This window comes from Enterococcus pallens ATCC BAA-351, assembly GCF_000407485.1.
Classification (GTDB): domain Bacteria; phylum Bacillota; class Bacilli; order Lactobacillales; family Enterococcaceae; genus Enterococcus_A; species Enterococcus_A pallens.
In genome coordinates this window covers 1-57,671 of the sequence record NZ_ASWD01000006.1, presented here as the reverse complement: position 1 = coordinate 57,671, position 57,671 = coordinate 1, and the positions used below count along the sequence as shown (strand labels likewise).

56 protein-coding genes, 1 tRNA gene, 1 rRNA gene and 1 other RNA gene are annotated in these 57,671 nt (G+C 41.3%); 45 read left to right on the top strand and 14 right to left on the bottom strand.

Annotation, left to right across the window (positions count from 1 at the left end):
* Positions 1-5 precede the first annotated feature (5 nt).
* From I588_RS21855 to lpdA, 7 genes are all read left to right on the top strand, one after another.
* The gene (locus I588_RS21855) at positions 6-2,969 is read left to right on the top strand and encodes a sigma 54-interacting transcriptional regulator (RefSeq protein WP_010756852.1); all 2,964 of its coding nucleotides are present in this window, start codon (positions 6-8) and stop codon (positions 2,967-2,969) included.
* Positions 2,970-3,009: 40 nt separating this feature from the next.
* Positions 3,010-4,242 carry a RuBisCO large subunit C-terminal-like domain-containing protein gene (locus I588_RS21850; protein WP_010756853.1) on the top strand — a complete coding sequence of 411 codons (1,233 nt, stop codon included), beginning with the start codon at positions 3,010-3,012 and terminating at the stop codon, positions 4,240-4,242.
* 410 nt (positions 4,243-4,652) lie between these two features.
* The gene (locus I588_RS21845) at positions 4,653-5,660 is read left to right on the top strand and encodes a thiamine pyrophosphate-dependent dehydrogenase E1 component subunit alpha (protein ID WP_010756854.1); all 1,008 of its coding nucleotides are present in this window, start codon (positions 4,653-4,655) and stop codon (positions 5,658-5,660) included.
* Between the two features lie 13 nt (positions 5,661-5,673).
* Positions 5,674-6,645, top strand: a complete 972-nt coding sequence (locus I588_RS21840) for an alpha-ketoacid dehydrogenase subunit beta (protein WP_010756855.1) — start codon at positions 5,674-5,676, stop codon at positions 6,643-6,645.
* 14 nt (positions 6,646-6,659) lie between these two features.
* Positions 6,660-6,902 (top strand): biotin/lipoyl-containing protein, encoded by a 243-nt coding sequence (locus I588_RS21835; protein WP_010756856.1) that lies wholly within the window; start codon positions 6,660-6,662, stop codon positions 6,900-6,902.
* Positions 6,895-7,572, top strand: coding sequence for a 2-oxo acid dehydrogenase subunit E2 (locus tag I588_RS21830; RefSeq protein ID WP_010756857.1), 678 nt, complete (start codon positions 6,895-6,897; stop codon positions 7,570-7,572). The genes I588_RS21835 and I588_RS21830 overlap by 8 nt, the downstream gene beginning before the upstream one ends.
* 12 nt (positions 7,573-7,584) lie before the next feature.
* On the top strand, positions 7,585-8,967 hold the full coding sequence (lpdA, locus tag I588_RS21825) for a dihydrolipoyl dehydrogenase (protein ID WP_010756858.1): 1,383 nt from the start codon (positions 7,585-7,587) through the stop codon (positions 8,965-8,967).
* Positions 8,968-9,474: 507 nt separating this feature from the next.
* On the opposite strand, the gene I588_RS27935 is transcribed toward lpdA, so the two are convergent.
* The 4 genes from I588_RS27935 to I588_RS21810 form a co-directional block, all read right to left on the bottom strand.
* Complete coding sequence (locus tag I588_RS27935; RefSeq protein WP_245569582.1) at positions 9,475-9,591, bottom strand: putative holin-like toxin; 117 nt, start codon at positions 9,589-9,591, stop codon at positions 9,475-9,477.
* A 93-nt stretch (positions 9,592-9,684) separates the two neighbouring features.
* The gene (locus I588_RS27045) at positions 9,685-10,401 is read right to left on the bottom strand and encodes a DUF2922 domain-containing protein (RefSeq protein ID WP_010756859.1); all 717 of its coding nucleotides are present in this window, start codon (positions 10,399-10,401) and stop codon (positions 9,685-9,687) included.
* A 26-nt stretch (positions 10,402-10,427) separates the two neighbouring features.
* Positions 10,428-10,811: a hypothetical protein gene (locus I588_RS21815; RefSeq protein WP_010756860.1), complete on the bottom strand. Its 384-nt coding sequence runs from the start codon at positions 10,809-10,811 to the stop codon at positions 10,428-10,430.
* A gap of 19 nt (positions 10,812-10,830) precedes the next feature.
* On the bottom strand, positions 10,831-11,037 hold the full coding sequence (locus I588_RS21810) for a DUF1659 domain-containing protein (protein WP_034693203.1): 207 nt from the start codon (positions 11,035-11,037) through the stop codon (positions 10,831-10,833).
* Between the two features lie 507 nt (positions 11,038-11,544).
* Here I588_RS21810 and I588_RS21805 point away from each other — a divergent pair.
* Positions 11,545-11,793, top strand: coding sequence for a hypothetical protein (locus I588_RS21805; RefSeq protein ID WP_010756862.1), 249 nt, complete (start codon positions 11,545-11,547; stop codon positions 11,791-11,793).
* Positions 11,794-11,869: 76 nt separating this feature from the next.
* On the opposite strand, the gene I588_RS21800 is transcribed toward I588_RS21805, so the two are convergent.
* Genes I588_RS21800 through I588_RS21790 form a run of 3 tightly spaced genes read right to left on the bottom strand, consistent with a single transcriptional unit; the run spans position 11,870 to position 15,069 of the window.
* Complete coding sequence (locus I588_RS21800) at positions 11,870-12,850, bottom strand: tyrosine-type recombinase/integrase (protein WP_211219390.1); 981 nt, start codon at positions 12,848-12,850, stop codon at positions 11,870-11,872.
* A 25-nt stretch (positions 12,851-12,875) separates the two neighbouring features.
* Complete coding sequence (locus tag I588_RS21795) at positions 12,876-13,859, bottom strand: tyrosine-type recombinase/integrase (RefSeq protein WP_010755494.1); 984 nt, start codon at positions 13,857-13,859, stop codon at positions 12,876-12,878.
* The gene (locus tag I588_RS21790; protein ID WP_010755493.1) at positions 13,846-15,069 is read right to left on the bottom strand and encodes a tyrosine-type recombinase/integrase; all 1,224 of its coding nucleotides are present in this window, start codon (positions 15,067-15,069) and stop codon (positions 13,846-13,848) included. Before I588_RS21790 ends, I588_RS21795 begins: the two co-directional genes overlap by 14 nt.
* Before the next feature lie 167 nt (positions 15,070-15,236).
* On the opposite strand from I588_RS21790, the gene I588_RS21785 reads away from it, so the two are divergent.
* The 11 genes from I588_RS21785 (at position 15,237) to I588_RS21735 (ending at position 29,368) form a co-directional block, all read left to right on the top strand.
* Positions 15,237-15,860: an Rpn family recombination-promoting nuclease/putative transposase gene (locus I588_RS21785; protein ID WP_010756143.1), complete on the top strand. Its 624-nt coding sequence runs from the start codon at positions 15,237-15,239 to the stop codon at positions 15,858-15,860.
* 550 nt (positions 15,861-16,410) lie between these two features.
* Positions 16,411-19,977: a homing endonuclease associated repeat-containing protein gene (locus I588_RS21780; protein WP_010756144.1), complete on the top strand. Its 3,567-nt coding sequence runs from the start codon at positions 16,411-16,413 to the stop codon at positions 19,975-19,977.
* A 253-nt stretch (positions 19,978-20,230) separates the two neighbouring features.
* Complete coding sequence (locus I588_RS21775) at positions 20,231-21,658, top strand: MFS transporter (protein ID WP_010756145.1); 1,428 nt, start codon at positions 20,231-20,233, stop codon at positions 21,656-21,658.
* A 35-nt stretch (positions 21,659-21,693) separates the two neighbouring features.
* Complete coding sequence (locus I588_RS21770) at positions 21,694-22,140, top strand: hypothetical protein (RefSeq protein ID WP_010756146.1); 447 nt, start codon at positions 21,694-21,696, stop codon at positions 22,138-22,140.
* An 80-nt stretch (positions 22,141-22,220) separates the two neighbouring features.
* Positions 22,221-22,691 (top strand): YbaK/EbsC family protein, encoded by a 471-nt coding sequence (locus I588_RS21765; RefSeq protein WP_010756147.1) that lies wholly within the window; start codon positions 22,221-22,223, stop codon positions 22,689-22,691.
* Positions 22,692-22,812: 121 nt separating this feature from the next.
* Positions 22,813-24,144: a DRTGG domain-containing protein gene (locus I588_RS21760; RefSeq protein ID WP_010756148.1), complete on the top strand. Its 1,332-nt coding sequence runs from the start codon at positions 22,813-22,815 to the stop codon at positions 24,142-24,144.
* Between the two features lie 13 nt (positions 24,145-24,157).
* Positions 24,158-25,102 carry a DHH family phosphoesterase gene (locus I588_RS21755; RefSeq protein ID WP_010756149.1) on the top strand — a complete coding sequence of 315 codons (945 nt, stop codon included), beginning with the start codon at positions 24,158-24,160 and terminating at the stop codon, positions 25,100-25,102.
* 199 nt (positions 25,103-25,301) lie between these two features.
* Positions 25,302-26,156, top strand: coding sequence for a PRD domain-containing protein (locus I588_RS21750; protein ID WP_010756150.1), 855 nt, complete (start codon positions 25,302-25,304; stop codon positions 26,154-26,156).
* Positions 26,157-26,159: 3 nt separating this feature from the next.
* Positions 26,160-28,121, top strand: a complete 1,962-nt coding sequence (gene nagE / locus I588_RS21745; protein WP_010756151.1) for an N-acetylglucosamine-specific PTS transporter subunit IIBC — start codon at positions 26,160-26,162, stop codon at positions 28,119-28,121.
* Between the two features lie 125 nt (positions 28,122-28,246).
* Complete coding sequence (locus tag I588_RS21740; protein ID WP_010756152.1) at positions 28,247-28,576, top strand: zinc ribbon domain-containing protein YjdM; 330 nt, start codon at positions 28,247-28,249, stop codon at positions 28,574-28,576.
* An 84-nt stretch (positions 28,577-28,660) separates the two neighbouring features.
* The gene (locus tag I588_RS21735; RefSeq protein ID WP_010756153.1) at positions 28,661-29,368 is read left to right on the top strand and encodes a zinc metallopeptidase; all 708 of its coding nucleotides are present in this window, start codon (positions 28,661-28,663) and stop codon (positions 29,366-29,368) included.
* A gap of 30 nt (positions 29,369-29,398) precedes the next feature.
* Here the strand turns inward: I588_RS21735 and I588_RS21730 are convergent, their stop codons facing one another.
* A complete protein-coding gene (locus I588_RS21730; RefSeq protein WP_010756154.1) occupies positions 29,399-29,890 on the bottom strand; it encodes a GNAT family N-acetyltransferase in 492 nt (163 codons plus the stop codon).
* Between the two features lie 142 nt (positions 29,891-30,032).
* Between I588_RS21730 and I588_RS21725 the strand changes: the two genes are divergently transcribed.
* Positions 30,033-30,371 (top strand): hypothetical protein, encoded by a 339-nt coding sequence (locus I588_RS21725; RefSeq protein WP_010756155.1) that lies wholly within the window; start codon positions 30,033-30,035, stop codon positions 30,369-30,371.
* Between the two features lie 58 nt (positions 30,372-30,429).
* Here the strand turns inward: I588_RS21725 and I588_RS21720 are convergent, their stop codons facing one another.
* Positions 30,430-30,816 (bottom strand): YxeA family protein, encoded by a 387-nt coding sequence (locus I588_RS21720; RefSeq protein WP_010756156.1) that lies wholly within the window; start codon positions 30,814-30,816, stop codon positions 30,430-30,432.
* 139 nt (positions 30,817-30,955) lie between these two features.
* Here I588_RS21720 and tadA point away from each other — a divergent pair, with 139 nt between their 5' ends.
* From tadA to I588_RS27395, 3 genes are all read left to right on the top strand, one after another.
* The gene (gene tadA / locus I588_RS21715) at positions 30,956-31,468 is read left to right on the top strand and encodes a tRNA adenosine(34) deaminase TadA (RefSeq protein WP_010756157.1); all 513 of its coding nucleotides are present in this window, start codon (positions 30,956-30,958) and stop codon (positions 31,466-31,468) included.
* 26 nt (positions 31,469-31,494) lie between these two features.
* An RNA gene (gene ffs, locus I588_RS27040) (signal recognition particle sRNA small type) lies at positions 31,495-31,581 on the top strand.
* 121 nt (positions 31,582-31,702) lie between these two features.
* Positions 31,703-32,209, top strand: coding sequence for a hypothetical protein (locus I588_RS27395; RefSeq protein WP_081632986.1), 507 nt, complete (start codon positions 31,703-31,705; stop codon positions 32,207-32,209).
* Between the two features lie 46 nt (positions 32,210-32,255).
* Here the strand turns inward: I588_RS27395 and I588_RS21705 are convergent, their stop codons facing one another.
* Complete coding sequence (locus I588_RS21705) at positions 32,256-33,386, bottom strand: AI-2E family transporter (protein ID WP_010756159.1); 1,131 nt, start codon at positions 33,384-33,386, stop codon at positions 32,256-32,258.
* 190 nt (positions 33,387-33,576) lie between these two features.
* Between I588_RS21705 and I588_RS21700 the strand changes: the two genes are divergently transcribed.
* From I588_RS21700 to I588_RS21685, 4 genes are all read left to right on the top strand, one after another.
* Complete coding sequence (locus I588_RS21700; protein ID WP_010756160.1) at positions 33,577-34,470, top strand: SPFH domain-containing protein; 894 nt, start codon at positions 33,577-33,579, stop codon at positions 34,468-34,470.
* Positions 34,467-34,955: an LURP-one-related/scramblase family protein gene (locus I588_RS21695; RefSeq protein ID WP_010756161.1), complete on the top strand. Its 489-nt coding sequence runs from the start codon at positions 34,467-34,469 to the stop codon at positions 34,953-34,955. Before I588_RS21700 ends, I588_RS21695 begins: the two co-directional genes overlap by 4 nt.
* A 75-nt stretch (positions 34,956-35,030) precedes the next feature.
* Entirely contained in the window at positions 35,031-36,221 is a 1,191-nt protein-coding gene (locus tag I588_RS21690) for an AI-2E family transporter (protein ID WP_010756162.1), read from the top strand.
* Positions 36,222-36,282: 61 nt separating this feature from the next.
* A tRNA-Leu gene (locus I588_RS21685) sits at positions 36,283-36,366 on the top strand.
* A gap of 95 nt (positions 36,367-36,461) precedes the next feature.
* On the opposite strand, the gene I588_RS21680 is transcribed toward I588_RS21685, so the two are convergent.
* On the bottom strand, positions 36,462-36,917 hold the full coding sequence (locus I588_RS21680) for a methylated-DNA--[protein]-cysteine S-methyltransferase (protein ID WP_010756163.1): 456 nt from the start codon (positions 36,915-36,917) through the stop codon (positions 36,462-36,464).
* 84 nt (positions 36,918-37,001) lie between these two features.
* Between I588_RS21680 and I588_RS21675 the strand changes: the two genes are divergently transcribed.
* The 14 genes from I588_RS21675 to nifJ all read left to right on the top strand — a co-directional run bounded on the left by I588_RS21675 (position 37,002) and on the right by nifJ (position 52,645).
* Complete coding sequence (locus I588_RS21675; protein ID WP_010756164.1) at positions 37,002-38,384, top strand: bifunctional metallophosphatase/5'-nucleotidase; 1,383 nt, start codon at positions 37,002-37,004, stop codon at positions 38,382-38,384.
* Between the two features lie 34 nt (positions 38,385-38,418).
* Positions 38,419-39,009, top strand: coding sequence for a YutD family protein (locus tag I588_RS21670; protein WP_010756165.1), 591 nt, complete (start codon positions 38,419-38,421; stop codon positions 39,007-39,009).
* A 4-nt stretch (positions 39,010-39,013) separates the two neighbouring features.
* Complete coding sequence (locus tag I588_RS21665; protein WP_010756166.1) at positions 39,014-39,784, top strand: TIGR01457 family HAD-type hydrolase; 771 nt, start codon at positions 39,014-39,016, stop codon at positions 39,782-39,784.
* On the top strand, positions 39,777-40,418 hold the full coding sequence (locus I588_RS21660; RefSeq protein WP_010756167.1) for a TIGR01906 family membrane protein: 642 nt from the start codon (positions 39,777-39,779) through the stop codon (positions 40,416-40,418). The genes I588_RS21665 and I588_RS21660 overlap by 8 nt, the downstream gene beginning before the upstream one ends.
* A gap of 427 nt (positions 40,419-40,845) precedes the next feature.
* Positions 40,846-42,171: an electron transport complex subunit RsxC gene (rsxC, locus tag I588_RS21655; RefSeq protein WP_010756168.1), complete on the top strand. Its 1,326-nt coding sequence runs from the start codon at positions 40,846-40,848 to the stop codon at positions 42,169-42,171.
* Positions 42,168-43,112 carry an RnfABCDGE type electron transport complex subunit D gene (locus tag I588_RS21650; RefSeq protein WP_010756169.1) on the top strand — a complete coding sequence of 315 codons (945 nt, stop codon included), beginning with the start codon at positions 42,168-42,170 and terminating at the stop codon, positions 43,110-43,112. Before rsxC ends, I588_RS21650 begins: the two co-directional genes overlap by 4 nt.
* Entirely contained in the window at positions 43,109-43,666 is a 558-nt protein-coding gene (locus tag I588_RS21645) for an RnfABCDGE type electron transport complex subunit G (protein ID WP_010756170.1), read from the top strand. Before I588_RS21650 ends, I588_RS21645 begins: the two co-directional genes overlap by 4 nt.
* Positions 43,667-43,681: 15 nt before the next feature.
* Positions 43,682-44,359 carry an electron transport complex subunit RsxE gene (rsxE, locus tag I588_RS21640; RefSeq protein WP_010756171.1) on the top strand — a complete coding sequence of 226 codons (678 nt, stop codon included), beginning with the start codon at positions 43,682-43,684 and terminating at the stop codon, positions 44,357-44,359.
* On the top strand, positions 44,359-44,949 hold the full coding sequence (locus I588_RS21635; protein WP_010756172.1) for an electron transport complex protein RnfA: 591 nt from the start codon (positions 44,359-44,361) through the stop codon (positions 44,947-44,949). Before rsxE ends, I588_RS21635 begins: the two co-directional genes overlap by 1 nt.
* 12 nt (positions 44,950-44,961) lie before the next feature.
* Positions 44,962-45,774: an RnfABCDGE type electron transport complex subunit B gene (locus tag I588_RS21630; protein WP_010756173.1), complete on the top strand. Its 813-nt coding sequence runs from the start codon at positions 44,962-44,964 to the stop codon at positions 45,772-45,774.
* A gap of 602 nt (positions 45,775-46,376) precedes the next feature.
* A complete protein-coding gene (locus I588_RS21625; RefSeq protein ID WP_010756174.1) occupies positions 46,377-46,820 on the top strand; it encodes a flavodoxin in 444 nt (147 codons plus the stop codon).
* A 28-nt stretch (positions 46,821-46,848) separates the two neighbouring features.
* Positions 46,849-47,685: a sulfide/dihydroorotate dehydrogenase-like FAD/NAD-binding protein gene (locus tag I588_RS21620; RefSeq protein ID WP_010756175.1), complete on the top strand. Its 837-nt coding sequence runs from the start codon at positions 46,849-46,851 to the stop codon at positions 47,683-47,685.
* A complete protein-coding gene (gene gltA / locus I588_RS21615) occupies positions 47,678-49,096 on the top strand; it encodes an NADPH-dependent glutamate synthase (RefSeq protein WP_010756176.1) in 1,419 nt (472 codons plus the stop codon). The genes I588_RS21620 and gltA overlap by 8 nt, the downstream gene beginning before the upstream one ends.
* A 15-nt stretch (positions 49,097-49,111) precedes the next feature.
* Positions 49,112-52,645, top strand: a complete 3,534-nt coding sequence (gene nifJ, locus I588_RS21610) for a pyruvate:ferredoxin (flavodoxin) oxidoreductase (protein ID WP_010756177.1) — start codon at positions 49,112-49,114, stop codon at positions 52,643-52,645.
* A 141-nt stretch (positions 52,646-52,786) separates the two neighbouring features.
* Here nifJ and I588_RS21605 read toward each other — a convergent pair whose 3' ends face one another.
* Together I588_RS21605 and I588_RS21600 are read right to left on the bottom strand one after the other, a co-directional pair.
* Complete coding sequence (locus I588_RS21605; protein WP_010756178.1) at positions 52,787-53,296, bottom strand: phosphatidylglycerophosphatase A family protein; 510 nt, start codon at positions 53,294-53,296, stop codon at positions 52,787-52,789.
* 12 nt (positions 53,297-53,308) lie between these two features.
* On the bottom strand, positions 53,309-54,298 hold the full coding sequence (locus I588_RS21600; protein ID WP_010756179.1) for an NAD(P)/FAD-dependent oxidoreductase: 990 nt from the start codon (positions 54,296-54,298) through the stop codon (positions 53,309-53,311).
* 220 nt (positions 54,299-54,518) lie between these two features.
* On the opposite strand from I588_RS21600, the gene I588_RS21595 reads away from it, so the two are divergent.
* Complete coding sequence (locus I588_RS21595) at positions 54,519-55,106, top strand: peptidylprolyl isomerase (protein WP_010756180.1); 588 nt, start codon at positions 54,519-54,521, stop codon at positions 55,104-55,106.
* 26 nt (positions 55,107-55,132) lie between these two features.
* On the opposite strand, the gene I588_RS21590 is transcribed toward I588_RS21595, so the two are convergent.
* A complete protein-coding gene (locus tag I588_RS21590) occupies positions 55,133-56,299 on the bottom strand; it encodes a MalY/PatB family protein (protein ID WP_010756181.1) in 1,167 nt (388 codons plus the stop codon).
* 78 nt (positions 56,300-56,377) lie between these two features.
* Here I588_RS21590 and I588_RS21585 point away from each other — a divergent pair, with 78 nt between their 5' ends.
* From I588_RS21585 to I588_RS27755, 3 genes are all read left to right on the top strand, one after another.
* Complete coding sequence (locus I588_RS21585; protein WP_010756182.1) at positions 56,378-56,758, top strand: CvfD/Ygs/GSP13 family RNA-binding post-transcriptional regulator; 381 nt, start codon at positions 56,378-56,380, stop codon at positions 56,756-56,758.
* Between the two features lie 93 nt (positions 56,759-56,851).
* Positions 56,852-57,208, top strand: a complete 357-nt coding sequence (locus I588_RS21580) for a hypothetical protein (protein ID WP_081632987.1) — start codon at positions 56,852-56,854, stop codon at positions 57,206-57,208.
* A 382-nt stretch (positions 57,209-57,590) separates the two neighbouring features.
* Positions 57,591-57,671: ribosomal RNA gene (locus tag I588_RS27755) — 16S ribosomal RNA — on the top strand; the annotation flags it as partial.

The window sequence follows — 57,671 nt, the reverse complement described above, 5'->3', positions numbered from 1 at the left end:
ACACTATGAAATCATCCGATTATACACGCATGCTCCAGATGATTGATGCTGAAGATGCAAAAAATCCCTATACAGATCAAGAATTGGCTGAACAATTAAAACTTTCCCGCAGCAGTGTCACCACGATGCGGAAAAAAGCAGGTATTGAAAATTCCCGAGAACGGCGAGAGGCCGTTTTACTGAAGGCTGTACTTACCATTTTGGAAGCGGAACCAACGATTAGTATGAATCAACTGACAAAACGGTTGGTTGATTCAGGCTATCGGATTACGTTAAACAGTATTATCCATTTTATTGAGCAGCAAAATATTTCGGTGGGGACTGAAAAAGAAAATGCACCACCAGAGCTAGCCAAAAATGAAGCCTTCGCCGGTATCATTGGCGCGCAGCGAAGCTTAAGTATTCAGGTAGAGCAGGCCAAGGCAGCAGTGATGTATCCGCCGATTGGCCTGCACACCCTGATTGTCGGTGAGACCGGGGTAGGAAAAAGTGTTTTGGCAGAAGCCATGTACAAATTTGCTTTATTCAGTAAGCAATTGGAAGCCAAGGAGATGCCTTTCGTTGAGCTGAACTGTGCGGATTATGCCGAGAATCCTCAATTGCTAAATGCTCAGCTGTTCGGCTATCAGCGGGGAGCCTTTACCGGAGCTGATGAGGATCGTGAAGGATTAATTAGTCATGCCAATGGCGGTATTTTGTTTCTAGATGAGGTTCATCGGATGCCGCCAGATGGTCAGGAAATGCTGTTTCAGTTAATTGATAAAGGCATTTACCGCCGGCTGGGGGATCAGAAAACGCGAAATGCCCAAGTAATGATTATCGCAGCAACCACCGAAGACATTGAAACCAACTTATTGGATACCTTCCGCCGCCGGATTCCGATGGTGATTGCTATTCCAGCCTTGTCCATGCGGGGAATAGATGAGAAGTACGACATTATTATGACCTTCTTTCACCAAGAAGCATTGCGGGTAAATCGCGAAGTCGTAATTACCTCGGAAGCAATGAGACGTTTGTTAACTCTGCACTATCCTGGAAATGTTGGGGAGCTACGGAGCAAAATCCAAGTAGCCTGTGCCAAGGGCTATCTGGCTTGTATGCATAAAGCTGACAACAGCTCGCGTATTTTGATTGATCGTGAGATGTTGGTGATTTCTCATCAGCAATTACAGGAAACAGAAGCACCTTCTAAGGAAATTGATTACTTTACTGCTAAGGATCTGATTGTGTCTCCAACGGACGAGGCCGTGGTTCCTGAATTGAAAATCAAAGATCCCTATGAATTCTCTGACGGCTTGTACCGCATCATTGAGACAGAATACGAGAAGCTGCAGGACAATGATTTTTCAGAAAAAGACATTAACTCCATCATTTGGAAGCTGATGGAAAAGAAAATTTCCCGTTATATCAGCAACATTCAAACCGACAAAAATGTGAATCAAATCACGGACAATATCCAAACAATTGTTGAGGAAGATTTGCTGAGAATGGTGGAAGAGATGCTGAAGATTGCTAAGGAAGAATTAGGAGAAATCGATAAATCCTTGCTCTTTTGTTTAGCTACTCACTTCAATGCTTCGATTGAACGAATTCGTCGCGGCGAACGCATTTTAAACCCGAACTTATCCAACGTAAAAAAACACTATCCTAAAGAATTCCAGCTGGCCTGCAAAATGGCGGGCCTTTCTAAGCAATATATCGGAATGGAGCTGCCTGATGAGGAAATTGGCTTTATCGCCATGTATTTGTCAGCTACCAACAGTGGAAATGTTCGTTACGGGGAAGCAATTGGAGTGATTGTCGTTACCCATGGTCGGGTGGCGGCTGAAATGGTGGCGGTGGCCAATGAGCTGATGGGCAAGTCTCATTTGACATCCCTTTGTATCAGCTTAGATGAAAGTCCTCGCTCCATTTACAATCGTTTGCTGGAGCAAGTGAAAAAGAACAACCAAGGACGAGGTGTATTAATCCTTGTAGATATGGGGTCGCCGGAAACCTTTGGCAGCGAAATTGGGGAAGAGCTGGGGATTGAGGTTCGCACTGTGACGCGGGTAGATACCTTGATGGTGCTGGATGCGATCCGCAAAACTCAACTGGTAGACATGAACATCGATGAGGTAGCGGAATCTTTAATCAAGAACCAGCAAAATGTTGTCTTGAAGAAGCAAACCTCTTCTGAGCCAAAACGGCTTGCGTTTGTTTTTTTCTGTCTAACCGGTGAGGGCTGTGCCCAATACCTAGCCAAGCAGCTTAAAGACAAACTCATTGAGTTAGCACCATCTGTGGAATTTATTTTTCTAAATTTATTAAGCGAACAGCCGATGGACAGCCAAATTGCTGAAGTGAAAAAGGACTACCATATTTTAGGAATGGCAGGTTCCCTGGATGTAGAAACCGGAGATATTCCACTGCTTCTCATGCAGGAAATCCATCAAGAAGGAGCATTAGATCGCTTCTTAGTACGACTAAAAAAACGACAAGTACTGTTACCAACCCAGCAGTCTGACACGAAGCCGCTTATTAGTGACTCGCTAATTTTTATGGATCAGGATATTCAAACCAAAGCAGCCGCGATCCAATTTTTAGCCGATCAGCTGGTGGCGCAAGGCTATGTAAAACCCAAATTTAGCGAAACGGTGTTTGAAAGAGAAGACATGGTGCCCACATGCTTGGAAACCGGAGCCGCAATTCCCCACGGTTATTTTTCAGAGGTTAATGTGCCGCAAATTGCAGTTTTGTTTCCTCGCAAGCCTATTGCTTGGGGAAATCAGCTGGCAGCCAAGGTGGTTCTATTGTTAGCTTTCACTGAAGACACAAGTCCAGTGTTCAGTCAGATTTACTCGGTAATCTCCGACAAGCAAGCAGTTGAAGCCTTAACCAATTTACAAAGCAAAGAGGATGTTCAAGCCTGTTTGGACCCGTTTTATCAAGAGTCACAAATGTTGGTGAAACAGTCTGTCGATGACTAATAGGAATTAACTAAAATTTTGAAAAGAGATGAATGACGACATGAAATTTGAAACGTTGAAAATGGCAGAAGGCTTAGGCAACGATTTTGTTGTAGCAACCTATTACATGCGTTCAGAAAAAGAACCGGACCTTTATGACTGGGTCAAATTAGTAGCAGCCGATCAAAGTGCCGGCACCTGGACCCATGTGGAAGGGGAAACACCAGAAGTAATTGAAAAATATGGCGCGAAGGTAGTTGGCGTATACCCAATGTCAGACGGAATTTCTTGTGTGGCTCGAGTCGCTTATCCTACTGCCAATTTTCCAGCATATATGGCCATGGTCATCAGTACCGTAGCCGGAAATGTTTTAGCTCAGGATGGTATTCGCCTAGTAGACATTGAATTTCCTGATGCTATGCTGGAAGAATTTACAGGACCATTAATGGGAGTCAGCGGCATCCGCAATTTATTAGGCATTCAAGATCGTCCACTAGTAGGCGCAATCTTGAAGCCGTGTATCGGTGTTCCACCAGAAGCTAGTGCAGCCGGTGCAGCCAAAGCAGCTTTAGGCGGTGCAGATGTAATTAAGGACGATGAATTGTTAAGTGATCCAGCGTATTCACCAATGGTCGATCGGGTAAAAACAGTTATGGCTCATTTGAAGGAAGTCGGCAAAGATCAATCGACCTTGTACGCAGTAAATATCACAGGCTTGAATGTTGTTGATCGTGCCAAAGCAGCCATTGATGCCGGAGCCAACTCCATCATGGTGAACTACAACGCTCTAGGCTGGGCAGCAACCGAAGACCTGGTTCGCTTCCTGAAAAAAGAAAACATCAAGATCCCAATCTTTGGTCACTGCGCTGGGGCAGGCGCTTATTACCGTTCGCAAAACAATGGAATGTCAGCAGCGTTAAGCTGTGGCAAATTACCACGAATCATGGGGATGGATATGCCGCTGGTTTATCCAGATAGCGGTCGGTTTGGGACAACCACAGATGAATTAGTGGAAACCCACAGTGCTTTATCAACCCCAATGAAAAATATTGAACCAGCCTTTACTACTGTCGCTGGCGGGGTTCACCCAGGCAGCATTGAGTATTTGATGAACCTATTAGGCAACGAAACAATCCTAATGGCCGGCGGCGGAATCTACGGACACCCAGCCGGAGCAGTCTCAGGAGCAAAAGCTTTGCTGCAGGCAATCGAAGCCGTTATGGCAGAAGTACCGGTCACCGAAGCAGCAAACACCCACGAAGAATTAGACCAAGCCCTAAAATTCTGGAGTTAAGAAAATAAAACACGTGGACAAGGGGCCAGCCTTTGTCCACACTCCAAATAGCTGATGGATGAATTAAAAATGATTACCTTAAAATGAACTAGGATGTCAGTCCAACTTTTCGCAGCATCAAAAATCAGAAAGAAGTATCCAAAGTATCTACTCAAACAAGAAGCGAAAAGTTTAGTTGGATGATACACGTGATGACAATCAGACTCATTTTTCCACAAGAAAAATGAATACTACAATACGAATTAGGGTGTCAGTCCAACTTTTCGCAGGATCAAAAATCACAAACGTATATTAAAAGTTACCACCCAATCAAGACCTAAAAAGTTTAATTGGATGATATACGTGGTGACAATAAAACTCATTTTTCCTAAGAAAAATGAATACCTTAAAATGAACTAGGAGGAATTTCGTTGGAAAGCATAATCTCGAAAGAAACGATGTTAGAACTCTATCGGGTGATGGTGCGTATTCGCGCTTTTGAAAATGAAGCGATTGAATTAGCGAAGGCCAATATCACTCGGGCAGCTGTCCACACCTACAACGGAGAAGAAGCCATTGCAGTCGGCGTGTGTGCCCATTTAAGTAATAAAGACTATATCACCTCTACCCACCGAGGCCATGGGCATTGTATTGCCAAAGGTGCAGATCTGCGCCGCATGTTCGCCGAGCTGATGGGGCGGGAAACCGGCTACTGTAAAGGCAAAGGCGGCTCCATGCATATTGCCGATTTAGCAACTGGAAATCTGGGGGCTAACGGAATCGTCGGCGGCGGAATTCCCATGGCTATGGGCGCAGGGCTAGGACAACAGATTGGTCACGAACCACACCTGACTGTTTCCTTCTTTGGCGACGGCGCTTCGAATGAAGGCTCCTTCCATGAAGCATTGAATATGGCCTCCATCTGGAATCTGCCAGTGGTCTTCATCTGTGAAAACAATAAATTTGGTATTTCCACCTCTACCGAAAAATCCATGAACATTGAACGAATTTCTGACCGGGCGAAGGCTTATGGCATCAAAGGACTAACCGTTGATGGCAATGATTTAGTCGAAGTGTATCAAACCTTTGCGGAGATAAAAGAAGAAGTGTTGGCAGGAAAAGGACCGGTGCTGTTGGAAATGGATACCTACCGCATGTCTGGACATTATTTTGGCGACAGCGAAAATTACCGCAACCGTGAAGACGTAGAAAAATGGAAAGAAAAAGATCCAATTTTACGCTGTGAGCAACGTTTAATCAAGGTACATGGTGTAAGCGAGGATGAGTTAAAAGCCATTCAAAAAGAGGAAGAAACACTAGTATTAGCCGCTTCTGAACAGGCTAAGCAAGACCCTGAGCCAGCGGTTGAGGATATCATGAATGACTTATATGATCCAACCTTTGAAAAAATCGAATGGAAAGTCTTTTCCAAAGGATAGGAAGGAGATAATTATGCGGAAACTTTCAATGCGTCAGGCGGTCAATGAAGCACTGCACATTGCCTTTAACAGTGATGAAAATGTCTTTACCATCGGGGAGGATATTGCCGTTTACGGTGGTCAGCTGCGATGCAGTTATGATTTATTAGATAATTTTGGTGGCGAACGAGTGAGAGATACACCCATATCTGAGGTAGCAATTGTTGGGGCCGGTATCGGCTCAGCGATGATTGGGCGCCGACCAATTGTGGAATTGTCTTACATGGATTTTATCGGTGTTTGTTTCGATCAAATTCTTAACCAGGCAGCTAAAATGCGGTATATGTACGGCGGACGAGTGAGTATTCCTTTAGTCATTCGCACACAATGTGGTGCTGGTTTAGGAAATGGTGCCCAGCATTCCCAATCATTAGAGAACATTTTATCTCATGTACCAGGGATTCGGGTAGTAATGCCATCAAATGCTTATGATGCCAAGGGGCTGCTGCTGCGGGCGATTCGCGACAACAATCCAGTGGTTTTTGTAGAACACAAAGCACTGTACAAACGTAAATGTGAAGTACCAGAGGAACCTTATGAAGTTAGCTACGAAAGTGAAGTCAAGGAAGCTGGCGACGACATTACCTTGATTGCTTATTCAGCCATGGTGGACGTTGCATTAAAAGCAGCCAAAAAGCTGAAGGAAGAAGGCATCAGTGCCGAAGTCATTGATGTGAAAAGTATTGAACCGTTGGATATGCAGCCGATTCTAAAATCAGTTGAAAAAACCGGTCATGCAGTGATCGTCCATGAAGCCGTTAAAAAATCTGGCTTTGGCGGGGAAATAGCTACTCAGATTCAAGAGTTTGCCTTCGAGCATTTAAAGAAACCCGTCTTGCGAGTAACTGCCCCTGATGTGCCAGTACCATTTGCTCGTAATTTAGAAGTTGCTTATGTGCCAGACGAAGAACAAGTGATGGCCGCTGTTAGAACCACATTGAAGTAGAGGAGAGACTGTCGATGAAAAAAGAAGTTATTATGCCAAAAATTGGCTTAGATATGGATGAAGGAACGATTCTTACTTGGTACAAAAAAGTCGGTGATCCGGTAAAAAAAGGCGAAGTCTTGTTAGAAATCGAAACCGATAAAGCGACAACCGATGTGGAATCAGCCGTTGATGGCACCTTAGTGGAAATTGTCGAGGAAGAAGACGAAACGGTCGATATCGGTGAAACGATTGCGTGGATTGAAGTCGATGAGTAGTGAAGGAAAGAAGCTGACTGGTTTAAAAAAAGCCATGGCTAAGCAAATGATTCGCAGCTGGACCGATGTCCCTCAGTTTCAGCTGAGTACTACGGTCCGCTGTGATCAGCTGATCGCCTATCGTAAGGGTTTAACGACAAAGGTATCTTTTACAGCGATCATTGCTAAAGCAGTTGCAATTGCCCTGACCGAGTTTCCAGAAATCAATCAACGTTTTGTGGATGGTTTAGTGGAAAGTGTAGCGGAAGTCAACGTCGGTATTGCCAGCGATACCAAACGAGGCTTGCTAGTTCCCGTGATCAACCAGGTGGATACCAAGTCATTGGTAGACATCCAAAATGATTTGAATCAAATCAAGGAACAAAGCAAAACGGGCAAATTCTCAATGGAAGAGCTGACTGGCGGAACCTTCACGATTAGTAATCTTGGCATGTTCAATATCGAAACATTTTCTTCGATTGTCAATACGCCCGAATTAGGCATTTTAGCCATCGGAAAAATAGCTAAAAAACCTTATGTAGATGAAAATGATCAGCTAATCGTGGCTTCGGTGCTGCAGCCAGTTTTAACCTTGGATCATCGTGTAGCTGATGGGGCAACTGGCGCTCGCTTCTTAACCCGTTTAGCTGAAATCTTAGAAAATCCCAACGAACAGTTGCCAAAAGAATAGGGAGGTCAGTCAGTGAGTAAAACTGTAGCGATTATCGGCGGAGGTCCCGGCGGATATGTAGCCGCGATCCGAGCCGCTCAATTAGGAGCCAAAGTCACCCTGATTGAAAAAAATCAACTTGGCGGAACGTGTCTAAATGTAGGCTGTATCCCGACTAAGGCATTACTGCAATCAGCTGAAGCCTTAGAGCAGGTGAAGCAAGCCAAAAAATTCGGTGTTCAAGCTGAGGCACAAGGTTTTGATTGGGCAGCCGTAATGAAGCGCAAGGACCGGGTAGTCAAGCAGCTGGTTAAAGGTGTACAAGGCTTGATGAAAACCAATCAAATTGAAATCTTGCCAGGTACTGCCGCTTTTGTAGATGATCAAACCTTAGAAGTGACTGCCGCAGATGGTGAAAAAATTCAGCTGCAGCCAGATCGGATTGTGATTGCTACCGGTTCGCAGCCGTTTATTCCACCAATTAAGGGATTAGATACCTACACCAATTGGTTGGATTCCAGCAAAGCTCTAGCTTTAGAAACCTTGCCCGAATCATTAACCGTCATTGGCGGTGGCGTAATTGGGATCGAATTTGCTTCTATTTTTAATAGCTTTGGTGTAGAAGTGACCATTGTAGAAGAACAGCCAGAAATTTTGCCTTCGATGGATCAAGAACTAGCTGGACTGCTTAGAAAGAAATTAGCGAAGACAGGCATTCGTTTCCTATTAGGCCAACGAGTCGAAGCAGTTGCCGGTGATGAAAAGCAGGTCGAGCTTTCTTTAGGCGAAGAAACGATTCAGGCAGATCAGCTGTTAGTAGCAGTTGGTCGCAGAAGCTATATTGAAGGCTTAGGACTTGAAAATACCAGTATTCAAACCGAGGGGCAACGAATTCTGGTGAATGAATACCTTCAAACCAATGTAGCAAATGTATACGCAATTGGGGATTGTACTGGACAGATCATGTTAGCTCATTATGCTTCGGCTCAAGGAGAATGTGCCGTGGAAAACGCACTAGGAGCATCAGAACAATTCAGGGGTGAAGCTACTCCAGGCTGTGTTTACTCCGATCCAGAATTCGCCGGTGTTGGTTTGACGGAAGAACGAGCAGCACAAAAAGGCCTTGCCTACCGCGTTGGCAAGTTCCCGTTAAAAGCTAGCGGAAAAGCTCTGGCAATGGACAAAACCTATGGCTTCGCCAAGGTTCTAGTCGAAGAGCAAACTCAAAAACTGCTGGGTGTTCATTTACTCTGTGAACGAGCAACCGATTTGATTACCGAAACAGCAGTCGTATTGCAAAAAGGCGGAACCGTCGATGATATTCTGACAACAATCCATCCACATCCAACCCTCAGCGAAGTAGTCCGGGAAGCTGCCTTAGCTGCAGATCAACGAGCCATTCACATTCCAAACTAAGCCCATAAACTTCAGAATTTTGCGGTGTTTATCAAATAATGATAAGCAGACAAAAAATTCTGAAGTTTATTTTGTTGGTAGAACGAAAAGACAAAAGAAAGTAACCATCTAGCTGTATGTACGGTTAAGTAATTGAAAATATAGGTGCCATTCTTGAAACAGTGTTCAAGTTAGCATGAAGGGCATGTTAGTGCATGCTCTGTTTACACTCCCGCAATAGCATTTTCCGCGAATCAACGTCGAGGATAAACACAACACAGTCAATTTTTACTAAGAAAATAAAGCTAAAAATAGTTAGAAATCAACCTGCACAAGCGACCCCAAAAAGCGCAATTAAAGCCACCTGCTATAAGAAATTAACACTCAGTTATTCTATTATCAAAGATCGCCGGTCAGAAAAGATAAATACCACCATCAATTATGTAGCCCCCTTCTACTCAAAGCAGAGGTGCTGCGCGCATAACACCTCAATGAAGCACCGTTTAAGACGGTGACTGTGAGTAGAGCTTATTTCTTATGGTGTCGATCAATGGTGATGATCAAGGTGGCAAAGGCAATTGCCAATGTCAACGCCTGATACACAGTCATGGCGGATATTCCTTTCCTAGGATGAACATAAAGCATCACTCCTTTCTGAGAAGCTCAGCCACCACCATAAACACTGCTAAGTCAGCATCACCTCCTTTACGTACCACAAGGACAGGGGGGGAAATCAAGCTAGCGTTTTTTCTTTTTACCCTTTTTCTTCTTCTTGTTGGCTTCGTGATAGGCTCGGACCCGATCTACCTGGGCCTTCCTTGAACTAATTGGCTTCTGAAGGGGAAGGCTATCCGATTTCGACGACTCAGACTCAGCTGCTACAGCTTCTAATTGTTGAGCGGATGTGCTTGGAATAATAGAACTATTTTTGGCTTGCTCAACAACAGCTGCTAACGATTCAGAATTTGCTAGAGGAGCTTTCAAGGAAGATGGAGCTACCATAGGTTTCTTTTCGATAGAGTTCATTGTTTCTGTTGCTGGAACAGCTGATTTAACTGTTGTTGGTACAATTTCTTCTTTCTTAACTGCAACTTCTTCTGTTACAACTTCCTCCTGTTTTGATACTTCTACTACTGGTCTTTCCGGCATTTTAGAGACTTGGGGTGCATCTTCAGAAACAATATGTGCCGCAAAGATATTGTTGGGATCAGCGACATAAGCTTCTGGTGTTGGTTTCGATAGATCAAAAAGCGGTGTTTCAATAGTTTCTACGAATTTCGCTGAAACGACTTTGCAAAATTGACGGATACCATCCTTCTCAAATAAGTGTATCGTGGTCATAGCATCCAAGGCTGACTTGATATCCTCTGGGCTTTTGTTTGGATCTGGATCATTAAAGCTCCAGCTGTGGTTCTTTCCTGCGGCGTTTTCAAATACGGCTGCTAGTTTTAACATAATTTTTCTCTCCTTTATTCGTTCTCTCAGGAACTTTCTAGTGTAGTAATTTCAGGTGTTATAACAGTTGACGGGACGACGGACAGTAATTCAGTAGTGACATGTTCAGGTGGAAAACACCGATATGACAGGATCTTCCACTCTCTGTCATTGAAATATTCCCTAAAGAAATAGAAGTAACGGCGCAGCGCACGAGTGATTTTGTTGTTGGCGAATAGATGCTTCACCAAGTCCTGCAGGAACAATTCAAAATCGGTTTCGCCTAGCATATGGCGAACTTTCATAACTAACAATAGTTGGATCGTTACAGAGCTATCACGGGTTTCCTGGTAGTAATGGGTGATTTGTTTTTCAAGTGTTTTTCTTTTTAAATGAAACAGATGATATTGAGTGAAAGGATGTTCAGTCATTGGTGGTTTCCTCCTTTGATTATTTGGTAACGCGAGTTTGGTTAGTAACGATCACGCTGTCTAGGCTGCTTTCGTCTCCGGCTAAGTCAGCCATGACTTCACCTAATTTAGTAATGTCGGCTTCTGCTGGGTTAGTAATGATGTTGCTGAAGTTCACTTTCTTTTGTTTGTCTTTGCCTGCTTGTTCGATTTGTATTTGTAATTTTGTGCCTAACTGTTGGATCAATTTGTGTTCCTCCTGTGAAATATTTTTTTGTTCCGGCCGGTGACTAAACAATAAACCAAAGAAATTAAAGAACAAAATGCCAATCTTCAATGAACCCCCCACAATGTTCAATGGTCTTTTCAGAAAAACCTTGATTTAATCGTATAGTAAAATTTACCTTATTGAATATTCTAGGGGTCCATTGAACATTGCAGATTTAACTGGAAAAGAACGTTGAGCCTTGACAAATCAATGTTTATCTTGAATAAAGCAAGTAGAAGAAACATGAATACTGAACAAAAAATAACTACAATCCTTCGAAATGAAACGAATAATCCAGAGTATTCCATCTTTTTTAGACAATTATTGAAAAAGACAGTAAGAAAAAAATTTTTTCCCTTCTTTTGCGTATCTTTTCATGAGCAGTTCGCTAAGAACCGTTCAAAAAAATCTAATGATTTTGATCGCAAAAACTCACCGTGCTATACTTAAGGTGACTCTTTCGCGATCAGCGAAAGGATGGAACACATGCAAAAATATACACCTACGAACGATCTACTTTTCCGCAAAATGCTTACGTCAAAAGATTCTGGTATTATCCTAAAGGCTTTTGTTAAGGATATGCTGGGCAAGGAATTCAAAACACTGACACCCCGAGAAACTTACCACATTGACAGTTACAAGAAGACTCATGACACGATGAAAATTATGCGGACCGAAGTGGATGTATTGGCGGTGGCTGAAGATGGCAGCCAGGTAACCATCGAAATGTTATGAAAAGTAAATAGTTATGTAAAGAACATCAAAATAGTGCCCGTAGATCAACTATCGTGATGCTCTTTACTTTACATAACTAAAGTGAAGTTTTCAACCATTCAACCAATTCTGATTTTTTTTCGTCCGTATACTTTGTATCAGAATGAACTTCTGAATAGTTTTTTTCCAATATCCTTCGCTTTATTTCTGGGTTTACCCTTGCATAAATTTCTGTCGTATTCACTGAGGCATGTCCTAATAAATCTCGGATATAAATCAAATTAACCCCAGCTTCCAACAAATGCATGGCTTTACTATGCCTCAAACTATGGTTGGAAATTTTTTTGAGAAATAAGTGTGGATTCTCCTGTCGAGCTTTTTGGATATTTTTATCCAATATATACTGGACGCCTGCTCGGGTCAATTTCTTATTTACATTATTTCGAAAGACGTATTGTTCTGAAGAAATATTCAGATTTTGATCTTTAAGGTATTCCCTCAGTAAGTCACGGACTTCTAATGAAAAAGGTATTTGACGATATTTAGCGCCTTTTCCAAGAACCTCCACTGAAGGTGGCGAAGAAAAGCGAATATTACATATTTGGGTCTCAATTATCTCTTGAACGCGACAGCCTGTATCATACATAAAGGATAATAACGCCTTTTCTCTGCGCCCCTTTTTAGTAGTATTATCAGGCATAGATAAAAGTATTTTTAACTCTTTTATTGTTAAATATGCTATTTGTTGAGTGATCTTTTTTTTGCTAGGAATGTCTGTTATTCTTTCCCATTGACTCAAAAAGGCAAACTCTTTTCGTTTTAAATAATTCGCAAAACTTTTTAAGCAACCTAAGCGTTGATTTCTTGTATTGATACTATTTCCACGATTTTCTTCTAAATAGTTGAGGAACCTTTCAACGATTGCTTCATTAAAATCTTCTAGCTTTATGTTGTCAGAAGTAATTCTTTCGTGCGTTGCTAAATAGTCAAAAAAGAGCACGAAAGTGTCTCGATAAGATTCAATAGTCTTTTTTGAGCAACCTAAGAATTTAGTTAAATAACTTGAAAAATAATTCATCACATAAAATGAAAAGCCATGCATGTCAATCTTCCTCTCCTTGATAGAACAAGTTACCGATATACTTTTTCACTTTTGTGCTCACATTTTTATGTTGCTGAACGGTTAGTCGTAAATAGTTTTCAGTTTGAGTCAGGTGTTCATGTCCTAAATAAACAGACAATAAAGGAAGTGCGGCATAAAGATCAATTCCTTCTTTTTCTGCCTTTTCAAGCGCATGAATGGCAAACGTATGACGTAAGTCATGAATTCGAGGTAAATTACCGCCCTGTCGATATGGAATGTAAGAGTCTACTAGTAGTTTCCTATATCTACGATATAGAGACCCTATAGAATAATGTTCGTCATAAGAATTCGGGTGATGAAAAATGAATTGGTTAGGTTCTAAGTGGGAACTGTAAGAGGTCATATAGCTTTGTAATTGTGCATGCACACTATCAGATAATGGAATGATTCGACTTATATGATTTTTAGAATCAATGATTTCAATAATCCCTTGATCCACTTTACAATGTTTTTTCCGTAAATGCAGTCCTTCGGAGCGACGCAGACCACAAGAGTAGTACAAAATGAATAATAAGGTAAACGCATCATTTGAATAATCCTTTTGATTGACGATCTTTTTTAGATTATCAAATAGACGGATAATCTCCTCGTGAGTAAAAATGTAAGGGACAAAAGAGCTTTTCAGGTATCTCGGTTCAAATGGATCAATATAAATATTTGGATAACCCATGTCAGTTAATATATGACAAATATCACAGAGTACTTTGATTCGCATGTTATGGTAGACTTTTCCTTCATTGTCAGTTTGTTCGCACCATTTCTCATACATTTCCTGTGTAATAATTGGTTTCGTTGGTTTAAACTGACTGAGAAATTTTGCAATTCGTCTATAAAAACCAACATAGCAGTCGCCATAATCATAACCTATTCCTCGTTTGTATTGAATAACACGCTCAAATGGTTCGTTGTAAGGTTCGGCGAACTTATAATTATAAAAAGACATAAGGCACCTCCAAAGAAAATTCTCTTAATTTGGTTTCGTCAATGGTCAGATATTTCTCTGTCGATCTTATTTGCTTGTGTCCTAGAACATTAGAAATTGCGCTAATTGGAACTGACTCCTGCATCAAATTTGTCGCAAGTGAATGTCTCATGGCATGGGCCCCCGCATGCTTACCAGTAATATCAATTTCTGCTCTTAGAAAGACTCGTTTAACGATAGAAGAAATTCCACCAATAGAAAATTTGTGATAGGGAGCACAGCTAATTAAAAAAATATGATCCAAGTCCTCATTGACCGCTTTTCTGCTGTTCTTAATGTAATCTAACAAGGCAAATTTCATTTCGGGCAATAATGGAAGTGTCAGAGGTTCGCCGCTTTTCTTTTGCCTGATAAAGAAAACATCGTTTTCCCAATCAAGTTGCGCAAACGTCATCTCTAATAAATCAGATGCACGTATTCCAGTATAATAAAGAGTTGTAATAACTGCCATTTCAAGTTTACCTTGAACAGAGTTTATATCGATAACATCAAATGCTTTTCTCATATCTTCTTTACTATAATAAGATAATATAGATAATCTCTGACTAGAATGGATAACTGGAAAGATAGAATACCCAGAAAACGGGCAAATTTGTTTATCAAACATCCAATCAATTGCTTGTCTAAGATTTCCACGATGTAAATCCTTAGTATTTGGAGAGCTTTCTAAACTATTGATGAATTGATGGACAAGTGTAGTAGATAGTTCTCTAAATGAATAGACCCGGTTTTTATCTAAAAAAAGAAGGAATTTTCCCATTGTCCATAACTTATTTTTTTTTGCTTGCTTCTGACAAGTGATTAAATTATCTACGAAATCTTTGTATTCTAAATAAAAATCTAAAAATGCAGTAGGGATATTTGTATAAGCCGTGTTGTGATGTCTTAATAAGTAATTTCCAGTGTGATAAAATTCAAACAGTAAAAGTACGGGGCGGCGAAGAGTAAATTGTAATTGGCAGTTAGGGGCATCTAAATCAAAGTCGAAGGATTCTTTAAAAAAATTTCGAGCTTCATTAGAGTTCACCTTCTGAATATTTCTCTTAACACAGAAAGTTTCAAAAGTATGACCAATCCATAAAAAATGATCCAGTGTATTGTCGGAATATCCATCGCCTTTCATTTTTTTGATAAGTTGATTCATAGTAGGAACAATCTGATCGGTATCCATGTAAAAACCTCCTTTTCTTTTATTTGGATACAAATCAACTGTACCACCATCTTTCATTATGTGAAGAAAAAAAGTGAATAGACATTGACAAATCAACGTCTGTTCACTCAACTTTACATAACTATTTACTTTTCATAACATCTCTTATGTAAAGCTTTGCATAAGAGATGCAGGTACAGCCCCACCAGTTTTTTGAAGAACGTGCCCTGTTTTATTTAGTGAAAGCCTACATTTCTCCATATGGCGATGAGGAAGCCGAAGACTATATCGAAAACAACAACTTTTCTGGATTATGTCCTACCTACGACATTAATATAGTAGATTTTCACTTATTTGATCCAGACGAAGAAGCACTTCAAAGCTTTAGTCTTCGCAATGACAAGAACGCTCGTCTCTATTTAGGAAGGAAGCAGCAACCCTTACTGTCCCTCTGCTTTTTTAGTCTAAAGAACAAAAATGTTGAACCGAACAGTCCCTTGGCTCATTGGCAATATTTTTTCAAAACAGGCGAAGTAACCGAGAATGCACCAGAGTATATCAAAGCAGCAAAGAAACGAATAGATTTTTACCAACTCGATGAGGAGGAAAAGAAAATGATTATGCGAATTGATAAGGCCAAAGCAATAAAGAAAGCCGAAATAGATTATGCACGTAAGGAAGGAAAGATGGAAGAAAAGCTGAAAGTTGCAGCGAACTGCTTAAAATTGGACATGGCACCAGAACAAATTGTTCAAATAACCGGATTAAGTATTGAACAGATTAACGAGTTGAAGGAGAACAAAGCTGACTGATCTTAATCATTGTTGGTGCAAGTTTTTCCGGGTAGATTTACCGAAGGAAAAGCCCAGGAGAGGGATCGGTGTTAAGACCTCTCGTATTTATTAGGCAAGGAACCAGCAAACTTCACTAGTCCTCTATTTTTAGTCTGGAGAACAAGATCATTGCGCAACATCATTCTCTGTTTATACACAAAACAACTTAAGTCTATCTTGAGGCTTAGGTTATTTTGTGTGCTGTTCTCTAATGGTAACTTTATGAATAACCGAGGCCGTCATTAAAATGTTTTCGGGTAATAAAAAATTACATAAAAAAAGAAAAGCAGTGTATTTTTTTGTTTAATCTAACGAATCAATGAAGTATAATTGCTAACGTATCCTTTTTTTAAATAAGTAACGGGGTTTAGAATATATGCAATGGATTTGATGATTCTATACAAAGAAAACCAATTTTTTAATGACTAGAATGAGTTACATACACTTTGAAAAAAAGCAAATGAGCTAAGCCAAGCAACAATTACATATCACTTCAATTCTAGTTCATCGACAACAAGGAGATTGATAAATGGCCACGGATTTAAATAAACGAAAACTAAGCAACGAAGAGCTGATTGCATTAGTAAAGGAACAGGCTGCTAAATTAGGCCGAGCGCCGTTTAAAAAAGAGTTTCCCTATGGAGAGGCAGTACGGTGGAGATTTGGCACGTGGCAGGCTTTTTTGCAAGAGGCTGGTATGGAGCCGCCTTCCCGCAAAGTAGAGTTTAGCGATGAGGAGCTAATCCAAAAGGTTCAGGAACAAGCTGCTGAGTTAGGGCGTGCCCCTTTTAGAAAAGAGTTTGAACTGAGCCATTTCGCTAATCGGCAATTTGGCACCTGGAGAAATTTCATAAAAAGTGCGGGACTGGAGCTGGCGGAAAATCCAAGGAGCAGAAGTACTATTACCAATGAAGAGCTGATTGAATCCATTCACCAGGAGACAGCCAAATTGGGGCGAGTTCCTCTAAGTACTGAGTTCCAGCATGGCCCTTTAGCTAGGCACCGCTTTGGCTCTTGGAAAGAATTTCTGGATCAGGCTGGATTAGAGATGAGTAAGCTCAAAAAGGGTGTAACCAATGAAGAGCTGATTGCGTTAATCCAAAAGGAGGCCGCTGAAAAGGGACGAACCCCTTTAAAGAAAGAATTCCAGTATGGTGGACTAATCACTACTAGATTTGGCAATTGGGGAAACTTTTTGCAGCAGGCTGGTCTGGAAGCAGGCACACTAGCTATGCGCAGAAAAGAGATAAGCAATGAACAGCTTATCGAAATCATCCATGAAAAGGCAAAGGAGCTAGGCCGCACCCCCTATGAGGGCGAATTTGAGTATAAATCGTTGGTAGTAGGCAGATTTGGGACCTGGGGTAATTTCCTATCGGCTGCAAAACTTGAACCATCAAAGCCTAGGTGGCGTAGAATCGATGTAACCAATGAGGAGCTCATTAAATTAGTTCAAGAAAAAGCAGCCGAGTTAGGCCGATCCCCCAAAGCAGCTGGATTTCATTATGGTCATTTAGCCAAAAGCCGCTTTGGCGGTTGGAAAAACTTCTTAAAAAATGCGGGTTTAACCCCTGAAACAACGCGTGCCTATAAGAATGCCATAACGAATGAAGAGTTAATCCAATTGGTTCAGCAGCAAGCCCAAAAGTTAGGTCGAACCCCTGCAAGGACTGAGTTCGAGTATGGGAATCTAGCTAAAAAACGATTTGGTAAGTGGACGACCTTCCAAAAAAGCGCTGGCTTAGAACCGATAAAGCCTGGAAAGCCCGGGCATCCTATAGGAGATGTCAGGAAAATCACCAATGAACAGTTGATGGAATGGGTTAGAGAAGCAGCCGACGAATTGGGCCGGACGCCGCTCATGAGAGAGTTCAAGTATCATGGCTTAGTGGCAAAGCGGTTTGACGGCTGGAAGAATTTCTTGCAGCTTGCTGGACTGGAGCTGTATAAACCGATTCATAACCTCACCAACAGTGAGCTGATCAAGCTTGTCCAGCAACAGGAGATTGACGCGGACCAAGTACCAACAGCCGAAGAATTTAAGTATAGTTCAACGGCTATCCATCGCTTTGGCAGTTGGGAGGAATTTTTAGAAAGCGCGGGTCTCGGACAGCAGAGATACAAGCGAAGCAGAAAAATGATAACCAATAACCAGCTGATTGAAAGAGTGCAAAAGCAAGCTGAGGGGTTAGGGCGAGCTCCGACGGTTAAAGAATTTAAGCATGTCGGAATAGCGGTGAGGCGCTATGGCAGCTGGGGGAACTTTTTGCAAAGAGCGAATCTAAAACCGCAGAGAAGAGGAAATGAGAGAAAGCTTATTAGCAATGAGCAGCTGATTGAAAGGGTGCAAAAACAAGCCAAAGAATTGGGAAGAGCACCAAGGCGTACAGAGTTTAAGCACATTGGGATTGTGCTGATAAGATATGACAGCTGGAATAGCTTTTTGGAAAACGCCGGCCTAACAGTTGTGCGAGACAAGAGACCATTAAGTAATGAAGAGTTGATCCAGCTGGTACAAAAAGAGGCGAAAGAACGGGGAGAAACGCCTTTACGCGGAGAATTTGAATACGCACGTGTTGCAGTAAAAAGATACGGCAATTGGAACAACTTCTTAAAAAGTGCCGGCTTGACCAAACAAAAGCCCAAACCCTATAAAAAAGATATGAGCAATGAAAGACTGATCAGGTTGGTACAACAACGGGCGAAGGAACTAGGAGGAACACCGACACTTAATCAGTTTGAATATAGTAGACTAGCTATAAGTAGGTATCACAGCTGGAGTAATTTTTTGAGAAATGCTGGCTTAATGCCACGGCATTCTAAAGAGTACAAGGAGGCACGTAAGAAAGAGCTAATCGAATTGGTACGAAAACAAGCGAGGGAATTAGGGAAAACGCCAACCCAAAGTGAGTTTAAATATGGAAACAAAGTAAACGGCAGTTTTGGTAGCTGGCGAAGCTTTTTGGCTAGTGCTGGTCTGAAGCCGCGAACAACGAAGAATCCTCAAAGTAATATGAGTAATGAAACGCTGATGGAACTAGTCCAAAAACAGGCAAAGGTGTTCGGTGAGACGCCAACCTATGATGAATTTGAGCATAAACGCCTTGCGATTGAAAGATACGGCGACTGGAAGAGCTTTTTGGCAAGCGCCGGTCTAGAGTATCGAAGCTCCCAAGCTGATGGCAGAAGTAAAAGTAATGAGCGCCTGATTGAGTTAGTCCAAAAACAAGCAGAAGAGTTAGGGAAAAGACCGACCTATAAAGAGTTTGAATATAGATACCTAGCAAAAAAACGCTATGGCAGCTGGAAGAAGTTTTTGGCAAGCGCCGGTTTAGAGTATCGAACCTCCCAAGGATATGTAAGTGGCAAAAGCAATGAGCAGCTGATTGAGTTAGTGCAAAAACAAGCAGAAGAGTTAGGGCGAACGCCGAGGGGTAAAGAGTTTGAATATACCTACCTAGTATCAAAGCGCTACGGCAGCTGGGAAAAATTTTTGACAAGCGCCGGTCTAGAGTATCGTTCCTCCCGAGGATACAGGAGTGGCAAAAGCAACGAACAGCTGATTGAGTTAGTGCAAAAACAAGCAGAAGAATTAGGAAGAACGCCGACGAATAAAGAGTTTGAATATAGCTACCTAGTGACAAAACGCTTTGGCGGCTGGAAGAACTTTTTGGCAAGCGCCGGTCTAGAGTATCAAAAACCTCAAGCTCATAGGAATACCAAAAGTAATGAGCAGCTGATTGAGTTAGTCCAAAAACGAGCAGAAGAGTTAGGGAAAGTGCCGATGTATAAGGAGTTTGAATATAGCTACCTAGCGACAAAACGCTATGGCGGCTGGAAGAGATTTTTGGCAAGCGCTGGTCTAGAGTACCAAAGACCTCAAAAATACACGGAGGGCAAAAGTAACGAGCAGCTGATTGAGTTAGTGCAAAAACAAGCGAAGGAATTAAGGAAAGTCCCAACGTTTGTTGAATTTGAACATAGCTACCTAGCGTCAAAACGCTATGGTAGTTGGAGCAACTTTTTGTCTGCAGCCGGTTTGAGTAGAAAAGATTTTTCATTTAGCAGCTGGCTGAGTAAAGAGTTGAGGTGGTAAGGGCCACGGGATAGTCTATTGATACCGATCGGACTATCTATACCTTTTTAAATCGAATCTTTTATCTCATCTAACGGCTGATCGGCCATGAGATAAAAGATTTTTTTCTTTTTCATTCGTACCTCGCAGAAAGCCTTTCTTTTTTTAAATAGGAAACAGACAGCAGCTTCAATTAGCAGCTGTGGTGACATATTGCTGCTATTTTTTGAGAAAACTTGTTATAATCACAATGATTAGAAAGAAGGATGTTTATATGAGGACTTATCAAGATGATCCATTGGTACAAAAAAATCGCTGGTGGATTCTAGTCTCGGTAGCCTTGTTTGCTTTCATGTCCACGTTGGATTCTAGTATTGTGAACATTGCTTTACCAACTATTTCAAAAGATTTAAATGTACCAATGAATCAGGCGGAATGGGTAGTTTCTATCTATTTAATCGTAGTGTGTGCCTGTCTGCTGTTGTTTGGCAAGATTGGTGACAGCTTCGGCAAGATCAAAGTGTATCGGATCGGTACGATTGTTTTTACAGTCGGTTCATTGCTTTGTGGTTTCAATCATTCGTTGGAATTTCTGTTGTTTGGCCGAGTGGTTCAAGGTATCGGTGCCAGTATGACGATGGCAACCAATTCAGGGATTGCGACAGAAGTATTTCCGATGCAGGAACGTGGTCGAGCGCTGGGTTCCATCGGTGCGTTTGTTTCGCTAGGGTCAATTGCCGGACCAGGAATCGGCGGACTGATCTTGTCGCAGTTTTCTTGGTCATATATTTTCTGGATTAATGTGCCTGTGGGAATCGCCACTATTTTAATCGGCGAAAAATTCCTGCCAAAGGATTTAACTATGTCGAAACGCAAGATCGACTTCTTAGGCTTTGGTGCTTTCGCAGTAACGATTATGAGCTTCTTCGGCAGTATCTTCATCGGTCAGGAAATCGGATATCTGAATGCTTTACCATTAGGGTTGTTTGGCTTAGCATTGATTGCCTTTCTTTATTTCATCTATGTGGAAAAACGGAAAACCGATCCGTTGATTGTTTTCAGTATTTTCAAGAATAAAATGTTTACCATGAGCTTAATCACAGCCGTATTGATTTTTGCCTCGAACTTTTTCGTTAACGTGGTGATGCCTTTTTATTTGCAAAATGCCCGAGGACTTTCGGCTAGCTACTCTGGTCTTTTATTAATGGTATTTCCGTTATTGATGGTCATTGGTTCGCCTATTAGCGGCTATCTGACTGACAAGATTGGTTCACCAATCCTGGTTATTACAGGATTAGGCTTACTTTCGTTAACTCAGATTTTGTATATTTTTATGAATGAAGCTACACCGATTTGGTATTTTGTCATTGCAACGGCCATCATGGGCTTTGGGAACGCACTGTTTCAATCACCCAACAACACAATGGTTATGAGTAGTGTTACCAAAGAAAATTTAGGGGTAGCCGGCAGTATGAATTCCTTTGCTCGTAATTTAGGGATGGTGATCGGGATTGCCTTGGCAACGACGATTCTGTACGGTGGAATGAGTGCCGCCTATGGGCAACGAGTAACCACTTACATTGCTAATCGACCAGATATTTTTGTTTTTGGAATGCGTGTGACCTTTATTGCTTCTTTTGCGTTGTGTTTTGTTGCATTGGTTATTTCCGCGGTTCGATTTAGAAAAAAGAAGAGTAAGTAAGCTTCAGTCAGCTAAGAAAAGGAATGGAGAAAACTATGGGAAATACAGTAAGGGACATCCAAGGCAAATGGTTGATTCAAGCGTCGAATTTTCCCATGTGGCTTTCGGGAAAGCGGCTAAATCCATCCATCACCTATCAAGCGATTCCTAATGAACCTGAGAAACTACTGGACTTGGTTGAATACCAAAAACAAAATGGCAAACAGAAATCCATTGTTGGGATAGATACGATTGTTTCAAAGGGATTTGAATGGCGCGGCAAGGGGCTTTTAAAAGTATTGCGCAGCCATTGGTCGGTGGCTGGTATGAACGAGAAACTACTGGTAATTCGTTTTGAAGCTTCTTTAGTAACACCCGCTGGCGTGGATGTGCTGGTCAGGTCAGGTGAACAGAAAAATACGGATTTAAAGGAAATCCTTGCAAACTCCTTGGAAGAGTTGGGAATAACCGCAGCAGAATTCGATAGTTTGACTTGGCTTTAGAGAGGAGACTCATCCTCAGTCGTTTATTCTTGTAGTATAGAGAACAATATAATCTAAGTTACTTGGAAGGAGGAAGTAAAATGGCGAATCAAGTAGAAGAATACCTAACAGAAAAAGGCATCCCGTTTACTGTCCACGAACTGCCTGTTGAGCAAGCAGATGGAACGGCGGTCTTAGCTGAAGAACCAGTCGACCATGATAAAATTTTCAAAACATTAGTAATGAAGGGAAACAAGACAGGGGTAGTTATCGCAGTGGTGCCGTTAGATGCTCGATTGGATTATAAGAAGGCAGCGAAAGCAACGGGCAACCGCAAGATCGGTTTACCGCCGATGGAATTTGTATTGGAGCATACTGGATATGAGCATGGTGCGAATACACCCATTGGTATTCGGCTGAATCATCCGGATTACTTACTTGTGTTTGATGAGAGTATCCAGGACTATGACAAGGTAATTGTTTCTAGTGGTGAACTTGGCAAGGCTGTTGAACTAGCAGCCAGTGATTTAGTGGAACTGTTACACCCAGAAATTGAAAATTTATTGAAATAAATAATGGGAGTCAGCAGATTAGTTGAAAAACTTGCAGCTGACTTCTTTTTTTTAAAACCTTCTGTTATACTAAAAAAGATAAAACTGTACTAATGAAAAAGGAAAAATAGGAGGGGTAGTTGTGGCAACTAAACATGATTTAATTCTGGAGCACATTGAGAGCTTGCCAGTGGGCGAACGTATCTCAGTACGGAGTATTGCTAAGAATTTGAGCGTTAGTGAAGGGACAGCTTATCGGGCAATCAAGGATGCAGAGAATATCGGCTTGGTTTCGACGATCCAGCGGGTGGGTACCATTCGGATCGAACGCAAACTAAAGAAAAATATTGAACGTTTAACCTTTGGCGAAGTTGTTCGGATTATCGAAGGCGATGTGCTAGGTGGTGCCAACGGATTAGATAAAGATCTAAACAAATTTGTGATTGGTGCGATGACCGAAGAGGCTATGCAGCGCTATATTACACCTGGATCACTATTGATTGTCGGAAATCGTTTAGGTGCTCAACGTCTAGCGTTGAAGGACGGCGCGGCTGTCTTGATTACTGGGGGATTCGATACAGATCCGGAAATTTCTCAATTGGCGGACGAATTAGAATTGCCGGTTTTACGCACAACCTATGACTCCTTTACTGTGGCAACTATGATTAACCGGGCGTTAAGCGACCAATTAATCAAAAAGGATATTATGCAGGTTAGCGACATTTATATGCCGTTGGAAAAAACACAATATTTACAGGCAGGCGAACCGATTTCAACCTACCAAGCATTATCCGAGAAAACGGGACATTCTCGTTTTCCAGTTGTTAATAAAAATATGCGGGTAGTTGGGATTGTGACGGCCAAGGATATTTTAGGCAAAGCAGACAATCAGTTGTTGGATCGAGTGATGACTAGAGACCCCATTGTAGTTAAAACCAATATGAGTGTCGCTTCTGTCAGCCATCGGATGATCTGGGACGGGTTGGAAATGATGCCAGTGGTTAAAGATGATTTAACCCTATTAGGTATGGTTAGCCGTCAAGATGTCATGAAGGCCATGCAGCTGGTTCAGCGTCAGCCCCAGATGTCTAATACGATTTCTGATCAAATCGTTGGTGATATTGTAATGATTGATACGGATCGAGAGGGCAATCCATTAGACTTGCCTAACTTTAAGTTTGAAGTTAGTCCGCAAATGGTGAATAGTGTCGGAACGATTTCTTTTGGCGTATTGAGTGAGCTGTTGGCGAATGTAGCGCAGCGGACCTTGATGATTGACCAACGCCGTAATACCTTAATTGAACAGATGAACCTGCATTATTTACGTTTGATTCAATTAGAAAGTGAAATTGAAATTCGAACTAAGATTTTAGAATTTGGTCGTCGCTCGGCGAAGCTAGATTTGGAAGTCTTTATTGATAATGTCATTGTGGCAAAGGCCTTAGTGGTCTGCCAGGTGATGGAGCGTTCATAGAAAGAGGCATAACATGACAACAATGGAAGAAATTATTGCAGCAATTAAAGAATATGACCGAATCATTATTCATCGGCATAAGCGTCCTGATCCAGATGCGATCGGTTCCCAGGTGGGATTAGCAGAAATCCTGCGTAACAATTTCCCTGAAAAGGAAATTTATCAAGTAGGTGGTTCAGTTGAGGGCTTGGAATTTTTAGCCAGCATGGAGACGATTGAGGATAGTCTGTATCAAGGGGCTTTGGTTATTGTGACAGACACAGCTAATTCCCCTAGAGTCAGTGATGATCGTTTTTCTCTAGGGGATAAATTGATTAAAATTGACCACCATCCCAATGATGATCCCTATGGCGATATCGTTTGGGTCAATACGAATGCCAGCAGCTGTAGTGAGATGATTGCAGATTTAGCTTTTGATCAGAAGCTAAAATTAAATGAAAATGCGGCGCGTCTTTTGTATGGTGGGATTGTCGGAGATACTGGACGTTTCTTGTATCCGGCAACCACTTCTCATACTTTGCGAGTTGCAGCTAAATTGCTTGACCATCACTTTGATGCAACCAAGCTGAATCGCGAAATTGAACAAATTTCCTTGAAGGTGGCCAAACTTTCCGGTTACCTCTATCAGAACCTGGAAGTAGATGAAAATGGTGCGGGACAAGTGGTGCTGAGTCAAGAAATTATGAAAAAATACGATATCGTTGATTCGGAAACTTCTTCGTTAGTTCCTTTACCTGGAGTAATTGATAATGTGATGGCTTGGGGACTATTTGTGGAACAACCTGAAGGCTACTATCGTGTGCGATTGCGTTCAAAAGGACCAGTAATCAATGAATTAGCCAAAAAGCACCACGGCGGAGGACATCCATTAGCCAGCGGGGCAAATGCGTATGATGAGAAAGAGCGTGCAGAAATTTATCGAGAATTACAGCTTTTGTGTGCAGAATTTAAGCGCTAAATTTTTTTAAGAAAGCGGTTGACAAACTGGCCATTGGTCTATACAATTAAATTGTTAACAAATACTGTTTCATGTGACTAGATCATACTAGGCATGGAAGGAATTCACAAGGAAGCGACCTTGTGTTTCTTTCCATGTCTTTTTCTCTGGCCAAGAACTAGTCAAGACAGTAAAAAATTCTGCAGAATGAGGAAGAGTTATGAAAATTAAAAAGATTTTGAATCAAAATGCAGTGTTGGTAGATGATCATGGGGAAGAGAAGGTAGCAATCGGCAAAGGGGTAGGCTTCAGCAAGCAAAAGAACGATTTGATTTTTGCAAAAGACATTGAGCATTTGTTCGTGATGGAACCGGAAGGACAGCAAAAGCTACAGAACTTATTAAACCAAATTGATGAAAAATATTTTTTTGCGGCAGAGCACATTATTGATCACGCAGAAACCGTTCTAATGGAAAAGCTGAATGAACATATTTTTGTTGCTTTGACTGATCATATTGCTTTTGCGGCGCAAAATATCACCAACGGCATTGTCATTCGCAACAAGCTGTTAAGTGAGATTGAAGTCCTGTATAATGAAGAATTTGCTATCGCCCAGTGGGCAGTCGATTATCTGAATCGTACGCTAAATATTCCTTACGGTTATGACGAAGCCGGTTATATCGCTATCCATATTCACAGCGCTCGTATGGGGAAAAGTAATAATTACTCTAGTATTCGCGAAGTAACGATTATTTCAGAGGTTATCAACATCATTGCCCAAGAGGTGGGTGTTGATATCTATTCAAAAGAGATGGCTTTGGACTATTCTCGTTTAGCAAATCATTTGCGCTTATTGCTGCAGCGGTACCAGAATCAGCGGTATGCTTCTTTAGACTTAGATATTATCGAGATGGTTCGCAGCAAGTATACGGAGAGCTACCAAGTTGCTAAAAAGATTCGCGTCTTTTTAATGAAAAATTATCAGCTGGCAATCACTACAGAGGAGCTAGGGTATTTAGCGATACACGTAGAACGATTGCGGGGAGCAAAAAATCAACGTAAAGGGGAAGATTAAAGAATGAAAGCTTATATGCAGCGAATGGGTCGTTCATTGATGTTACCGGTGGCTACCTTACCAGTAGCAGCACTATTTATGGGAGTTGGGTATTGGATTGATCCTAGCGGTTGGGGCGGCAATAACTTATTGGCAGCCTTCTTAATTAAAGCCGGTGGTACAATTTTAGATAATTTGGGTATTTTGTTCGCAGTTGGGTTAGCCTTGGGGATGTCTAAGGATAAGGATGGTGCTTCAGCTTTAGCTGGATTAGTGGCATTCTTGACACCAATGACATTAGTAAATAGTGATGCAGTTGCTATGTTTAAGAAAATTGCAGTAGAAGACGTAGACATTGCCTTTGGTGCAATTAACTTTAAAAATGTCTTTGTTGGAATTTTAGCTGGTCTGATTGCTGCGGCTATGTACAATCGCTTTAGCAGTGTGAAGTTGCCAATGGCACTCTCCTTCTTTAGTGGGAAACGACTGGTTCCGATCGTTACAGCAGGAATGATGGCGGTTGTTTCAGCTGCTCTAATTTTTGTTTGGCCACCGGTTTATACCACATTGGTAACCTTTGGTGAGTTCATTTCTGGTTTAGGGCCGATAGGTGCAGGATTATATGGACTATTTAACCGTTTACTGATTCCGACAGGCTTGCACCATGCCTTAAACAATGTATTTTGGTTTAACTTGGCGGGAATTGATGACATTGGTAAGTTCTGGGCTAGTGAAGGTGTCAAGGGTGTTACAGGTATGTACCAAGCCGGCTTCTTCCCAGTAATGATGTTTGGATTGCCAGCTGGTGCGTTAGCTATTTACCAATGTGCACGTCCAGAAAAGAAAAAGGTTACTGCTTCTTTAATGGTGGCAGCTGCATTCGCTTCTTTCTTTACAGGGGTAACTGAACCTTTAGAGTTCTCATTCATGTTTGTTGCGTGGCCTTTATACGTGGTACATGCAATTTTAACAGGGATTTCAATGTTTATTGCGGCTACTTTCCAATGGACAGCCGGCTTCAATTTTAGTGCTGGTTTGATTGACTTCGTTTTAAGCTTGCGTGTGCCAATTGCTAATAAACCTTACATGTTGATCCTATTAGGATTAGTAATGGCTGTTGTTTACTATGTGACTTTCCGTTTCGTAATTACTAAATTCAACTTAATGACTCCAGGACGTGAAGAGGGCGATGGCGAAGAAACACCAGATATTGATACTACTGGAGACAGCAAGCATGCAGTGATGGCGCAAAGAATTTATGATGCGTTAGGTGGAGCTGCTAACGTGATGACAATTGATAACTGTACCACTCGTCTTCGTTTACAATTGCAGGATACTGGTGCCGCTGATCAAAGCAAAATTAAAGCAACTGGTGTTCCTGGCTTGAAGGTCATTGATGATAAAAATATTCAAGTTATTGTTGGAACAGAAGTACAATTTGTAGCTGATGAAATGAATCGTCTGCATCATGGTGCTGCTGGAACAGCAAATGCCGCTGTCGAGACAGCAGCTGTAGAACCCGTGTCGAAGAATCAAGAATTATTTGCAGTAGCGAATGGTAAGCTAGTACCGATTACTGAAGTTTCTGATGATGTCTTCTCAGAAAAAATGATGGGTGACGGCTATGCGATTTTACCAGTATCTGGCGAAATCTTTTCTCCAGTGGCTGGAACGATCTCTAGTGTCTTCCCGACAAAACACGCGGTAGGAATTACTACACCTACAGGAGTGGAAGTATTGCTTCATATGGGACTAGACACTGTAGATCTTGGTGGAGCACCATTTACTGTTTATGTGACGGCTGGTCAACAGGTGGGCCGGGGTCAAATGATTGCTCAGGCAGATTTAGCAGCGATCAAAGCGGCTGGAAAGAAAACCGACATGATTGTTGCCTTTACCAATGGCGATAAAGTAGAGCAGTTAACGGTTGAGACATCTAAAGAAGTAAGTGCTAACGATATTATTGGCGAATTAGTTAGTAAATAGATAAGAGACAGCTTCCTTTCGGGGAGGCTGTCTTTTTCATTGAATAGGAAGAAAATAAGAGAGCCCCTTTTCAAAGGGCGCTTTTTTCGCTAAAATAAGGCATCAAACAAAAAAGGAGACAAGACATGTCATTACCAAATTGCCCAATGTGCCAATCAGAATATACTTACGAGGACCGCAGCATGTTTGTGTGCCCGGAATGTGGACATGAATGGAATGAAGACGCATCAGCTGAAGAAGGATTAGTTGTGAAGGACAGCAACGGCAATCTTCTTCAAGATGGCGACAGTGTAACTGTAATCAAGGATTTGAAGGTTAAAGGGGCTTCTAACCCGATCAAGCAAGGAACCAAGGTTAAAAATATTCGTTTAGTTGAAGGCGATCATGATATCGACTGCAAAGTCGACGGCTTTGGTCCGATGAAGCTGAAATCAGAATTTGTTAAAAAGCTCTAGAGAGTTTCTTAGGGCGGGCTTCACACTTTTTTCAAGGCTTTCTGTTACACTTATAATAGAAAGATTAAGATAGGGGAAATGTATATGTACGGCTATGGATTTGGATTTTTCGATCCGACCTTCTTTTTAGTTATCCTCGGATTGGTAATTAGTGGTGCCGCTTCAGCCTATGTCAACTCCACATTTCGTAAATATGATGAAATGCGCAGTCGCGATGGATTGACGGGAACTCGAGCTGCCCAGTATATTTTACAGAGTCAAGGAATCAACAATGTAGGTGTACAACAAATCGCAGGGAATCTAACGGATAATTACAATAGTGGAGATAAGATGCTAAGCTTGTCGGAAGCTACTGCACAATCTACTTCTGTTGCCGCAATTGGTGTTGCTGCCCATGAATGTGGTCACGCAGTGCAAGATGCGAAGGGGTACGCACCATTGAGAATTCGGCATGCGATTGTGCCAGTTGCCAATTTTGGTTCAACTATTGCGTTTCCGCTTATTATGATTGGTGTATTCATGAGTTGGAATTCTACACTGATTAATATCGGAATAGCAGCCTTCTCACTAGCGTTGGTTTTCCAGCTGGTTACTTTGCCAGTGGAATTTGATGCTTCTCGTCGAGCACTAGCAATTCTGCGAGATGGCAACATGCTGGAGCCAGATGAATTGCAAGCCGCTCGTAAAGTACTGACGGCCGCAGCGTTGACTTACGTGGCAGCTGCCTTAGCAACCTTCTTACAATTGTTGCGATTGATCCTCCTGTTTGGCGGCAATCGGAACCGAAATTAAGCAAAAGCTGTAAGCATTCAATTAGGATGTTTACAGCTTTTTTGCGGCTTTCATTAATAAAAAGGCTTTGAAATTGCTAAAGTTATTGTGTTGTGGAGCCTGGTAGACACCGATAGTGTGGAATCCTCTGTGAGCATAGAATTTTTTTGCTGAAGTGTTCCGATCACTTACGTAGAGATACAGGGTCTCTCCCAGCTGCTCCACGGAGGCAAGAAGTGCTTGAGCGATACCTTGTCTTCGGAAATTTGGATCAACAAACAGCTGTTGGATCAAAAGACCTTTCAATGGTTGTGGTTCGAATAAATTGTTTGTTGCTAGTTTTTCCAGCAGCCCATCCTCAGCAATTAACAGAAAGCCGATAATTTGATCGTTTAAACTAGCGAGGTAGACTTTTTTTGAAAGGTCGAAGGCTTCGTGATCGATAATTCCTTCTCCATCAGCTGTTGATAAGTGTTTTAATCCATATTGCTTAGCTTGTTGGAATTTTGGATGAGACGCAGAGTATTCATTAATGATCATCATAACTGTTCCTTTTTCTACTCAGTATAGCAAGCTGAAAAGGAATTAACTACTCGTGTAATCAAAATAAAAAGAGAGAGTTCTTATTATTGTTCATCTTTAGAGTGTGGTATGATTAATGTAGCAAATAAAGGAGCTGATACCCATGAAAAGAGCAACGAAAATTAAGATCGGTGTAAGTGTCATTGCGGTAGCTAGCGTTGCCACAGCAGTGATTGCCTCTGGCAAAATTTTGGACAAGGCCCGTCATGTATCGAATCGCCATAAAGTGAAAAAATTTGTGAGTGATAAGTTTGACGGTAATGAGAAAGTAATGGACATCGTCGACAAATTGTCTGATGATGACTTAGACAACCTGATGAACATTCTTGGTAAGATCAAAGATGGCAAGAAACGTGTTTCTGTATACGGTGATTCCATCAAAGAAACCACGGATGATTTAAAAGATAAGATTATGGGCTTTGTTGAGAACGTAATGGATTAATAGAAAAATGCCTGTTACCAGCGAAAAATCTGGCAACAGGCGTTTTTTACGTTTGGATTTATCTTAACTGCTCACGAGCCTTTGCTGGAACTTGAGCGGGCAACACTTCGCGCCAGCTTTGAACATTTTGACCTTTGGTGACAACTTCCAGGTAGCGACCAGAAGTCATGTGTTTATCAAATTCATGGCAGCTTATCTTTCGAGCTTGCCCGTGATTATCATAGCTGGTTGTAATATAGACCGTTTTTTCTTTAGCGGTACTTAGAAGAATCGCCTCAGAGCTGTTGGCAGTTCTAATATAGACCGTCTCCTCTTTAACTAAAGGATTGAGCCGATCGGCAACAGCAGCCCAGCGATGAATGCAGTCCTTGCTTAGGTAGGGTTCAACCAGTAGGAAGCCCATAAGAAATAAAGCCAAAACAATTACATATTTATATTTTCTCATGATACCCTCCTTGTTGAACGAATCTACTATTATCATACAACCAAGGAGAATTTTTAAAATCAGTCATAAGTCTGAATATCCTAAAATTTTTACTGACTTTTGTCTAAAATATGCTAAAGTTAAACACGAGGTGAAGTACGTGGAACGAATCAGTTCATTTACTGAAGAAGAAAAAAATTATTATATGCAGGAAGCGATCAAAGAAGCGAAGAAGGCGGAGGCAGTTGCTGAAGTGCCAATTGGAGCAATCATTGTCCACAATAAGGAAATTATTGGTCGGGGGCATAATTTACGGGAGCACAGCCAAGATGCCACTAGTCACGCTGAAATGTTCGCGATCCGTAAGGCCTGTAAAGGTTTGGATAGCTGGCGCTTAGAGGAATGCCAACTGTTTGTCACGCTGGAGCCTTGTCCGATGTGCAGTGGAGCGATGATCTTATCTCGGGTAGAGGAAGTTTATTTTGGCGCGTATGATCCCAAGGGGGGAACGGCAGGCACCTTAATGAATTTGCTGACTGATGAGAGGTTTAATCATCGCGCTTATGTAGAGGGCGGTATTTTAGAGGAAACCTGTGGGAACTTACTCACTAATTTCTTCCAGCAATTAAGAGAAAAGAAAAAACAAATGAAAAAGACTAGCCAAGACGACTAGAATTTGTTATACTATTTTTTGCCGAAAGGCTAGGACAATGTCGGGCTTGTGAATTGTGTCAGGTCTGGAAGGAAGCAGCACTAAGCAGGATCCGGCATGTGTCTGAAATTAAATAGACAACCATTCAACAGGCTGAGGCCTGTTTTTTTTTTCGAAAAAGATTGCTTTCCCTACTTTCCTTATACTATTATGAAATTAAGAGTAATAGCAGCAAAAAATGAAGGGGCGACGGATATGATGAAAAAAGCAACGCCTAAAAAGAAAACTTGGTCGGGAAGACATCCGCGTTTAAGTATAGCAGCAGGGATCGCATTGATAATTTTAGGGATCGCAGTTTCTGACAGTGACTTGCTAAATTCCTCTAACTCAATAGCTTCGAATGATTATGCCGATGAAGCATATCTTGAAGAAGAGGAAGCATTAGACTATATTTATGAAGTGAAGAACTGGGACCGCAGTATCTATGAAGACATTCAAGTAGCAACTACCAACGTAGAGTATGATGAGGAAGAGGATATCTCAACTGAAACGTATTCTCATGGCGGCTCTTATGAAGAGCTGGTGGACATTGTTGGACCACCGACAAGGACCTATACTCACAAGGGCGACGAAACCAGACCAACGGTTGTTGATGCGGACTGGGAAAAGGATTTAGAGGATGGCGGCTATATTTCCGTTACTATTCGTTATGAAAAAGATTCTGGACAAATTATTTCAAAAGACTGTTATGGCAGTTTCTAAATACAGAAAACCCATGAAATCTAATTGGATTTCATGGGCTTTTTGTTTATTGTAACGTATTCGAAGAACTCGTATCGTCTTTTAAGAGTTGACTTTCCCGACGAATGTGGTAAATCTTATGAATATTAATAATTAAGGTTTTGATTACCGCATAGACTGGAATGCAAATCAGCATGCCAATGATTCCAGCGACACTTCCGGCACCAATTAATACTAAGATGATGGTCAGTGGGTGAATATTCAAGGATTTACCAAACAGCAATGGTTTGATTAAGTTCCCATCTAGCTGCTGAATGACTAGAATAGAAAGCCCCATGTACAACGCCTGCAAAGGTGAGATAAAAAATCCTACAATCACCGCTGGCACAGCCCCGATAAATGGTCCAACATAAGGAATAATATTGGTGACTCCACAGAAAATCGCCAGCAATAAGCTATACGGCTGTTTAAAAATAGTCATGGCAATAAAGCTCAAAATTCCGATAATAAACGCATCCAACACGGTACTGCTGATGTAAGCAGACAGTGTTTCGTTTAGCTCCCGTACAGTTTGACGCAGTTCTTTGCGAATCGTTAACGGGAAAAATTGTGAGATTGCATCAAGAAATTTGTGTCCATCCTTAAACATAAAGATCAAAATGAAGGGAACCGTAAACAGCAGCACGAAAAATTGCATAGCGACACTGACAATTCGCGACAGACTGGAGGTCACGCTAACGATTGCCAAATTAATCAGATTGTTAATGGTGAGATTAGCCGAAGCCAGCTGCTCTTCCAAATTAAAGTTTCTAAATTCGTCTCTCTGAGCCAGCTCAGTTAACCATTTTCCAGTTTCTTCAGCGTACAACGGCAAGTTCTGTGTTAACTGAACCGTTTGCTCAATTAATTGGGGAATCACGTTCATTGCTGTTAAAACAATAATAATCGCAATGATCACAAAAGAAATTAGAAAGCCGAAGACCCGGGGAACACCGCGTTTTTCCAGAAATACGACGATGGGATCAAACATGTAATAAAGAAATCCGGCAACCAGCAAGGGCAATACCACTGCTGAAAGCATGCCTAAAATGGGTTCAAAAATATTAGGCATTTGCAAAATAAAGTAAATTCCGATAATCGTTAAGACGATTTCGGCTGTCCAGAAGAACAACTTCGACTGTTTGAAACGTGAGAGCATAGTAGCCTCCTTCTATATGATGGCTTCATCTTATCATTTATTCTGCAATGAAAAAATCTTTTTTTAAGAAATTAAAGAAAAAGTTTGGGAAGCTTTCCACATTCTTTTCAAAAAATAAGCTACTGGTTATTTTATTGAATCTGCTTAATCATAGGAGTACACTGTAGGAAATAAGTTGGAGGTGTTGGCAGTGAAAGAGAAAAAGGCCTTCCATGTAAACGGATATGCCGCTTTATTGGTGTTAGTTTTAATTATGATTGCAGGTGTTTGGTTTGTTTATCAAGGAAGTACAACTAATCGAGTGGGATTAATTATTTTAGCCGTAATTTTATGGGGGATTTCCTTCTTGTTCATTAGTTCGTTGACTATTGTTAGTCCCAATCAGGCTAAAGCGGTTTTGTTTTTTGGAAAATATGTTGGAACGATCAAGGAAAATGGTCTGTTTGTGACAACTCCTTTGACACAAAAAATCAAAGTGTCTATGAAGGTACGCAACTTTAACAGCTCGCTGTTGAAAGTGAATGATTCAGACGGGAATCCGATTGAAATTTCGGCAGTTGTGGTATACAAGGTTGTTGATACTGCCAAAGCACTGTTTGATGTGGATTACTATTTAGATTTTGTCGAGATTCAAAGTGAGACAGCGATTCGTCACATTGCTTCACAGTATCCTTATGATACCTTTAATGAGGATGACCTGACTTTACGGGGGAATACTACCAAGGTTTCTGAGGAATTAGCCAAGGAATTACAGGAACGTTTGGCAATTGCTGGTGTCGAAGTGATTGAAACCCGATTGAACCATTTGGCTTATGCAACAGAAATTGCCAATGCAATGCTGCAGCGTCAACAGGCTCGTGCGATTCTTTCAGCTCGCCAAACGATTGTTGAAGGAGCCGTGACTATGACTCAAATGGCTCTTGAACAAATTGAGGATGGGCAGGATATCCAATTTACCGATGATCGAAAGGTTCAATTAATCAATAATCTGCTGGTTTCAATTATTACCGACAAAGGTACTCAGCCAGTTATTAATACTGGTGACATGAGTGACAATTCCAAGACAGGAGGCAGCAAATCATGAAAAAGCTTTATATTAAGCAAAAGGTATTCAGTATTGGTGAAAAGTTTACAGTGATGGATGAACAGGAGAACCCGCGCTACTATGTGGAAGGAAGCTTTCTGAAAATTCCTAAAACCTTTCGAATTGAGGATGAACAAGGACGAGAAATCAGCAAAATCACAAAAAAGACGATTAACTTACTGCCAAAATTCTTTGTAGAAATTGACGGTCAGGAAATGATCGAAATTGCTAAACATCTGACTTTTTTGAAGGCACATTATTCGATTGAAGCAGAAGGAATGTCGGTACAGGGCAACTGGTGGGACATGGATTTCATTGTGGAAAAAGATGGACGACGAATTGCTGATATTAATAAGCGCTGGATTTCCTGGGGCGATACCTATGAGGTTACCATTTTGGATGAGGCTTACGAGCATTTAATTATTTCACTAGTGATTGCCATTGATCGTGTGAAAGAGGATGAACGTTCGGCTAATAACAACTAAAGGTCTGCTACAGGCCTTTTTTTTGTGGGATAGTGATTGTTTCGTTACAATAAAAGAAAAAGGATTTGATAAAAAATGGAACGACCTTCGACAAAGACGACCCGCTGGATCCAATTTATCGGTGGCCGCAACTTGATTTTTACTTTAATTGCCGGTGTACTGGTAGGAGCATTAATCTTTATTTTCTACTTGGTGCGCTTCATTTTTGAACCAATAGGAATTATTTTGGGAACCTTATTTGCGCCGGTGTTACTTGCTTTGATCTTTTACTACTTATTAGACCCCATTGTTAATTACTTTGAGGGAAAAGGGGTTAAGCGAATTTATACGATTGTTGGAATTGGCCTAGTGCTGATTCTACTGATGATTGCTTTTGGGATTTGGGCTGTTCCTAAGCTCTATAGCCAGACCTTTAGCTTAATTACTGATTTTCCGCAGCATGTCGATAACTTCAACAATACTGTTCAAAACTTTGTTGCTGGAACGATTGTTGAAGAGCCGGTTCAAGATGTTTTTGGCTCTTTAGAGGATGTAGTTGGACAGGTTATTAATGTCTTATCGGATTCATTAGGAGATATTCAACAATTTGTGGGCAATATTTTTTCTACAGTTAGCGGTTTTTTTGTGATCTTGCTGACGGCCCCAATTATTGCGTTTTTCTTATTAAAGGATGTTAAAAAGTTCAAGCACTACTTTTTGAAGCTGCTGCCACCAAAATTTAGGGACGATGCCAACGAGCTTGGAGGAATTCTGGATATTCAAGTCGGCAACTATTTAAAAGGACAGTTTATTGTCGCTCTGGCAAATGGTGTGATTGTCTTTGTTGGTTTCCTAATTATTGGTATGCCTTATGCCTTGCCCTTGTCATTGTTAGTGACGATTACGTCGTTCATCCCTTACATTGGACCGTTCATCGCCTTTATTCCTTGTGCGGTGATTGCCTTGTTGGAGTCCTTCCAAATGCTGCTGGCTTTAATTGTTGTCTGGATTGTGGAGCAAGTGCTAAATGGGAATGTCATTGAACCAAAAGTATTAGGGGAACAGCTGCGGGTTCATCCGGTGACGATTGTATTGGTCTTATTAGTTATGGGGAATCTGTTTGGGCTGTTCGGATTAGTTTTTGGAGTACCGACATATGCAGTCATCAAAGCTTTCGGCGTCTTCCTGTTTCGCAAGTTCAAACAACGCTATAATCGCTATTATGGCAAGGACGATGGCGAATATGAAGATACTGAATTTTCGCAGGAGGAATATATTAACGACTAATTTTGATATTTAGAATAAAAATCATTGCAAAATTCCAAGCTTTGTTTTACTCTAGATTCATGCGGTCGTGGCGGAATTGGCAGACGCGCTAGCTTCAGGCGCTAGTGGTAGCAATATCGTGGAAGTTCGAGTCTTCTCGGCCGCATTACGCAGTATCCAGAAAAAACGAATTACGATTAGCATCAGCTCTATTCATCCTAGCTTGGATGAGGGCTATACTAATGTAATTCGTTTTTTATTTTAATTTAGTTCGATTGTCAATAGCTGCTGCTTAATCGCCAAGCCTTCTGCACTTGAGCCGGAATAGCCAGTAAGCTGACCGCTTTTACCAATCACTCGATGACAAGGAATAATAATGGGCAAGGGATTTTTTCGATTGGCCTGTCCAATTGCCCGAACCGCTTTTGGTCGCTGGATTTGTTCCGCAATGTCTTGGTAACAGCAGGTCTTGCCGTACGGAATTTGTGCAAGGGCTTGCCAAACTTCTTGTTGGAATGCAGTGCCATAAGTAAATTCATAAGGTACAGTGAAGATTGTCAGCTGGCCCTCGAGAAACAGCAAGATTTCTTCTTTTGCTTGTTTAAGTATATCTTGATTTGCGATCTTTGATTCAGAAATCTCGGTGTAGGAAACAGCAGTCAATGCCTGTTCATTAGCATCCAACCACAAAGTGCCTAAAGAAGTTTCAAATTTCATGGATTTAATGCCTCCCATTCAATAAATAGATTACGGTTATGGTACTATAGAACCAACAAAAACCGGTAAGAGAGAAGCGAAATTATGGAAAAAATTATCCTTTTACATACGAACGATCTACATTCTCATCTTGAAAATTGGCCGAAGATTCGCCGCTTTTTGCACACGCGCCAACAGGAGGATCGACGGAACAATCAAGCGGTGATTACAGTGGATCTTGGAGACTTTGTCGATCGTTGGCACCCGCTGACTGAAGCAACTAACGGGCAAGCCAATGTAGAACTGATGAATCAAATTGGTTATGATGCAGCAACAATCGGTAACAATGAGGGGGTGGGAAACTCAAAGGACGACTTAAACCACTTATACGATGAGGCTAATTTTGATGTGATCTTAGACAATTTGTTTGATAAGCCCACGTTACAGGCGCCTGATTGGTCGCAGGTATATAAGATTATCACTACAGAAAGCGGAACAAAGGTAGGCTTACTGGCTCTGACTGCGCCCTTCCCATTAACTTATAATCCTAATGGCTGGGATATTCGCCAAGTGGAGGATATGCTGCCGGATTTAATTGCGAGCTTACGGCCACAAGTGGATGTTTTGGTGTTAATGAGTCATTTAGGAATAAGTGAAGATCGCTACATCGCTCGAACACATCCTGAGATTGACATCATCTTAGGTTCCCATACCCATCATTTATTTGAACGGGGCGAACAGATTGGTAAGGTACAGGTAGCGGCAGCAGGCAAATATGGTTATTATGTGGGGGAAGTGCACATTTATCTGGATGAAGAGCATCAGATTATCCGAACCTCTGCCCATACGTACGCGACAGATAAAATGCTGGAGTTACCTGAAGATCAAGCGGAAATTGCTGGGTATTTAAGTGAAGGCCATCGGTTGTTGTCAGAGAAGGTTGTAGCTGACCTGCCGTTTGCTATGAGTGCCGACATTCATGCTGAGCATCCTATGATTGAATATACGTTGAAAGCAGTCAAAGAAAAGGCTGGGACAGATGTAGCTATTTTGAATTCTGGTCTTTTTTTGAGTGATCTTCCAGCTGGAATCGTTAATCAGGATCAGCTGCATACCGCTTTACCTCATCCAATGCATCTAATCCGAGTGACCTTTTCTGGCAAGGAGTTGATTCGCTTAATTTTAGAGATGGAGAAAAACCGTCATTTTTTAATCAACTTTCCAGTCATCGGCATGGGCTTTCGCGGCAAGGTCTTCGGCCATTTGGTTTATGAAGGCTTATCTTATGACTCGGTAAATCGTCAAGTTTGCTGGCTGGGCGAGCCCATTGATCCTACGGCACGCTATACTATTGCTACAGTGGATCATTATATGTTCTTGCCGTTCTTTCCAACGATTGAAATTGCTGGTGAGTATGAGTTTTTATTCCCTGAGTTTATTCGCAGTGTCTTAGGGGACTATCTAAAAGCTCACTACCCAATCCAATGAAAACAAGGTATAATAGCAGACAGGTGGTGAAACGATGACAACTAAAGAAAAGAAAACTGTGACTGATGAAGTGGCAGAAGCGTTGGAGGAAATCGTCGAGGCCCCCGCTGAAGAAAAGAAAAAAGGGGAGCTTGTCACACGTGTAGACGAGACGAACTTATTGATTGGTGAACGTCAATACCGAATAGTGGTAGATTATCGCGAAGGCTTTGATGCAGAACGGTTAGGCGAACGCTTTAGCGAGGTGCTCTCTCGTTATGATTATATTGTCGGTGATTGGGGCTACGATCAATTGCGCTTAAAGGGCTTTTTCCGAGCAGATGATCGCAAAAGCAATCCAGAACAACGTATTGATACATTAGAAGATTATTTATATGAATATTGCAACTTTGGCTGTGCGTATTTTGTCATTGAACGAGTAGGCGGCAAACGGCAAAACAGCAACCGTAAAAAGCGTAAAAAACGCCGGAATACTAACCAGGCCCATATTGAAGAAAAGAAGGCGCCAGTTAAGGAAACTCCGAAGAAAAAACCGGTGATCAAAAATCGCAAGCCTAAAAAAGAAACTGCAATGAAGACTAAAGAAAACGATGGACGTTTTGTCATTCGTCAAAGAGAAGAGTAAGACGATGAAATACAAAGGCTATTTGATTGATTTAGATGGTACGATTTATCGCGGGAAGGAACCGATACCTGCTGGTCGCCGGTTTGTTGAACAGCTGCAGCAGCGTCAGATTCCTTTCCGTTTTTTGACAAATAATACAACCAAATCTCCTGAAACCGTTGCTGCTCGTTTAGCAAATGAATTTGATATTCATGTAACGGCTGACACGGTCTACACAGCAACCTTGGCTACTATTGATTTTATGCAGGCTGCCGGTAAAGGAAACAAGGTTTATATTATTGGCGAGCCGGGCTTGCGGGAACCGATTCTAGCCGCGGGCTTTGAATGGGAAGAAGCAGCACCTGATTATGTGGTAGTGGGCTTGGATAATGAAGTGACCTATGAAAAATTTGTTACTGCTACTTTAGCGATTCAAAAGGGCGCGATGTTTATTGGAACCAATCCTGATAAGAATATTCCCACTGAACGGGGACTACTTCCTGGAGCAGGCGCAGTGATCGCCTTCTTGGAAACCTCGACCCAACAAAAGGCAATCTATATTGGAAAGCCGGAAGCGATTATCATGGATAAGGCTGTGGAGCTTTTAGGGCTGGATAAGTCAGAGGTAGTGATGGTTGGGGATAATTACCTGACGGACATTCGAGCAGGAATTGATAACGGAATCGATTCGTTACTGGTTCTTTCAGGCTTCACTCAGAAGGAAGATGTTCCGAACTTGCCTGTTCCGCCTACCTATATTGTCGATTCATTGGATGAGTGGGATTTTGATGCGTAGCTGGCAGCGTTGGGAAAAAGTCGGCCTGGTCTTTTGGCTGTTAACTTTGTTGACCTTGGCGATTACGTTAACGATTAATGCTCGCTGGTTGTATCAGTGGGATATTCAGCATTTGAAGCTGTTAAACTATACCAGCTTATCTGAGAAAGAATTGCTGACTAACTTTGATCAGCTGATGCGCTATTTGAATCTGCCGTGGATCGCTGAGTTGCAACTGCCGGACTTTCCAGTTTCCGCCAGTGGTGCGTTGCATTTTTATGAGGTTAAACGTTTGTTTCTATTGAATTACGGCGTATTCTTAGTTAGCCTGATTCCCAGTATTCTCTATATACGCCATTTGATTAGGAATAAACGGTTGTGGACGTTGATTCAGCCTTTTAAAATTGCTGTAGGTGTGCCATTAATTATTGCAGTCGTGATGGCAATGGGCTTTGATCGCTTCTTTGTTGCTTTCCATGGTATCTTTTTTAACAATGATGCCTGGATTTTTAATCCAGCAACAGATCCAATTATCAATGTATTACCAGAAGAATTTTTCTTGCATAGCTTTATTCTGTTTTTTGTGTTATTAGAAATATTCTTCATTTTGCAAATTGTGATTGGGAAATATGCCTTAAAAAAGCTTAATCCCTGAAAAAATATTGAATAAATTTTTGAACGATCTACTTAACTTCTCAAGTTAAGCAGGTCGTTTTTTTTATTTATGCTCCTTTTTAATGACTGTACTCTTTGTTAGTTGCTTTAAAAGGAGTAACAGGATTTGTTTAATTTTTTTGTTGGAGGTAAGAAGCGTGAAGCTGTTCTTTTTTACCGAAGAACTTGCCTGTAATTAGCGGAGGGGAGCGTTTGATTAAGAACGATTCTCACTGGAATTGATTGAGAAAACGCTTTACAAAAGGGTATAATAATAACAAATACAAATCGTGATTTGCTTCTTTCAACGAGGATTATTGAGAATGATTTCACAAGCGGATTTATTAATTTGTCAACAATAGTGGTGTCTAGTTTCACGAGTTGAATAAGAGCTCGATAGGTTCTTCTTATTACAGGGAGGTTGGTCTATGAATACATTAGTAAAAGCAATTGCAAAGTTCAAAGGGGGTGTCAGGGTCCCTCACAACAAAAATACAGCTGAATTTGAAAGCGTTATAATTGATCCGCCAAAGATGGTAGTCATTCCCTTGCAGCAGCATATCGGAGGGCCGTGTAAGCCGACGATCAAAGCTCGTGAAATCCTTTCTGTCGGTCAGGTAATTGGGGATTCGGAGGCTTTTGTGTCAGCGCCGATTCATGCTTCCGTATCTGGTAAGGTGAAAGGGATTAAGCCAATTTTATTATCAAATGGACAGACCTGTGATGCCATCCATATCGAAAATGATGGGCTATATACTAAGTTAGAGGAGCAAATGCCGGTTCAAGTCAACTCGAAAGAAGAGTTGTTGAAAGCTGCTAGAGACAGTGGCTTAGTTGGAATTGGCGGGGCAGGCTTTCCGCTACATGTAAAGCTGGCTGTTAAAGAAGATAGTCCTATTGATACTTTAGTCATTAATGGAGCGGAATGCGAACCTTTCATTACCTCTGATTATCGTGAAAGCCTAGAATATCCAGAACGTATTATAGCCGGCATGCAAGTAGTTATGAAGTATTTGAATATCCCACACGGTGTAGTGGGAATTGAAAGCAATAAACCAAAAGGCTTGCAGATTTTGCGTGATCGCTTAAACGAACTGGCTGATCTTGATCCAGCAATTGACGTGATGGAGATTCCCTCGCTATATCCTCAAGGGGCAGAGAAAATGCTTGTCTATGCTACAACTGGTCGCAAAATTCCACCAGGTAAATTGCCTTCTGAAGTAGGCTGCCTGATCATGAACATTTCAACAATTTCTCGGTTACAGGAATACTTAGAGACAGGCCTACCATTGATTCAAAAAAGAGTAACTGTCGATGGAAATGTTGTCACCCCCAAAAATGTACTGGCGCCAATTGGTACGCCGATCAGTGAAATTGTAAAGTTTTGCGATGGGTTTATTGATGAGCCTAGTAAAGTGATTTTAGGTGGTCCCATGATGGGCATTGCACAATATTCTCTGGAACTACCGATTACCAAACAAACCAATGCAATTACCATTTTGTCGGAGACGCAAGCACTGCCAGATGAGTCCCCGTGTATTCGTTGTGGGCGTTGTGTGACTGCTTGTCCGATGTCGTTACTGCCAGTTCAGATCGAACGTTGTGCACGGAACAACGATGTAGAAACATTGAAGAAATTAAACGTGTCGGCCTGTATGGAATGCGGCTGTTGTGCCTATGTTTGTCCTGCTGGACGAAAATTGGTTCAATCCATGAAACAAGCCAAACAATTAGAAAGAGAGGCGGCCAAATGAATAAATTACCTGTAACGATTTCACCTCATCTGCATTGCGGACGCAGCAGCCGTAGTATCATGCTAGACGTCATTATCGCTTTAACTCCGGCTATTATTGCCTCAACCATTATTTTTGGCTTTCGTGCACTTATGTTGATTTTAGTGACAGTGGCTGCTTGCGTTATGAGTGAATATGTTACTAGAAAAATTTTGAAACGACCAGATACTATTTATAATCTCACCGCGGTGGTTACCGGTATCCTTTTAGCCTTGAATCTGCCGGTTACATTGCCTTTTTGGATGGCCGCTCTAGGTGGCGCGATTGCAATCGTTATTGTGAAAGAGTTTTTCGGCGGGGTAGGTCAAAATTTTGTCAACCCAGCGATTACTGCTCGAATCATCCTATTGATGTCCTTCGCCTCTCAAATGAGTACATGGCAGCCGCCGTTTAATTACCGCATGGCCGCGGGAGTAGATGTGATTTCCTCGGCTACTTATTTTTCTGCTAGTCAATCCGGGCAGGAAATTCCTTCCTTATTGGATATGTTTTTAGGAATCCGGGCAGGAAGTTTAGGGGAGACTTGTGCGTTGGCTTTGCTGATTGGCGGAGTATATTTAATTGCACGTAAAGTGATCTCGCCCATTATTCCTCTTTGCTTTATTGGAACAGTAGCCGTTCTATCAACGCTTTTGGGTGGAGATTTACTCTATCAAGTGATGTCAGGCGGACTGTTATTAGGGGCTTTCTTTATGGCTACGGATTATACGACCTCTCCTGTTACTAGAAACGGTAAAATTATTTTCGGTATAGGCTGTGGGATAGTTACTGTTTTAATTCGCTTCTTTGCAGCACTGCCAGAAGGCGTCTCTTACGCGATTCTATTAATGAATATTTTGGTCCCTCACATTGAGAATTTAACTATTCCAAAGGTCTTTGGTGAGGAGGCGAAAGCAAAATGAAACATTCAAAAGTAATCTTTTCTGACACGCTTTGCCTGTTTATTATTTGCTTAGTAGTAACCTTCGCTGTTGCCGGAACCCGGGCAGCATTCAAAGATCGTATTGCCAAGCAGGAATGGACTCAAACGCAAAGTGTGATGAGCGAATTAATTGAAGCCGATGAATTTGAAGAAGTAAAGGTTCCAGGTGAAAATCAAGCTTTCAAGGCTTTGGATACAGCGGGAGATACTTTAGGTTACCTCTTTGTTACCAAGGCATACGGTTATGGCAGTGATGTCAGTGTGATGAGTGCGATTTCAGAAGGAGAAGTTGTAGGAATCGATATCCTAGACGCATCCAACGAAACGCCGGGCTTGGGACAGAATGTGACAAAAAAAGAGTTTGCTGATCAGTTTGCGGGACTCGTTGGTGCACCAGAGGTTGTGAAAAATACCCCTTCTGGCGAAAACCAGGTGGAGGCTGTTACGGGGGCAACAAAGTCCTCAAATGCGGTAGCAAAATCGGTTGAAGAAGCACTTGCTCTTTTTGAACAAGTCACAGCTTCAGAAAATTAGAGGAGGGGAGATTCTATGGAAAAAGAAAAAGTATCCGCTATTTTTACAAAAGGACTTATTATCGAAAATCCGGTTCTGCGTCTCATGCTAGGTACTTGTCCAACTCTGGCAGTAACTACCTCTGCCATGAACGGATTAGGGATGGGAATTGCAGCAACAGTTGTACTTTTTGGCTCCAATGTCGTGATCTCCCTGCTGCGCAAGGTTATCCCAGATCGTGTGAGAATTCCTGCTTTTATCACAATTATTGCCGGTTTTGTAACGGTGGTTCAATTAGTGGTTAAAGCACTGGCACCTGCACTAGATGCCACGCTGGGAATATACTTACCGCTGATTGTGGTAAATTGTATCATTCTTGGACGAGCAGAGGCCTATGCTAAAAATCATCCGGTCCTTCATTCGGCTTTGGATGGACTAGGGATGGGTGTGGGCTTTACGATGGCACTGCTTTGCATGGGAGGTATTCGTGAATTGATCGGAAGCGGCACCTTGTTGGGCTTTCCGATTACGGCTGGATTCGTTCCGCCAATGACGATTATGCTGTTGCCGCCAGGTGGTTTTTTCGTATTCGGTATTTTAGTAATGGTAGCCAATAAACTGGGCGATCGAACCAAAAAAGAATTGGACTGCGGAGCATGTCCAATTGCGGAAGCCTGCACGACGATTTGTGAAGAAAAGGAGGGTAACAGCTGATGCAGACCTTTGTGACTATTTTAGTAGCCGGCATTTTAACTGATAATTTTGTGCTGTCCCAATTTCTAGGCATTTGTCCTTTTCTAGGTGTATCTAAGAAATTAGATACGGCGGTTGGAATGTCTCTGGCCGTTACCTTTGTCATGGTGTTGGCAACCTTAGTGACGTATCCACTCTACAGCTTTCTGCTGGTTCCATTAGGATTGGACTACCTGCAAACAATCGTCTTCATACTGACTATCGCAGCTTTGGTTCAATTAGTTGAAGTAATTATGAAACGCTACATGACCCCCTTATATAATGCATTGGGGATTTACTTACCATTGATTACTACCAACTGTGCTGTGTTAGGTGTAACCATTTTAAATTTCTCGAAAAACTATACGTACATTCAGTCGATGGTTAATGCCTTTGCTGCAGGCGTCGGATTTTTAGTTGCAATGGTAATTTTCGCTGGAGTTCGTAGCCGTTTAGAGGGAAATGATATACCGGACTCCTTACAAGGATTGCCAATCACACTAATTGCTGCAGCCATTGTTGCGTTATCGTTTCTTGGTTTCGCTGGTTTGGCAGAAGGATTATTCCAATAGGAGGGATTAAAAATGGCTGAAATCATAATACCTATTGGCATTGTCAGTGGGATGGGGTTGATCGCAGGAGTTATCCTTTCATTGGCGACAATCATTTTTCATAAACCAGTCGATGAAAAGGAAGAGGCACTAAGAGAAGCACTGCCTGGAATAAATTGTGGTGCTTGTGGCTTTTCCGGCTGTGACGGATATGCTAAAGCGATGGCAGAAGGCAAAGCAGAGGCAACGAATTGTACTCCTGGGGGACAAGCGACACGACAGGTTTTGTCAGAGATAGTGGGTGTAGAAGTTGGAGAGGTACAGAAGATCGCAGCATTCGTACGTTGTAACGGTACATGCGAGTTTACAAATAAGAAAATGGACTATGCAGGGACCGAAACATGCTATGGAGCTAATCAGATATTTGGTGGACCACAGGCATGCCGTTTTGGTTGTATGGGCTTTGGTGATTGTAAAGTTGTCTGTGAGTACGATGCGATTCAGATAGTTGATGATGTTGCCAAAATCGACCCTGATAAATGTGTTGGCTGTTTGAAATGCATTAGCGCTTGTCCGAAAAATTTGATCAAAATGCTGCCAGCTGAAGATACATCAATTGTTGCTTGCTCAAATCAAGAAAAGGGTGGCGGTGTTCGTAAAATTTGCAGCGTGGGTTGTATCACCTGCAACCGCTGCGTGAAGGCCTGTCCTCAAGAAGCAATCCGGATGGAAAATAATGTAGCAGTGATTGATCCAGAACTATGCACCAACTGTGGGGAGTGTCGTGAAGTTTGTCCGCAAAATTGTATTCAGGAGATGCCTGTGAAGGAAAAAGTGGGCAGCTGATCTTTCTTTAATAGAGTCATAACAAAAAAGATTCTTGGAGTGATTTGGCTCCAAGAATCTTTTTTGTGAATAAATGTATCAAACAGACAGGAAGAACTTGTTCGTCTAGTTGGATTTATTTTGGTTGCTAAATGGAGTAAAAAAATCTTGTTATATAACAAATTAATTATCTTTAATCTGATATATAACAGAAGCTTTATCCGGTGGAAATATGGAAGAATAATTAGAACAATTCTTATGTGTAATTCAATAAAAAAAGGCACTATATCTGATAAAACCAAGGTTTATCAACATTATAGAATGATGATAAAATGAAAAAACTTCTTTGAGAACAGTTCTCATTATCATTTGTTTGTTTTGCCACAATCCTTCTGTTTTTTTGTTATAATTATCTTGATACGAATTATTGACTGTCTGCGTGATATTCTCTACTCCAAAGCTGTTTTACCACTTGAAGTGGCTAACAGATATTGGAAAGTGTAATGTTCATTCAGGCGGGATAATAAGCTATCTGGCTTTTTTAATAAAGCGCTTTTAAAACTTGTCAATATTCAATAATAGATTATTGATATAAATCATACAAAAAAGGAAGGATGACAGACATGGCATTAGCAAAAATCGTTTACGCAAGCAACACAGGCAACACAGAAGGAATCTCAGAAATCTTGGAGGATGCTTTGAAAGAAGCTGGAGTAGAAGTAGAACGTGTTGAGGCAGACGATGCAGAAGCAGATTTCTATGAAGATGCAGATATTTGTGTATTAGCTACTTATACTGATGGAGATGGCGAACGACCTTTCGATTTGGAAGATTTCTATGAAGAATTACCGGATCAAGACTTATCGGGCAAAGTATACGCAGTTGTTGGAAGTGGCGACAGTGAGTTATACCCTGATTATTTCTGTCAAGCTGCGATTGATTTTGACGAAGCGTTTGCTAAAACAGGTGCCAAGAAAATTGGTGAAACTGTAATGATCGAAAATGACGCAGATGATGAAGATGAGGAAGTTTTGCGAGCGCTTGTTAAGTCTTTAGCTGAAGCTTAGAGATTCAGGAAAAGGTTGAGGTGATAATTTGTTTAAAGTAGTAAAACGAAAAGAATTGGCACCGATCGAATTTGAGATTTTTGTCGAGGCACCAAGAATCGCTAACAAGGCAAAACCAGGACAATTCGTCATTTTACGGATTGACGATCACGGCGAACGTATTCCTTTAACAATCGTGGATACTGATCCAGAAACAGGATTAGTTCGTTTAATTTTCCAAGTGATTGGAAAATCAACAGCGCAGCTGGCGACAGTGATGGAAGGCGAATCACTTGCAGACGTTGTTGGTCCTTTAGGAAAACCAACTGATATCGAAAATTATGGAACAGTTCTCTTAGTTGGCGGTGGAGTAGGTATTGCTGCTCTATTCCCGATTGTAAAGGGGTTGAAAGAGGCAGGCAACCGCGTAATCACTGTTCTAGGAGCGAAGAATAAAGAGCTTTTAATTTTAACTGAAGAGTGTGAGAAATACTCTGATGAATTGATTTTAATGACAGATGATGGTTCTGTGGGACAAAAAGGTTTAGTTACTCAAGCAATGGAAGAAGTTTTCGCAAGAGAGACCGTCAACAATGCTTGGGCAATTGGTCCAAGTATCATGATGAAATTCTGTACCATTACAGCGCAAAAGCATCAGGTGCCAATCTATGTTTCACTAAATCCAATTATGATTGATGGAACTGGCATGTGTGGTGGTTGCCGAGTAACGGTCGCTGACAGCATCAAGTTTGCCTGTGTCGATGGGCCAGAGTTTCTTGGTGAAGAGGTAGACTGGGATGAATTTATCAGTCGGATGCAGCAATATCGTCCAGAAGAGCTTCGTGCCAATGAAATTTACGAAAAGCAGGTGAGTCAAAATGGCTAAAGCTAAAAGAAGTTATACAAAAACACCGATGAAAGAGCAAGCACCTGAGATTCGTTGTCATAATTTCGAAGAGGTTGCTTTAGGCTACACCCTTGAAGAAGGTCAATTGGAAGCAAGCCGCTGTTTACAATGTAAAAATGCACCTTGTATTGAAAACTGTCCGGTAATGATTGACATTCCAGGGTTTATTAAAGCAATTGAAGAAGGCGATATGCCAAAGGCTTATGAAGTTTTGGGTCGGTATACCAACCTGCCAGCCATCTGTGGACGTGTTTGTCCGCAAGAAAAGCAATGTGAAATGGTTTGTCGGTTAGGCCGTTCGAAAAAATTTGAACCAGTTGCAATCGGTAAGCTTGAACGTTTAGTTGCTGATTGGGCTTTAGAACAACCAATTGAGTATAAAGAAGTTGCTGGAGATAAGGGGAAAGTTGCCGTTATCGGTTCAGGACCTTCTGGCTTAACTGCAGCTGGGGACTTAGCGAAATTGGGTTATGAAGTTATTGTGTATGAAGCATTGCATGCTCCTGGTGGGGTGTTGACTTACGGCATTCCTGAGTTTCGTTTGCCTAAAAAGATTGTGAACAAGGAAATCGAGCGGATCAAAGCACAAGGAGTCACAATCGAAACCAACGTTGTTGTAGGAAAAACAATTACGATGGATGAAATTATGGAAGAATTTGATGCTTGTTACTTATCCGTTGGAGCGGGTGCACCGAATTTCCAAGGTATTAAAGGGACTTCCTTGAAGGGTGTTTATTCGTCTAGTGAATACTTAACACGAATCAACTTGATGCATGGGTATCAATTCCCTAAATATGATACACCTGTTCAAGAATCTAAAAATGTAGTAGTTATCGGCGGCGGAAACGTTGCGATGGATGCTGCACGTTCTGCCAAACGTTTGGGAGCAGAAAATGTGTCGATTGTTTATCGACGTTCATTGGCAGAATTGCCAGCTAGAGAAGAAGAATACCATCATTCGGTTGAAGAAGGGATTAACTATCATTGGTTAACCAATCCTGTTGAATACGTGGGTGATGAGAACGGTAATTTAGTAGCAGTGAAATGTGTACAAATGGAGCTTGGAGAACCAGATGATTCTGGCCGGAGACGTCCAGTGGTTATTCCTGGCAGTGAGTTCATTATTGAAGCAGATACTGCAATTGAAGCCATTGGCCAAGGAGCTAATAAAGTCTTATTGGATACTTTCCCTGAGCTTTCATTAAACAAATGGGGTTATATCGATGCGAGTGAAGAAACGTGTGCCACTTCTATTCCAGGTGTTTATGCTGGCGGTGATATCGTAACCGGAGCTGCGACCGTTATTTTGGCAATGGGTGCTGGTAAAATTGCAGCAAACGAAATTGATAACTATGTTCAAAATAAAAAGTTGCAGGAGCAACCGGTCTGAGCGGAGGACAAATTGATGAAAACAATGAAAACGATGGATGGAAATACAGCAGCTGCTCATATTTCTTATGCGTTTACCGAAGTTGCAGGAATCTATCCGATCACACCAAGTTCAACCATGGCGGAAATCGTCGATGAATGGGCAGAACAAGGCCGCAAGAATATCTTTAACGAGCCAGTTAAGGTAGTTGAGATGCAGTCAGAAGCAGGTGCTGCAGGTACGGTGCATGGTTCTTTGAAAACGGGAGTTTTAACTACAACCTACACAGCTTCTCAAGGGCTGCTTTTAATGATTCCTAATATGTTCAAAATTGCTGGTGAATTATTGCCGACAGTTTTTCATGTGGCAGCGCGCGCTGTTTCTACGAATGCACTAAGTATTTTCGGTGATCACAGCGATGTAATGGCGGCACGACAAACCGGATTTTGTATGCTGGCTGAAGGCAGTGTACAAGAGGTAATGGATCTTTCAGCTGTTGCCCATTTAGCAAGTCTTGAAGGTAAATTGCCTTTCATGAACTTTTTTGATGGGTTCAGAACTAGTCATGAGCTTCAAAAAATTGAAGTAATCGACTATGAAGATTTGAAAAATATGGTGAACTGGGAAGCGTTAGATGAGTTTCGGGCATTAGGCATGAATCCAAATCGCCCAAATGTTTCTGGAACAGCGCAAAATCCAGATATCCATTTCCAACAAAGAGAAACAGTGAATCGCTATTATGATGAAATGCCAGCGATTGTTCAAAAATATATGCAGAAGATCAATGAGCTGCGTGGAACGAATTATGACTTAACCAATTATTATGGACATCCTGAAGCAACAGAAGTAATTGTGGCTATGGGATCAGCTTCACCAGCAATCCAGCAGACAGTAGATTACTTGAATGCACAAGGTCGCAAAGTCGGCTTTATCGATATGCATTTGTATCGTCCATTCCCGGCAGAAAACCTGTTGGAAAAAATGCCGTCAACGGTAGAAAAAGTAGCTGTACTGGACCGTACGAAAGAACCAGGTTCAGATGGCGAGCCGCTATTATTGGATGTACAAAGTGTCCTTTATCGTCATTCTAATCGTCCGGTTGTTATTGGTGGACGCTATGGAATTGCCTCAAAAGATGTGACACCAGATCAAATCGTAGCAGTATACGATCACCTGTTATTACCAGTTGAGACGATGAAACAGCGCTTTACAATTGGAATCAATGATGATGTTACTCATTTGTCCTTACCTCAGGGAGAGGTGTTGGACTTAACGCCAAAAACTACCTTCCAAGCGAAATTCTGGGGACTTGGTTCAGATGGAACAGTAGGTGCCAACAAACAAGCAATCAAAATAATTGGAAACAATACCGATTATTATGCGCAGGCTTATTTCTCCTATGATTCGAAAAAATCTGGTGGGGTAACAATTTCCCACTTGCGCTTTGGGAAAGATCCAATTCTTTCAACCTACAATGTAGAAGCTGCTGATTTCATTGGTTGTCATAACAATGCTTATATTCACCAATACGACTTACTGCGTGGCTTGAAAGATGGTGGAACATTCTTGCTTAATACAGTTTGGGATGAAGCAAAGGTTAAGCAAGCATTACCAAATCGAATTAAGCGTTACCTAGCAGAGCATCAAATCAATTTTTATATCATCAATGCGATGGATATTGCACAAAAAATTGGTTTGGGCGGCCGAATTAATACCGTGATGTCGACATCGTTCTTTGAGCTAACAGATATCATGGATCGTGAAACCTTCCTGCCTCTATTAAAAGGAGAAGTGGAAGCTGCTTACGGAAAGAAATCAAAAGTAGTCGTAGAACGAAACTGGCAAGCCATTGATGAAACATTTGCAGCTTTGAAAAAGGTTGAAATTCCAGTTGAATGGGCTGAGCTAGAGGTTCGTCCGGCACTACAAACTGATCAAAGCAAGCCAGCATACGTTCGCAACATTTTAGAACCAATCAATCGTCAAGAAGGAAACCAGCTTTCAGTTAATGATTTAATTGAAAATGGAATGCTGGGTGGCGTTATGCCATCGGGGACTGCAGCGTACGAAAAACGTGGAATCGCGTTGGAAGTGCCTGAGTGGATTCCAGAAGCTTGTACGATGTGTAATGAATGTGCGTTTATCTGTCCGCATGCTGCGATTCGTCCATTCTTAGCGAATGAAGAAGAGATGGAGCAGGCACCAGAAGGGTTTATCACTCGAGACATGCGCGGAAAAGATGGCTACAAATACCGTATTCAAGTCTCTTTAGAGGATTGTACTGGCTGTGGACTTTGTGTAGAAGTATGTCCAGCTAAAGAAAAAGCATTAGTAATGAAATCTTACGAAGAGCAAAAAGAAGAAGCGGTTAATTGGGCATTTGCTATGACACTTCGCCAAAAAGAAAATCCAGCAAAGAAATTCTCCGTGAAAGGTTCTCAATTCGAACAGCCATTACTTGAATTCTCAGGGGCTTGTGCCGGCTGTGGAGAAACACCGTACATTAAGCTATTGACTCAATTGTATGGAGATCGCATGATGATCGCTAATACAACAGGCTGTTCGTCAATCTGGGGTGGTTCATCTCCGGCAACGCCATATACAGTCAATGCAGATGGCCGAGGACCAGCATGGAGCAACTCGTTATTCGAAGACAACGCTGAGTATGGATTAGGTATGCACATTGCGAATGAAACGAAGCGCAATCGCTTAGCGAATAAGATGCGTGAAGCTTTGGCTCAAGGTGTAGGATCTGAAGATACAAGAGCATTGATGCAAAATTGGTTGGATCACATGCTTGAAGGGGAAGGAACACAACAACGTGCGGCTAAATTAGCAGCAGTTCTTTCTGAAGAAACAGATCCAGCATTAAAAGCAATTTTACAGGACAAAGATATGTTTGCTAAACCAAGCCAATGGATCATTGGTGGCGATGGTTGGGCATACGATATCGGCTTTAGCGGGATTGATCATGTCTTAGCTTCTGGAGAAGATGTGAATATCTTTGTTATGGATAATGAGCTGTATGCCAATACAGGCGGACAAATGTCGAAAGCAACACCAACTGCGGCAATCGCAAAATTTGCTGCAGGTGGTAAGAAGACTAAGAAAAAAGATTTGGGTATGATTGCCATGACTTATCGGGATGTTTATGTGGCACAAGTGGCGATTGAAGCAAATGCTGCTCAAACTATAAAGGCAATCCGAGAAGCTGAAAGCTATCCAGGTCCGTCAATCATTATCGGCTATACACCTTGTATCAACCACGGAATTCGTGGCGGTATGAGCAAGTCAATCGAGGAATCGATCGAAGCGGTTGAATCAGGTTATTGGCAATTGTATCGTTTTGATCCTCGCCAAGCTGAAAAAGGAAAAGATCCGTTGCGTATGGACTTCAAGAAAGCTGATTTCAGTAAAATGAATGATTTCCTAGAAGGTCAAACACGCTTCTCCGCTCTGCATAATATTAAAAAAGATTCAGCGGAAGTAGAAGAATTACTGAATCAAACAGTGGAAGATGCAGAAAAACGCTTGGACAACTATAGCGAATTAATGAAGTCTAAAGACTAAATAGTTTTTACAAAATAAAGCTCCAACACAAGACACTTTTCATTCAAAGTGTCCATGTGTTGGAGCTTTTTGTTTTCTGATCATCAGATAGCGATAAAAAAGACTAGCCGCCGTTTTATAATAAGCGATCTAGTCTTACTATCATTTAATTAAATCATCTAAGGTTTCAGGGTCTTCATGAGCCAAGCGACTAGCAGCGGATGCGGCAATTGCACCTACTAAATCGTCTAAAAAGGTGTGTACGGATTTGCCGTCATGGGAATTTAGTTCTTTCAAGATACCTGGTTTTACTTTATCAATGTAACCATAGTTAGTGAAGCCGATTGAACCGTAAACATTTACAATCGATAACGCCATGATTTCATCTACGCCATACAATCCTTCATCTTCTTCAAGAATTTCCTGAAGTGGTGAATCCAGTAATTTTTTTTCTGCCAATTTATCCAGCTGAATGCCAGTGATGATAGCATTGTGGACTTCTCGTTTTGTTAATACTCGATCTACACTATGGATACACATATCCATTGTCAGCTTATCAATGTAATCCTTTTGCAGGAAAAAAACAAGCTCTGCAATGTCCTTAATAGTTACGCCACGTTCAATTAACAGTGCGCGTGCGGTCTCTTCTAAAGCTGTTGTCTCAAAAACCATAATGTTCCTCCGTTATCCTTGGATTTTCGGAAATACACTGGTACTGTGACCAGGCTGTCTCCGAGCTTCTGGATCAATGTAATGTAGCGCATTATTCACCGCAGTAGGGGCTTCTCCTGATCCTGTGGCAATCAGTTTTACTTTTCCATCATAAGTGGTGATATCTCCACAAGCATAAACCCCAGGAATAGAGGTGCTCATATCAGAATTCACAAGCACTGCTTGTCGTGTGCACTCTAGTCCCCAACTTTTCAAGTGCTCTAGAGAAGAAGTGAAGCCGTAATTTACAATTAGATGATCCACCTTTAATTCCATTGTCTCATCTGATCGAACTTTTTGCAAAGTCACGGTGTCAAGTTCTCGCTCTCCAGATACGCCTGTCACGATGTAAGGCGTTAAGATATCAATCGTTGACTCCTTTAACTTTTCTACACTGTGCTCGTGGCCGCGAAACTGATCTCTTCGATGAATAACTGATACCTTCTCTGCAATCGGCTCTAACATTAAAGCCCAATCAAGTGCGGAATCTCCTCCACCAGCAATGGCAACTTTTTTTCCGGCGTATTTCATCAAGTCGTTGACATAGTAATCAATCCCTCTGTTTTCAAAGTCCTCACTATTTTCAACCTGCAAACGTCTTGGCTGAAATGAGCCGTTTCCGATAGCTAAGACAACAGCTTTTGTATAATGAACACCTTTAGTAGTGATTAGTTCCAGATATCCTTCATGCTGCTTTAGATCAGTAACTTCTTCTTCCAAGCAATAAGTATGAGGAAATGTCTGTAATTGCTTCTCTAAATTGCCAATTAAATCAGCAGCTTTGACTACTGGGAATCCGGGAATATCGTAAATATTTTTTTCAGGGTAGAGTGTCGTCAGTTGTCCGCCTAACTGTGGCAAGCTATCAATTAGTTTCGTCTTTTTTTGACGAATACCCGCGTAGAAAGCAGCAAACATTCCTACCGGCCCTGCTCCTACAATCGTTATATCAAAAATCTCCATGACATTCTTCCTTTCTTTGCTATTGATTGTATCAGACTTTTCCCAAACCTTCCAAAAGGTAAGCGTTTGGAAAATGCGGGAATGTTATAATGTTGTCGTTGAAGACACACGGTTTCTGTGCATGAATAAAGTTAAAAAAGAGGTTAACCAATCGAATTTACGTGGAAAAAGCTGCAAAGTTTGTTATGATAGAACGAGACAATTAAAGGAGGCTATATCTGTGACTCAATTTCCACAATTAAATTTAGCGGATCAGAAAGGTCCAAAGGCTACAATTAAAACTAATATGGGAGATATCGTGGTTCAATTATTTCCTGAAGAAGCACCGAAAACAGTAAAAAACTTTGTTGAATTAGCTAAAAAAGGTTATTACGATGGTGTAATTTTCCATCGTGTCATTCCAGACTTCATGATTCAAGGGGGCGACCCAACCGGTACTGGTATGGGTGGAGAAAGTATCTACGGTGACAAATTCGAGGATGAATTTTCTCGCAATGTCTACAATTTACGTGGTGCTTTATCAATGGCTAATGCTGGACCTAATACAAACGGCAGTCAATTTTTCATCGTTAACAACCAAAATGTCCCTGCAAACATGATGACTCAGTTAGAAGAGGCTGGATTCCCAGGTGAAATCATTGAGACGTACAAACAGGGGGGGACTCCTTGGTTAGACTTCCGCCATACTGTTTTTGGTCACGTAGTAGAAGGCATGGATGTTGTTGATGCAATTGGTGATGCGCAACGTGGACCTCAAGATCGTCCCGTTCATGATATCGTAATTGAAACAATTGAAGTAAGTGAATAAAAAAATCGGCCCGAGAGCCGATTTTTTTAATTTATTGCTTGAGCAATTCGTTTGAGTCCCTCCAATAAAGTTGCATTGGGACAAGCTACATTCAGTCGCATATGTTGTTTTCCGCCAGGGCCGTAGCTTATTCCCGCGTTCAGTACCACTTTTCCTTCATGAACGAGTTGATTCTCAAGCTGCTCATCAGTTAATCCGTACTCAGAAAAATCAATCCAAAGCAGGTAAGTGCCTTCGGGCCGCATTATTTTTGCTTTAGGCAAGTGTTCGCTGAAAAACTTAAAGGTGTCTTCAATATTTTTTTGTAAATAAACAAGTAATTCTTCAAGCCACTCTTCTCCGGTACGATAAGCTGCTTCCATTCCTACCAAACCAAAAGTATTAATCTCCTGTTGGAAATTTTCTGTTTGTTTGTGTTCCAATTGTTTATGCAATTTAGGATTTTTTACAAAAGCAACCGAATTTTTTATCCCAGCCAGATTAAAGGTTTTTGTCATTGAAGTAAATTGCACAGTGAAGTCTGCAAAATTATCACCAGCATTAAAGAAGCTGGTCATTTGATGCGGAGCAAAAACCAAATCCTGATGAATTTCATCACTTAACACTATCACTTGATATTTCCGACACAATTCGCCAAAACGATTCAATTCTTTCTTGGTCCAGACACGTCCTCCAGGATTATGAGGATTACACAAAATAGCCAGTTTAATCTGATTTTGTTTTATCTTCTCTTCCATATCTGCGTAGTCCATCACAAAACGGCCGTCTTTTTCAAGCAATCTGCTGCGGACGATTTTTCGTTTGTTCTCAGTGAGAATACCAGAGAATGGAGGGTAAACTGGATCATGAATTAAGACTGCGTCATTTGGTTCTGTGAATGCTTGGATCGCAGTAGCGAGTCCAGCCAATACCCCGCTAAAAAAGAAAATTTCTTCTTTAGCTACTGATAGGTGATGATGATTCTTTTCCCAATCGATAATCGCTTCGTAGAGCGAGTCCGGGGTTGTATTATAACCGAAAATGCCCTGCTGAATCATTTTTTGATAAGCTTGGATAACACCATCGGGAGCTTTAAAATCCATATCGGCTACCCATAAAGGCAACAATTCTTCTTCTTGATACGTCTCGCAAATCTGATCCCACTTAACACTGTTTGTACCTTTTCGATTGAACTGTTCATCAAAATTGACCATTGTATCCCTCCTAATTTTCCAAACTTCTTTTTTTGTTGTAAATACAGTATAATAAAACTTGCGAAAAGAGGGAACTAAATGGGATATAAAATTGGACAAATTATTAAAGGAGATATCACAGGGATTCAACCTTATGGTGCATTTGTTTCTCTAGACAGTCACACGCAAGGCTTAGTTCATGTTTCTGAGATTCAAGCGGGATACACAAAGAACATTCATCAATACTTAGAAATTGGGCAGAAGGTCCGGGTGCAAATCATCGATATTGATGAATATACAAAAAAAATTAGTCTATCCTTACGTACGTTGGCAGATCATCCTCCAGCGTCACCGTATCAACGAAAGCGATATTTCACTAATCGCAACAAGAATATTGGATTTCGTTCTATTCAGGAACAGATGCCGAATTGGATTGAGGATACCTTGCGATATTTAAGTGATTTAAAGTGTGAAAATTGATCAACTATTTTCATGAGCCGATATCTTTGTTTCTGAAAATGTGATATGATAGTATTCAGTTAAGACTAAGTAGCTACCTAGGGGTGAAGCAGTTTGACAAAAGAAGTATCTGGAACGGTTATGTTGAATTTAGCAGATGGATCAAAACGCTTTTTAGTACATCAAGAGGGAATTATGAATGAATTTGCTCGTACCGAAATTAAAGAGGAAAATACTGTTCTAGCAAGCTTTTTAAATTTTTTGAAGAGCGTAGTTCAAATTGACATTAATGAGATAAGTTTAGTTGAACTAACTAACACGCAAGCAAACGGCATTAGCTTACCGCTATACGTCTTTGAGATGAACGAAGAGAAGGTAACGGAGCTTCCAGAAGGGTTTGTATGGGAAACGCCAGATAGCGTACGAGAAATTTTGGATACCTTTGAAATAGAAGGTGTACCACTTTTTTAACGAAATACATACAAGGGAACACAGTGGACGAAAAAGTTCACTGTGTTTTTTTGAGAAAATGAAAATAAGTAGTTGACGTGTGATCTGAGAAATGGTAAATTATTGGAGTTGCCGATTCGTCTTACAAAAACAAATAAAACTTTTTCGAAAAAACTTTCAAGAAAGTTATTGACAAACAGCCGGTAACCTGATAAGATTTAAGAGTTGCTGATGCAGCACGAAACACACGATTTTATCAAGTAGACCTTTGAAAACTGAACGAATAAAACAAACCAAATGTGTAGGGCGCTTCTATATAATAGAAGCAAACAACATAGCAAGCAATTGCTAGCGAATCAATTTTTAAATTGAGCTGAACAGTCGCAAGACTGTTTCAAACACTTTTTATGAGAGTTTGATCCTGGCTCAGGACGAACGCTGGCGGCGTGCCTAATACATGCAAGTCGAACGCTTTTTCTTCCAT

Excerpts from the sequence above, each read along its gene's own strand:
- I588_RS21855 (WP_010756852.1), top strand. The coding sequence starts at position 6 with ATGAAATCATCCGATTATACACGCATGCTCCAGATGATTGATGCTGAA.
- I588_RS21850 (WP_010756853.1), top strand. The coding sequence starts at position 3,010 with ATGAAATTTGAAACGTTGAAAATGGCAGAAGGCTTAGGCAACGATTTT.
- I588_RS21840 (WP_010756855.1), top strand. The coding sequence starts at position 5,674 with ATGCGGAAACTTTCAATGCGTCAGGCGGTCAATGAAGCACTGCACATT.
- I588_RS21835 (WP_010756856.1), top strand. The coding sequence starts at position 6,660 with ATGAAAAAAGAAGTTATTATGCCAAAAATTGGCTTAGATATGGATGAA.
- I588_RS21830 (WP_010756857.1), top strand. The coding sequence starts at position 6,895 with ATGAGTAGTGAAGGAAAGAAGCTGACTGGTTTAAAAAAAGCCATGGCT.
- I588_RS27935 (WP_245569582.1), bottom strand. The coding sequence starts at position 9,591 with ATGCTTTATGTTCATCCTAGGAAAGGAATATCCGCCATGACTGTGTAT.
- I588_RS27045 (WP_010756859.1), bottom strand. The coding sequence starts at position 10,401 with ATGTTAAAACTAGCAGCCGTATTTGAAAACGCCGCAGGAAAGAACCAC.
- I588_RS21815 (WP_010756860.1), bottom strand. The coding sequence starts at position 10,811 with ATGACTGAACATCCTTTCACTCAATATCATCTGTTTCATTTAAAAAGA.
- I588_RS21805 (WP_010756862.1), top strand. The coding sequence starts at position 11,545 with ATGCAAAAATATACACCTACGAACGATCTACTTTTCCGCAAAATGCTT.
- I588_RS21800 (WP_211219390.1), bottom strand. The coding sequence starts at position 12,850 with ATGAATTATTTTTCAAGTTATTTAACTAAATTCTTAGGTTGCTCAAAA.
- I588_RS21795 (WP_010755494.1), bottom strand. The coding sequence starts at position 13,859 with ATGTCTTTTTATAATTATAAGTTCGCCGAACCTTACAACGAACCATTT.
- I588_RS21790 (WP_010755493.1), bottom strand. The coding sequence starts at position 15,069 with ATGGATACCGATCAGATTGTTCCTACTATGAATCAACTTATCAAAAAA.
- I588_RS21785 (WP_010756143.1), top strand. The coding sequence starts at position 15,237 with ATGCAGGTACAGCCCCACCAGTTTTTTGAAGAACGTGCCCTGTTTTAT.
- I588_RS21780 (WP_010756144.1), top strand. The coding sequence starts at position 16,411 with ATGGCCACGGATTTAAATAAACGAAAACTAAGCAACGAAGAGCTGATT.
- I588_RS21775 (WP_010756145.1), top strand. The coding sequence starts at position 20,231 with ATGAGGACTTATCAAGATGATCCATTGGTACAAAAAAATCGCTGGTGG.
- I588_RS21770 (WP_010756146.1), top strand. The coding sequence starts at position 21,694 with ATGGGAAATACAGTAAGGGACATCCAAGGCAAATGGTTGATTCAAGCG.
- I588_RS21765 (WP_010756147.1), top strand. The coding sequence starts at position 22,221 with ATGGCGAATCAAGTAGAAGAATACCTAACAGAAAAAGGCATCCCGTTT.
- I588_RS21755 (WP_010756149.1), top strand. The coding sequence starts at position 24,158 with ATGACAACAATGGAAGAAATTATTGCAGCAATTAAAGAATATGACCGA.
- I588_RS21750 (WP_010756150.1), top strand. The coding sequence starts at position 25,302 with ATGAAAATTAAAAAGATTTTGAATCAAAATGCAGTGTTGGTAGATGAT.
- nagE (WP_010756151.1), top strand. The coding sequence starts at position 26,160 with ATGAAAGCTTATATGCAGCGAATGGGTCGTTCATTGATGTTACCGGTG.
- I588_RS21740 (WP_010756152.1), top strand. The coding sequence starts at position 28,247 with ATGTCATTACCAAATTGCCCAATGTGCCAATCAGAATATACTTACGAG.
- I588_RS21735 (WP_010756153.1), top strand. The coding sequence starts at position 28,661 with ATGTACGGCTATGGATTTGGATTTTTCGATCCGACCTTCTTTTTAGTT.
- I588_RS21730 (WP_010756154.1), bottom strand. The coding sequence starts at position 29,890 with ATGATGATCATTAATGAATACTCTGCGTCTCATCCAAAATTCCAACAA.
- I588_RS21725 (WP_010756155.1), top strand. The coding sequence starts at position 30,033 with ATGAAAAGAGCAACGAAAATTAAGATCGGTGTAAGTGTCATTGCGGTA.
- I588_RS21720 (WP_010756156.1), bottom strand. The coding sequence starts at position 30,816 with ATGAGAAAATATAAATATGTAATTGTTTTGGCTTTATTTCTTATGGGC.
- I588_RS27395 (WP_081632986.1), top strand. The coding sequence starts at position 31,703 with ATGATGAAAAAAGCAACGCCTAAAAAGAAAACTTGGTCGGGAAGACAT.
- I588_RS21705 (WP_010756159.1), bottom strand. The coding sequence starts at position 33,386 with ATGCTCTCACGTTTCAAACAGTCGAAGTTGTTCTTCTGGACAGCCGAA.
- I588_RS21695 (WP_010756161.1), top strand. The coding sequence starts at position 34,467 with ATGAAAAAGCTTTATATTAAGCAAAAGGTATTCAGTATTGGTGAAAAG.
- I588_RS21690 (WP_010756162.1), top strand. The coding sequence starts at position 35,031 with ATGGAACGACCTTCGACAAAGACGACCCGCTGGATCCAATTTATCGGT.
- I588_RS21680 (WP_010756163.1), bottom strand. The coding sequence starts at position 36,917 with ATGAAATTTGAAACTTCTTTAGGCACTTTGTGGTTGGATGCTAATGAA.
- I588_RS21675 (WP_010756164.1), top strand. The coding sequence starts at position 37,002 with ATGGAAAAAATTATCCTTTTACATACGAACGATCTACATTCTCATCTT.
- I588_RS21670 (WP_010756165.1), top strand. The coding sequence starts at position 38,419 with ATGACAACTAAAGAAAAGAAAACTGTGACTGATGAAGTGGCAGAAGCG.
- I588_RS21665 (WP_010756166.1), top strand. The coding sequence starts at position 39,014 with ATGAAATACAAAGGCTATTTGATTGATTTAGATGGTACGATTTATCGC.
- I588_RS21660 (WP_010756167.1), top strand. The coding sequence starts at position 39,777 with ATGCGTAGCTGGCAGCGTTGGGAAAAAGTCGGCCTGGTCTTTTGGCTG.
- rsxC (WP_010756168.1), top strand. The coding sequence starts at position 40,846 with ATGAATACATTAGTAAAAGCAATTGCAAAGTTCAAAGGGGGTGTCAGG.
- I588_RS21650 (WP_010756169.1), top strand. The coding sequence starts at position 42,168 with ATGAATAAATTACCTGTAACGATTTCACCTCATCTGCATTGCGGACGC.
- I588_RS21645 (WP_010756170.1), top strand. The coding sequence starts at position 43,109 with ATGAAACATTCAAAAGTAATCTTTTCTGACACGCTTTGCCTGTTTATT.
- rsxE (WP_010756171.1), top strand. The coding sequence starts at position 43,682 with ATGGAAAAAGAAAAAGTATCCGCTATTTTTACAAAAGGACTTATTATC.
- I588_RS21635 (WP_010756172.1), top strand. The coding sequence starts at position 44,359 with ATGCAGACCTTTGTGACTATTTTAGTAGCCGGCATTTTAACTGATAAT.
- I588_RS21630 (WP_010756173.1), top strand. The coding sequence starts at position 44,962 with ATGGCTGAAATCATAATACCTATTGGCATTGTCAGTGGGATGGGGTTG.
- I588_RS21625 (WP_010756174.1), top strand. The coding sequence starts at position 46,377 with ATGGCATTAGCAAAAATCGTTTACGCAAGCAACACAGGCAACACAGAA.
- gltA (WP_010756176.1), top strand. The coding sequence starts at position 47,678 with ATGGCTAAAGCTAAAAGAAGTTATACAAAAACACCGATGAAAGAGCAA.
- nifJ (WP_010756177.1), top strand. The coding sequence starts at position 49,112 with ATGAAAACAATGAAAACGATGGATGGAAATACAGCAGCTGCTCATATT.
- I588_RS21605 (WP_010756178.1), bottom strand. The coding sequence starts at position 53,296 with ATGGTTTTTGAGACAACAGCTTTAGAAGAGACCGCACGCGCACTGTTA.
- I588_RS21600 (WP_010756179.1), bottom strand. The coding sequence starts at position 54,298 with ATGGAGATTTTTGATATAACGATTGTAGGAGCAGGGCCGGTAGGAATG.
- I588_RS21590 (WP_010756181.1), bottom strand. The coding sequence starts at position 56,299 with ATGGTCAATTTTGATGAACAGTTCAATCGAAAAGGTACAAACAGTGTT.
- I588_RS21585 (WP_010756182.1), top strand. The coding sequence starts at position 56,378 with ATGGGATATAAAATTGGACAAATTATTAAAGGAGATATCACAGGGATT.